The 57,671-nt window shown below is 34.8% G+C and carries 49 protein-coding genes (2 of these 49 only partly in view); 27 read left to right on the top strand and 22 right to left on the bottom strand.

The window, feature by feature from the left end:
• Positions 1-390, top strand: partial view of a phosphate signaling complex protein PhoU gene (gene phoU / locus IEV84_RS10390; protein ID WP_188494213.1) — the 3' portion only. The gene continues 279 nt to the left of window position 1, outside the view; only the last 390 of its 669 coding nucleotides appear in the window; its start codon lies beyond the left edge, outside the window; the stop codon is at positions 388-390.
• An 80-nt stretch (positions 391-470) separates the two neighbouring features.
• Here the strand turns inward: phoU and IEV84_RS10385 are convergent, their stop codons facing one another.
• Complete coding sequence (locus IEV84_RS10385; protein ID WP_188494212.1) at positions 471-1,109, bottom strand: response regulator transcription factor; 639 nt, start codon at positions 1,107-1,109, stop codon at positions 471-473.
• 17 nt (positions 1,110-1,126) lie between these two features.
• On the bottom strand, positions 1,127-2,590 hold the full coding sequence (locus tag IEV84_RS10380; RefSeq protein WP_188494211.1) for a sensor histidine kinase: 1,464 nt from the start codon (positions 2,588-2,590) through the stop codon (positions 1,127-1,129).
• Between the two features lie 355 nt (positions 2,591-2,945).
• Between IEV84_RS10380 and IEV84_RS10375 the strand changes: the two genes are divergently transcribed.
• The 3 genes from IEV84_RS10375 (at position 2,946) to IEV84_RS10365 (ending at position 13,309) form a co-directional block, all read left to right on the top strand.
• Positions 2,946-10,217, top strand: a complete 7,272-nt coding sequence (locus IEV84_RS10375) for a CLIPPER-2 domain-containing protein (protein WP_188494210.1) — start codon at positions 2,946-2,948, stop codon at positions 10,215-10,217.
• Between the two features lie 120 nt (positions 10,218-10,337).
• A complete protein-coding gene (locus tag IEV84_RS10370; protein WP_188494209.1) occupies positions 10,338-11,252 on the top strand; it encodes a PorP/SprF family type IX secretion system membrane protein in 915 nt (304 codons plus the stop codon).
• 107 nt (positions 11,253-11,359) lie between these two features.
• Positions 11,360-13,309, top strand: coding sequence for an OmpA family protein (locus IEV84_RS10365; RefSeq protein WP_188494208.1), 1,950 nt, complete (start codon positions 11,360-11,362; stop codon positions 13,307-13,309).
• Between the two features lie 95 nt (positions 13,310-13,404).
• Here the strand turns inward: IEV84_RS10365 and IEV84_RS10360 are convergent, their stop codons facing one another.
• The 3 genes from IEV84_RS10360 to IEV84_RS10350 form a co-directional block, all read right to left on the bottom strand.
• Positions 13,405-14,481 carry a glycosyltransferase gene (locus IEV84_RS10360; RefSeq protein WP_188494207.1) on the bottom strand — a complete coding sequence of 359 codons (1,077 nt, stop codon included), beginning with the start codon at positions 14,479-14,481 and terminating at the stop codon, positions 13,405-13,407.
• A 149-nt stretch (positions 14,482-14,630) separates the two neighbouring features.
• A complete protein-coding gene (locus IEV84_RS10355; protein WP_188494206.1) occupies positions 14,631-15,887 on the bottom strand; it encodes an aspartate kinase in 1,257 nt (418 codons plus the stop codon).
• 17 nt (positions 15,888-15,904) lie between these two features.
• Complete coding sequence (locus IEV84_RS10350) at positions 15,905-16,390, bottom strand: GNAT family N-acetyltransferase (protein ID WP_188494205.1); 486 nt, start codon at positions 16,388-16,390, stop codon at positions 15,905-15,907.
• 170 nt (positions 16,391-16,560) lie between these two features.
• Here IEV84_RS10350 and fbp point away from each other — a divergent pair, with 170 nt between their 5' ends.
• Positions 16,561-17,571 carry a class 1 fructose-bisphosphatase gene (fbp, locus tag IEV84_RS10345; RefSeq protein WP_188494204.1) on the top strand — a complete coding sequence of 337 codons (1,011 nt, stop codon included), beginning with the start codon at positions 16,561-16,563 and terminating at the stop codon, positions 17,569-17,571.
• 82 nt (positions 17,572-17,653) lie between these two features.
• Here fbp and IEV84_RS10340 read toward each other — a convergent pair whose 3' ends face one another.
• Positions 17,654-18,085, bottom strand: a complete 432-nt coding sequence (locus IEV84_RS10340) for a tellurite resistance TerB family protein (protein ID WP_188494203.1) — start codon at positions 18,083-18,085, stop codon at positions 17,654-17,656.
• A gap of 186 nt (positions 18,086-18,271) precedes the next feature.
• Between IEV84_RS10340 and IEV84_RS10335 the strand changes: the two genes are divergently transcribed.
• From IEV84_RS10335 to IEV84_RS10320, 4 genes are read left to right on the top strand one after another with little or no spacing between them, the layout of a single operon-like run.
• A complete protein-coding gene (locus IEV84_RS10335; RefSeq protein WP_188494202.1) occupies positions 18,272-18,865 on the top strand; it encodes a HupE/UreJ family protein in 594 nt (197 codons plus the stop codon).
• A gap of 3 nt (positions 18,866-18,868) precedes the next feature.
• A complete protein-coding gene (locus IEV84_RS10330) occupies positions 18,869-19,300 on the top strand; it encodes a deoxycytidylate deaminase (RefSeq protein WP_071184654.1) in 432 nt (143 codons plus the stop codon).
• A gap of 2 nt (positions 19,301-19,302) precedes the next feature.
• Positions 19,303-20,877, top strand: a complete 1,575-nt coding sequence (locus IEV84_RS10325; protein WP_188494201.1) for a S41 family peptidase — start codon at positions 19,303-19,305, stop codon at positions 20,875-20,877.
• 13 nt (positions 20,878-20,890) lie between these two features.
• Positions 20,891-21,196, top strand: a complete 306-nt coding sequence (locus IEV84_RS10320; RefSeq protein WP_188494200.1) for a hypothetical protein — start codon at positions 20,891-20,893, stop codon at positions 21,194-21,196.
• A gap of 97 nt (positions 21,197-21,293) precedes the next feature.
• Here the strand turns inward: IEV84_RS10320 and IEV84_RS10315 are convergent, their stop codons facing one another.
• Both IEV84_RS10315 and IEV84_RS10310 read right to left on the bottom strand, forming a co-directional pair.
• Complete coding sequence (locus IEV84_RS10315; RefSeq protein ID WP_188494199.1) at positions 21,294-21,899, bottom strand: FAD-dependent oxidoreductase; 606 nt, start codon at positions 21,897-21,899, stop codon at positions 21,294-21,296.
• 5 nt (positions 21,900-21,904) lie between these two features.
• A complete protein-coding gene (locus IEV84_RS10310) occupies positions 21,905-22,108 on the bottom strand; it encodes a hypothetical protein (protein WP_188494198.1) in 204 nt (67 codons plus the stop codon).
• 333 nt (positions 22,109-22,441) lie between these two features.
• Here IEV84_RS10310 and IEV84_RS10305 point away from each other — a divergent pair, with 333 nt between their 5' ends.
• The 5 genes from IEV84_RS10305 to IEV84_RS10285 all read left to right on the top strand — a co-directional run bounded on the left by IEV84_RS10305 (position 22,442) and on the right by IEV84_RS10285 (position 29,601).
• On the top strand, positions 22,442-23,020 hold the full coding sequence (locus tag IEV84_RS10305; RefSeq protein ID WP_188494197.1) for a DUF3109 family protein: 579 nt from the start codon (positions 22,442-22,444) through the stop codon (positions 23,018-23,020).
• Between the two features lie 758 nt (positions 23,021-23,778).
• On the top strand, positions 23,779-24,768 hold the full coding sequence (locus IEV84_RS10300; RefSeq protein ID WP_188494196.1) for a ribonucleotide-diphosphate reductase subunit beta: 990 nt from the start codon (positions 23,779-23,781) through the stop codon (positions 24,766-24,768).
• Positions 24,769-24,919: 151 nt separating this feature from the next.
• Entirely contained in the window at positions 24,920-27,310 is a 2,391-nt protein-coding gene (locus tag IEV84_RS10295; RefSeq protein WP_188494195.1) for a ribonucleoside-diphosphate reductase subunit alpha, read from the top strand.
• 172 nt (positions 27,311-27,482) lie between these two features.
• Positions 27,483-27,980 (top strand): RDD family protein, encoded by a 498-nt coding sequence (locus IEV84_RS10290; protein WP_188494194.1) that lies wholly within the window; start codon positions 27,483-27,485, stop codon positions 27,978-27,980.
• Between the two features lie 274 nt (positions 27,981-28,254).
• Positions 28,255-29,601 (top strand): deoxyguanosinetriphosphate triphosphohydrolase, encoded by a 1,347-nt coding sequence (locus tag IEV84_RS10285; RefSeq protein WP_188494193.1) that lies wholly within the window; start codon positions 28,255-28,257, stop codon positions 29,599-29,601.
• Positions 29,602-29,604: 3 nt separating this feature from the next.
• Here IEV84_RS10285 and IEV84_RS10280 read toward each other — a convergent pair whose 3' ends face one another.
• Positions 29,605-30,681, bottom strand: a complete 1,077-nt coding sequence (locus IEV84_RS10280) for a DUF3078 domain-containing protein (RefSeq protein WP_229732654.1) — start codon at positions 30,679-30,681, stop codon at positions 29,605-29,607.
• A 27-nt stretch (positions 30,682-30,708) separates the two neighbouring features.
• Positions 30,709-32,499 carry a 1-deoxy-D-xylulose-5-phosphate synthase gene (locus IEV84_RS10275; protein ID WP_188494192.1) on the bottom strand — a complete coding sequence of 597 codons (1,791 nt, stop codon included), beginning with the start codon at positions 32,497-32,499 and terminating at the stop codon, positions 30,709-30,711.
• Between the two features lie 81 nt (positions 32,500-32,580).
• On the opposite strand from IEV84_RS10275, the gene IEV84_RS10270 reads away from it, so the two are divergent.
• Entirely contained in the window at positions 32,581-33,024 is a 444-nt protein-coding gene (locus IEV84_RS10270; protein ID WP_188494191.1) for a nucleoside deaminase, read from the top strand.
• 2 nt (positions 33,025-33,026) lie between these two features.
• Here the strand turns inward: IEV84_RS10270 and IEV84_RS10265 are convergent, their stop codons facing one another.
• Positions 33,027-33,860: an AraC family transcriptional regulator gene (locus IEV84_RS10265; protein ID WP_188494190.1), complete on the bottom strand. Its 834-nt coding sequence runs from the start codon at positions 33,858-33,860 to the stop codon at positions 33,027-33,029.
• Between the two features lie 130 nt (positions 33,861-33,990).
• Here IEV84_RS10265 and IEV84_RS10260 point away from each other — a divergent pair, with 130 nt between their 5' ends.
• Complete coding sequence (locus IEV84_RS10260; protein WP_188494189.1) at positions 33,991-35,157, top strand: MFS transporter; 1,167 nt, start codon at positions 33,991-33,993, stop codon at positions 35,155-35,157.
• Between the two features lie 189 nt (positions 35,158-35,346).
• Here the strand turns inward: IEV84_RS10260 and IEV84_RS10255 are convergent, their stop codons facing one another.
• The 3 genes from IEV84_RS10255 to IEV84_RS10245 all read right to left on the bottom strand — a co-directional run bounded on the left by IEV84_RS10255 (position 35,347) and on the right by IEV84_RS10245 (position 38,353).
• The gene (locus IEV84_RS10255) at positions 35,347-35,859 is read right to left on the bottom strand and encodes a hypothetical protein (protein ID WP_188494188.1); all 513 of its coding nucleotides are present in this window, start codon (positions 35,857-35,859) and stop codon (positions 35,347-35,349) included.
• A 211-nt stretch (positions 35,860-36,070) separates the two neighbouring features.
• Complete coding sequence (locus IEV84_RS10250; RefSeq protein ID WP_188494187.1) at positions 36,071-37,615, bottom strand: Rne/Rng family ribonuclease; 1,545 nt, start codon at positions 37,613-37,615, stop codon at positions 36,071-36,073.
• Positions 37,616-38,014: 399 nt separating this feature from the next.
• Positions 38,015-38,353 (bottom strand): HU family DNA-binding protein, encoded by a 339-nt coding sequence (locus IEV84_RS10245; RefSeq protein WP_262486540.1) that lies wholly within the window; start codon positions 38,351-38,353, stop codon positions 38,015-38,017.
• Positions 38,354-38,440: 87 nt separating this feature from the next.
• Here IEV84_RS10245 and mutY point away from each other — a divergent pair, with 87 nt between their 5' ends.
• From mutY to IEV84_RS10220, 5 genes are all read left to right on the top strand, one after another.
• Positions 38,441-39,475 carry an A/G-specific adenine glycosylase gene (mutY, locus tag IEV84_RS10240; RefSeq protein WP_188494186.1) on the top strand — a complete coding sequence of 345 codons (1,035 nt, stop codon included), beginning with the start codon at positions 38,441-38,443 and terminating at the stop codon, positions 39,473-39,475.
• 56 nt (positions 39,476-39,531) lie between these two features.
• Positions 39,532-39,972: a single-stranded DNA-binding protein gene (locus IEV84_RS10235; protein ID WP_188494185.1), complete on the top strand. Its 441-nt coding sequence runs from the start codon at positions 39,532-39,534 to the stop codon at positions 39,970-39,972.
• A 23-nt stretch (positions 39,973-39,995) separates the two neighbouring features.
• Complete coding sequence (locus IEV84_RS10230; RefSeq protein WP_188494184.1) at positions 39,996-41,294, top strand: gliding motility-associated protein GldE; 1,299 nt, start codon at positions 39,996-39,998, stop codon at positions 41,292-41,294.
• Positions 41,287-41,880: a gliding motility lipoprotein GldD gene (gldD, locus tag IEV84_RS10225; RefSeq protein WP_188494183.1), complete on the top strand. Its 594-nt coding sequence runs from the start codon at positions 41,287-41,289 to the stop codon at positions 41,878-41,880. Before IEV84_RS10230 ends, gldD begins: the two co-directional genes overlap by 8 nt.
• A gap of 108 nt (positions 41,881-41,988) precedes the next feature.
• Positions 41,989-42,855 (top strand): DMT family transporter, encoded by an 867-nt coding sequence (locus IEV84_RS10220; RefSeq protein ID WP_188494182.1) that lies wholly within the window; start codon positions 41,989-41,991, stop codon positions 42,853-42,855.
• 72 nt (positions 42,856-42,927) lie between these two features.
• Here the strand turns inward: IEV84_RS10220 and IEV84_RS10215 are convergent, their stop codons facing one another.
• Both IEV84_RS10215 and IEV84_RS10210 read right to left on the bottom strand, forming a co-directional pair.
• The gene (locus IEV84_RS10215) at positions 42,928-44,346 is read right to left on the bottom strand and encodes a M16 family metallopeptidase (RefSeq protein ID WP_229732653.1); all 1,419 of its coding nucleotides are present in this window, start codon (positions 44,344-44,346) and stop codon (positions 42,928-42,930) included.
• Between the two features lie 14 nt (positions 44,347-44,360).
• On the bottom strand, positions 44,361-45,686 hold the full coding sequence (locus tag IEV84_RS10210) for a M16 family metallopeptidase (protein ID WP_188494181.1): 1,326 nt from the start codon (positions 45,684-45,686) through the stop codon (positions 44,361-44,363).
• Positions 45,687-45,929: 243 nt separating this feature from the next.
• Between IEV84_RS10210 and rplU the strand changes: the two genes are divergently transcribed.
• Both rplU and rpmA read left to right on the top strand, forming a co-directional pair.
• Complete coding sequence (gene rplU, locus IEV84_RS10205; protein ID WP_188494180.1) at positions 45,930-46,352, top strand: 50S ribosomal protein L21; 423 nt, start codon at positions 45,930-45,932, stop codon at positions 46,350-46,352.
• 24 nt (positions 46,353-46,376) lie between these two features.
• Positions 46,377-46,643, top strand: a complete 267-nt coding sequence (rpmA, locus tag IEV84_RS10200) for a 50S ribosomal protein L27 (RefSeq protein ID WP_035656880.1) — start codon at positions 46,377-46,379, stop codon at positions 46,641-46,643.
• A gap of 392 nt (positions 46,644-47,035) precedes the next feature.
• Here rpmA and IEV84_RS10195 read toward each other — a convergent pair whose 3' ends face one another.
• Together IEV84_RS10195 and IEV84_RS10190 are read right to left on the bottom strand one after the other, a co-directional pair.
• Positions 47,036-49,864: an outer membrane beta-barrel protein gene (locus IEV84_RS10195; protein WP_188494179.1), complete on the bottom strand. Its 2,829-nt coding sequence runs from the start codon at positions 49,862-49,864 to the stop codon at positions 47,036-47,038.
• Between the two features lie 104 nt (positions 49,865-49,968).
• On the bottom strand, positions 49,969-51,687 hold the full coding sequence (locus tag IEV84_RS10190; RefSeq protein ID WP_188494178.1) for a tetratricopeptide repeat protein: 1,719 nt from the start codon (positions 51,685-51,687) through the stop codon (positions 49,969-49,971).
• A gap of 256 nt (positions 51,688-51,943) precedes the next feature.
• On the opposite strand from IEV84_RS10190, the gene IEV84_RS10185 reads away from it, so the two are divergent.
• Positions 51,944-52,438 carry a hypothetical protein gene (locus IEV84_RS10185; protein WP_188494177.1) on the top strand — a complete coding sequence of 165 codons (495 nt, stop codon included), beginning with the start codon at positions 51,944-51,946 and terminating at the stop codon, positions 52,436-52,438.
• Positions 52,439-52,529: 91 nt separating this feature from the next.
• On the opposite strand, the gene ahcY is transcribed toward IEV84_RS10185, so the two are convergent.
• Positions 52,530-53,846, bottom strand: a complete 1,317-nt coding sequence (gene ahcY / locus IEV84_RS10180; RefSeq protein WP_188494176.1) for an adenosylhomocysteinase — start codon at positions 53,844-53,846, stop codon at positions 52,530-52,532.
• A 277-nt stretch (positions 53,847-54,123) separates the two neighbouring features.
• Here ahcY and IEV84_RS10175 point away from each other — a divergent pair, with 277 nt between their 5' ends.
• Complete coding sequence (locus IEV84_RS10175) at positions 54,124-54,756, top strand: 4'-phosphopantetheinyl transferase family protein (RefSeq protein WP_188494175.1); 633 nt, start codon at positions 54,124-54,126, stop codon at positions 54,754-54,756.
• A 236-nt stretch (positions 54,757-54,992) separates the two neighbouring features.
• On the opposite strand, the gene IEV84_RS10170 is transcribed toward IEV84_RS10175, so the two are convergent.
• The 3 genes from IEV84_RS10170 to IEV84_RS10160 form a co-directional block, all read right to left on the bottom strand.
• Positions 54,993-55,409 carry a group III truncated hemoglobin gene (locus IEV84_RS10170; RefSeq protein ID WP_188494174.1) on the bottom strand — a complete coding sequence of 139 codons (417 nt, stop codon included), beginning with the start codon at positions 55,407-55,409 and terminating at the stop codon, positions 54,993-54,995.
• Positions 55,410-55,691: a hypothetical protein gene (locus tag IEV84_RS10165; protein ID WP_188494173.1), complete on the bottom strand. Its 282-nt coding sequence runs from the start codon at positions 55,689-55,691 to the stop codon at positions 55,410-55,412.
• Between the two features lie 80 nt (positions 55,692-55,771).
• Positions 55,772-56,368: a Crp/Fnr family transcriptional regulator gene (locus IEV84_RS10160; protein WP_188494172.1), complete on the bottom strand. Its 597-nt coding sequence runs from the start codon at positions 56,366-56,368 to the stop codon at positions 55,772-55,774.
• A gap of 86 nt (positions 56,369-56,454) precedes the next feature.
• On the opposite strand from IEV84_RS10160, the gene IEV84_RS10155 reads away from it, so the two are divergent.
• The gene (locus IEV84_RS10155) at positions 56,455-57,192 is read left to right on the top strand and encodes a phosphoglycerol geranylgeranyltransferase (protein ID WP_188494171.1); all 738 of its coding nucleotides are present in this window, start codon (positions 56,455-56,457) and stop codon (positions 57,190-57,192) included.
• On the top strand, positions 57,189-57,671 hold the 5' portion of the coding sequence (gene pnuC, locus IEV84_RS10150) for a nicotinamide riboside transporter PnuC (protein ID WP_188494170.1). Its footprint extends 162 nt past the window's final position; 483 of the gene's 645 nt are visible here — the first part of the coding sequence; the start codon lies at positions 57,189-57,191; its stop codon lies beyond the right edge, outside the window. The genes IEV84_RS10155 and pnuC overlap by 4 nt, the downstream gene beginning before the upstream one ends.

Raw genomic sequence — 57,671 nt, 5'->3', positions numbered from 1 at the left:
GGCGATTTGGCAATGAGTGTTATCAAAAATTCAAAGAATATTAAGGATAAACATGATTTGATTGTAAAATTCAACGTGGCCGAATTGGCAAAACAGGTTGAGGAAATTACCATCAAAATGAATCAATGTTTCTTAGACCGAAGCGAAACGACTATCGGAGAAATTTTTGTTTTAAATAACAGCATTAAAAAAGGCACAGACGATACCATTCATAATTTGATGAACGAGATGAAATCAAATTCTAAGGCAGTAGTTTCAGGAATGAATTTGGTGATGGTTTTAAAACATTTGGAACGCGTTTCAGAACATTGTACTAATATTGCTGAGCATGTTCATTTTATGATTAAAGCAAAGATTATCAAACATGAAAAATTTGATGACAAGCAATAATAGTAATCGAATGTTTTAATGAAAAAAGCTGGTTTTTTTGATTTGAAAAAGCCGGCTTTTTTTGTGCTATAAACGTTTTGTCAAATATTTATTCCGTTTGTTTTGTTGAAAAGGCCAATGAGTTCAACAATATTTTTGATGTTAAGTTTGTTGAATATTTTATTTTTATGGGTACTTACGGTGGTGAGTTGAATGCTTAGTTTGTTAGCGATTTCTATGTTTCCATCGCCTTTAACTAATAACTCTGATATTTCTCTTTCTCGTTTTGAGAGTTTTTCTAAGGGATCAGTACTTGTTTTATTTGTAGAAGCTTTTACCAGTTCGTTTACAATATTAGGGGTTAAATAATTTCCTGTTTTTAAAATGGTGTCAATTGCGTTAACCAGCATTTTTTTGTCGCTTAGTTTATTGAGATATCCATTGGCTCCGGCAATAATGTAAGGGCAGGCGTGTGTTTCTTCTTCATAAACTGAAAAAATAAGTATTTTAACATCGGGTTGGATGTTTTTGATTTCTTCTATCATAGCGGTGTTTCTTCCTCCCGGAATGTTGATGTCCAGTATGATTAAATCTATTTTTTTCTTTTTTAAAAAATCTAATGTTTCGCTGTAATTATCCTTTGTTGAAATGACAACGTTTTTAATTTTTTCTTCTAAAATTATTGAAACACCTGTTCTTACAACTAGGTGGTCATCAACGATAAGAATTTCTTTTTGCATGATTTTACTATTTTAGATTAAAAATTTTCTTTTAGATTAATGTCTATAGTTACGGTTGTTCCTTCGTTATTAGGATTTGAAAAGGTGATATTTCCTTTAAGGATTATTAGTAATTCCAGTACGAGGTGTAAGCCAATACCATAGGTGCTTAAAATGAGTTTTTCAGGGTCTCTGTTTTGGAATAATTTGGTGTAATAATCAATGATATCCGGACTCATTCCGGTTCCTGTGTCTTTGATCCAATAGCATATTTTTTCAGTATTTGCCCTGGCTCCAATTTCTATAATTCCCGATTGGGTATTTTTTACTGCATTATCTATCAGATTGTGGATGATGATGGAAATAATCCTGATGTTTATATTTGATTTTAGAGTGTTTTTAGTGTTATTTATAATTTTGGTATCATTGTTTAAGGCTATTTCTTCAAAGAAATTCTTTTTGTTTTCAATTAATTCATATACTGAATAGTAGTTCTGATTGTAATCTTTGTCCTCAATGTATATTTTAGAATATTCAATAAGTGTTTTGGTAAAATCGTAGAGTTGTGAAGATGATTTGTAAATAGAATCAGCATATTTATATGTAATGCTGTTTTTTGCTTTTTTAGTGCTGCTGCTCAGGTGTTTTGCAATGAGTTGGATGTATTTTAGCGGACTTCTTATGTCGTGACTTATGGTGCCAATAATCTTTTTGTGCTGAATAATTTCGGTATGTAAATCCTGTTTTGTTTTTTCTAAATCCTTTATAATAGCTTCCAGTTGCTCTTTTTGTTGTTTTAACTCTTGTTTTGATTTCAGTATTTTTTGAAGCATTGTGCTGTAGTAGATGCTAATACAACCTATGATTACACAAATAAAAAAGATATTAGTCAATAAAAGGTAATAGTTCGTTTTGCGGGTTCCGTCTCCCAGGAGATTTGAAAAACGTTCTTCGCTTTGTCCGATTTTTTTATTGATATCGTCCAGTTCCAGGAGTGTTTTAATCTTAGCATTGTGGTCTAACTCATTGCGGTCTAATTTTTGTTTTACTTTAAGCCCGATTTTACTGAGTTCGGTATTTAAGGAATCGCCCACTTTCCATTCGGCAATGGCATTTTTTAAAAACCAGATATTTTTAAAATTGTTAAAGAGCCAAATCATGTCGTTTAAGTCTTCTTCATGATTTTTGCCTTCCCTAAAACCTTGTTTAATGGTTTCGGAATCTAATTGATTAACGAGAGCTATTCTCGCTTTTTTATCTCCTAATGGGATACTGATGTTTGATTTGAATTTTGTCCAGTATTCTTCTTCTTTAGTATAAAGATAGTTTATCAAATTGCGCGTAGCCACATTGTGCCCTTTTGAATAGCGGGATTCTCCGTTTACATAAGCTCTGGTTGCTGATAAAGTTTTTATGGTATAAAAATTAATCACGATCAGCATAGAACAGGCGGTTAATATAAGAGCTATAAAAGTAATTGTATTTCTTTTGGATTGTTTCAAATGGTTAACTATTCAGGTTTATTAAAACTTTTGTTGCTATGTGAGAATTGCTAAGATGTTGAAGATTATTTTATCTTAATCAGATTATAGTTTCATACAAATATATCAAATATAGTGTTGTTATTTTTGTAAGAATAAATCGGTTTTGAGATAGAATTTTATCAATTTTTTTGTAGTTTTTATTTTACTTACGTATCGTTTTATATCAACGTATTTTCTGATATTTTCCATAATCAATATTTTATTTTTGTAAATGAATCGTTACTGCTGTTGGGTTTAATTCTCTTTTTGAGTGTCCATTACTCAAAATTAAACCCTAATGTTGATTTAAATCAAATTCAAAAATCTTTAGATTATGAGAAATAATTACCTTGATTTATTTAATAAGAATACTATTAAAACAGGATTGTTCGAAAGCATTTGTAATCAGTTATTATTGTTTACTGCTTTATTTATAGTGTCTTTCAATTCTTACGGACAATGTAATGCTGTAACTCCAACTCCTTTTGTTTTGGCTAATTTTGATGATTTATCAGTAAGTACTAATACCAGTGGTGTTTGTACTTCGCTTTTAGGTTGCGGAATATTTAATGAAAGCCGTTTAATCAATGCAAGTTTAACCGATTTTGCTACGGCAAGTTTTGGAGTTTTAAGTGTAGGCACTAATCATTCGTTGCGTGTAACTGATGGGAATTCAACGTATGCTGCGGGAACATTTGCCGGATTTAAAATTGCTCCTGGTGGAGGACTGCTTAGTTTGGATTTGTTAAACGGAATAAGGATACGAACTTATAATGACGGCGTTTTAACCGAAACAATGACAGGTGCTTCTTTATTAGGATTAACACTGCTGTCCAGTCCAACAGATTATATTGTAGGTTTTAATACTTCTGCAACATTTGATGCAATTGAAATAGTATTAGATGGAGGAGTGTCTTTGTTGAGTTCTACTGATATTTACCACGCAGTAATCAGAGAATATTGTGCCGGTCCTGCCTTAGATTGTAATACCATTACTAAATTAAGTTTGCCAACTCATCCGGTTGCTATCAGTCAGGCTAATACAGGAATGTCAGGAGTAAGTGTGGGAAGTGTTGCAGATGTTGAAAATGCCATTAGTTCCAGTGATACGGATTATGCAACGATTAATTTAACTGTTGGGCTGCTGGCTTCGGGAAGTATTGCTGTAAAAGAGATGATTACTGATTATCCGGCGGGTACTTATGCCGGTATTGAAATCGAGAATTCGAATCTTTTGAGTATCGCTGCTTTGGGAAATGTCGTGGTTTCGACTTATTTGGATGGGGTGCTCAGAGAACAATTTTCAGGGACTAATTTGGTTGCCAATGCTTCATTGCTTGCTTCGGGAGGACGTTTTAAATTAGGATTTGTTGCTAATCAGTCATTTGATGAAGTAAAACTATCCGTTAATCAAACAATAGGTTTGAATCTGGGGACTACCAGAGTGTATGGGGCAGTTTTTCAGCGATTTTGCGCCGGACCGGAGTTGCCGTGCAATATGCAAACAGCTTTAAATACACCAACATATCCGGTATATATTAATAATGTCAATTCAGGAATTAATGGTTTAGTGTGTGCATTGTGTACAGTGACTAATCAGGATAATTTAACAGATTCAGACCTTAGTAATTATGCCAGTGTTAATTTATCGGTAGGAGTAGGAACTACTGGAAGTCTATCGGTTAAAGACCAAATTACCAATTATCCTGTAGGAACATTTACGGGTTATACTATAGAAAATCCGGCCTTGCTTAATGTTGATGCTTTGGGGGCTGTAAGGGTTACTACTTATTTAGATGGTGTTCAGCAGGAAACAAAGTCAGGTAATGGTCCATTAGTGGCTGTTGGGACCGATTTGTTAGTAGGAACAGGAAAACAAACAATTGGTTTTGTTGCTACAATGCCTTTTGATGAAGTCCAAATTACTTTTCAAAATTTGGTCGCAGTAAATCTTGGAGAAGTTAGAGTTTACAGTGCCGTTTTTCAAAGATTATGCGATCCTGTTGTAGCCTGTAATCAAAATTATCTTTGGACAAATCCGGCTTTTCCCGTAACAATAAACGGAGATAATACCGGTATTGATGGAGTGGCTTGTGTGGCTTGTGCTGTAAATGATACGGATAATTTATTAACTGCCGATGAAACTGATTTTGCTAATATTACTTTGATAGCAGGGGTTGTCGGTTCAGGTTCTGTAGCGGTAAAAGATCATTTGTTTACTTATCCTAAAGGAACATTTGCAGGTTTTGTAATTAGAGATTTAGGAACATTAGCACAGGTGAATTTATTGCAATCGATGATAATAAGCACTTATAACAATGGTGTTTTGCAGGAAGCAAGATCAGCGGGACAATTGGCTGATTTATCTCTTTTAGGAATTGATGTTTTAGGATCGACTCCGGGAGTTTATAATGTTGGTTTTAAAACTAATTTACCTTTTGACGAAATTAAACTGACTTTAAATTCCGTAGCAAGCGTTATTAACTCGATTGATGTATATGGGGCATTTGTCAATACTTCTGAAAGTGATGATGAAGGCAGTGGAAATCTGTCTTGTAATTCTTCATCAATTTCAGTGACAAAAGATGGAACTTATGTAGATGCTAATAATGACGGAATTGTAAATGCAGGCGACAGAGTTGATTATACTTTTACTATTACAAATACAGGTAATAAAACCTTAACTAATGTAACAATAACAGATAATAACGCCTCAGTAACCGGAAGCCCAATAGCAACTTTGGCACCGGGTGCAAATGATACTACTTCTTATACGGCTACATATACGATAACTCAGGCTGATATTGATGCCGGTGTAGTGTATAATTTAGCGACTGTTACGGCTCAAACTATTTTAGGAATAACTATTACGGCGACTTCTACCGATCCGACACCTTGTGCAACCTGTCCGGTAAATCCGACTTGTACTGATTGTACCGCTACTCCAATAGTTCAGACAAATTCTATTGCATTGGTTAAAACAGCCGTAGTAAGTGGAGCAGGGGCTATAGGAGATGTTATTACTTATACTTTTGCTGTAACTAATACCGGAAACACCACTTTAACTAATGTTACTGTGACTGATCCAATGACAGGATTAGTGATTTCAGGAAGTCCTATAGCTAGTTTGGCACCAGGAGTTACTGATACTACTGTTAAAGGAATTTATATTATTACTCAGGCAGATGTTGATGCCGGAAAGGTAACTAACTCTGCTTTGGTAACAGCTAAAGACCCACAGAATAATAATGTGACTGATATTTCGGGAACTACATTGGGTACAGATGATAACACGGAAACGCCGGTAAATCAGGTTTCAACTATTGCTTTGGTGAAAACAGCAAGTGTTGTAGGTTCAGGGACTGTAGGAGATACTATTAATTATACTTTTGCGGTAACCAATACCGGAACAACAACTTTGACTAATGTTGCTGTGACTGACCCAATGGTTGGTTTGATTATCACAGGAAGTCCAATTGCCAGTTTAGCTCCCGGTGCTACTAATATAAGTATTACGGGTACTTATGTTATCACTCAGGCAGATGTTGATGCCGGAAAGGTAACTAACTCAGCTTTAGTAACAGCTAAAGATCCACAGAATAATGATGTGACTGATATTTCAGGAACTACAATAGCTACCGATGACTCTACAGAAACTCCGGTTGGTCAAAGATCAACAATCGCATTAGTAAAAACAGCTTCCGTTGGAGGAACAGGGATTTTAGGAGATGTTATTACTTATACTTTTGCTGTAACCAATACAGGGACAACAACTTTAACAGATATCGTAGTAACCGACCCAATGATTGGTTTGACAATACCGGTCAATCAAATTGCCAGTTTAACACCGGGAGTTACTGATTCAACTATAACAGGAACTTACACCATTACTCAGGCAGATGTTGATGCGGGAAAAGTAGTTAACTCGGCTTTGGTGACTGCAAAAGATCCGTTAAGTAACGATGTAACTGATATTTCAGGAACTACAATTGGAACAAATGATAACACCGAAACGCCTGTTACACAAACTTCATCGATTGCCTTAGTCAAGTCAGCTTCGGTAGGAGGAACAGCTGTTTTGGGAGATGTAATTACTTATACGTTTACAGTAAAAAATACTGGTACAACAACATTAAAAAATATTTTAGTATCAGATCCTATGGTCGGTTTGATTATTACAGGTAATCCAATCGCCAGTTTAGCTCCGGGTGCTACAACAAGCATCACGGGAACTTACACCATTACTCAAACTGATATCGATGCGGGGAATGTGACGAACTCAGCTTTAGTAACAGCCAAAGACCCACAGAATAATAACGTGACGGATATTTCAGGTACTACAGAAACGACCAATGATGCAACCGAAACTCCGGTAACACAAAATGATGCTATTGCCTTGGTAAAAACCGCTGTGGTAGGAGGAACAGGCGTTTTAGGAGATGTGATTACTTATACTTTCAGAGTGACGAATACCGGAAACACGACTTTGACCGATATTGTGGTTACTGATCCAATGACAGGTTTAGTAATTTCAGGAAGCCCGATAGCCAGTTTAGCACCGGGAATTACAAATACAAGCATTACGGGAACTTACACCATTACTCAGGCAGATATCGATGCCGGAAGAGTAACGAACTCAGCATTAGTAACTGCTAAAGATCCACAGAATAATAACGTAACGGATACCTCAGGAACAGCAATTGATAATAATGATGCAACTGAAACTCCGGTAACACAAAATGATGCTATTGCTTTAGTGAAAACTGCTGTGGTAGGAGGAACAGGCGTTTTAGGCGATGTGATTACTTATACTTTCAGAGTGACAAATACCGGAAACACGACTTTGACAAATGTTGTGGTTACTGATCCAATGACAGGTTTAGTAATTTCAGGAAGTCCGATAGCCAGTTTAGCACCGGGAATCACAAATACAAGCATCACGGGAACTTACACTATTACGCAAGCTGATATTGATGCGGGAAGGGTAACGAACTCAGCCTTAGTAACAGCCAAAGATCCACAGAATAATAACGTAACGGATACCTCTGGAACAGCAGTTGATAATAATGATGCAACCGAGACTCCGGTAACACAAAATGATGCTATCGCCTTGGTTAAAACCGCTGTGGTAGGAGGAACAGGCGTTTTAGGAGATGTTATTACTTATACTTTCAGAGTGACAAATACCGGAAATACGACTTTGACCAATGTTGTGGTTACTGATCCAATGATTGGTTTGACTATCACAGGAAGTCCGATAGCCAGTTTAGCACCGGGAATTACAAATACAAGTATCACGGGAATTTACACCATTACTCAGGCTGATATCGATGCCGGAAGAGTAACAAACTCAGCTTTAGTAACAGCCAAAGATCCACAGAATAATAATGTGACGGATATTTCAGGTACTACTGAAACAACCAATGACACAACTGAAACTCCGCTAACACAAAATGATGCTATAGCTTTGGTGAAAACCGCTGTGGTAGGAGGAACAGGCGTTTTAGGAGATGTGATTACTTATACTTTCAGAGTGACAAATACCGGAAATACGACTTTGACAAATGTTGTGGTTACTGATCCAATGACAGGTTTAATAATTTCAGGAAGCCCGATAGCCAGTTTAGCACCGGGAATTACAAACACAAGCATCACGGGAACTTACACGATCACTCAGGCAGATATTGATGCGGGAAGGGTAACGAACTCAGCTTTAGTAACAGCCAAAGATCCACAGGATAATAACGTGACGGATATTTCAGGAACTACAGAAACGACTAATGATACAACCGAAACTCCGGTAACACAAAATGATGCTATTGCTTTAGTGAAAACTGCTGTGGTAGGAGGAACAGGCGTTTTAGGAGATGTGATTACTTATACTTTCAGAGTGACAAACACCGGAAACACGACTTTGACAAATGTTGTGGTTACTGATCCAATGACAGGTTTAGTGATTTCAGGAAGTCCGATAGCCAGTTTAGCACCGGGAATCACAAATACAAGTATCACGGGAACTTACACTATCACTCAGGCTGATATTGATGCGGGAAGGGTAACGAACTCAGCCTTAGTAACAGCTAAAGATCCACAGAATAATGATGTGACTGATATTTCAGGAACAGCAGTTGATAATAATGATGCAACCGAGACTCCGGTAACACAAAATGATGCTATTGCTTTGGTAAAAACCGCTGTGGTGGGAGGAACAGGCGTTTTAGGAGATGTGATTACTTATACTTTCAGAGTGACAAATACCGGAAACACGACTTTGACCAATGTTGTGGTTACTGATCCGATGGTTGGTTTGACTATTCCTGTATCAACAATTGCGACTATAGCTCCGGGTGCTACAAATAATACTATTGTTGGGACTTATGTTTTAAAACAGGCAGATATTGATGCCGGTGAAATAACCAACTCAGCTCTAGTAGTGGCCAAAGATCCGGAAGGGAATGACGTTGAAGATATATCGGGTACAACAATTACTAATGATAATCCAACAATAACTGAAATTACAGCAAATCCTTCAATTAGTGTTACTAAAGACGGTGTGTATGTTGATACAAATAATGATGGACTAACAAATGCAGGAGATCAAATTAATTACACTTTTGTAGTTCGTAATACCGGAAATACAACACTTTATGATGTAATTGTAACTGATGAAAAAGTTGCAATAGTGGGTAATGCTATTCCAACATTGGCTTACAATACTTCTAATAGCACTGCTTTTACGGCAACTTATACAATCACTCAGGCAGATATTGATGCTGGTTTGGTTTATAATTTAGCTCTTGTTGAGGCAACAACACCTAAAGAGACAAAAGTGACCAATACATCAACCGATCCGATACCTTGTGTTAGTTGTCCGGTTAATCCTGATTGTCCAGCATGTACAATTACGCCATTAGCTCAATCTCCAAAAATAGCATTAATGTTAGAGGGTGAGTTTCAGGATGAAAATCTTGATGGTCAGGCACAAATTGGAGAGACAATCAAATATACTTACACTATTATGAATATGGGTAATGTACCCTTGTCTAATGTCTGGATTCAGGATACAAAGGTTGGTCTTGATATGAATTCGGGGACTATTAGTATGCCTATTGGAGCTATGGATAATACCACTTTTACGGCTACCTACACCCTTACTCAGCAGGATATTATTGCTGGAAATGTTCATAATCAGGCAACGGTATTTGGAACCAGTCCATTGGGTGTAGTAGTCCAGGATTTGTCAGATGATGATAATCCATTAGAAGACGATGCTACTGTAATAGGTGTTGAAGGTTGTGTTGTAGAAGTATTTAATGCTGTCTCTCCTAATGTAGGCTCAGTGTATGAAAGGATTTTATACATACGAGGTTTGGATTGTTATCCAGATAATACAGTTCAGGTATTTGACCGTTGGGGAGTGAAAGTGTTTGAAGTAGATGGTTACAATAACGCTGATAAGGCGTTTAGAGGGATTTCAGAAGGAAGAACAACAGTAAGTCAGTCTAAAGGTTTGCCAAACGGAACTTATTTCTATGTGCTTAAATATGTAGATGTAGAAGGGAAAGGATATGATAAGTCGGGTTATCTGCATTTAATTAATGATTAAAAGCAGTTTGCCGATAGGAAAGTTTCTTTAGAAATAAATTAAAATAAGAGTATGAAATCAAAATACCATAGCTGTCTGTCAGCAGATTGTTATGACTTCTGATAAATAAATTTTACGTATATGAAAACAAATTCTATAATACTACTGCTGTTGTTAGCCATGGTGTCTGGTTTTGCACAACAAGATTCACAATACACCCATTATATGTATAATACCATTACAATTAATCCTGCGTATGCCGGTAGTCGTGGTATGACAAGTATTTTTGGGTTACATCGTACACAATGGGTAGGATTAGACGGAGCGCCTACTACAAACGCATTTTCAATTCATTCTCCATTGCAGAATTCAAGGTTAGGAATAGGAGTTTCATTTGTAAATGACAAAATTGGTGCGGGGGATCAAAGTAATATCGGAGCGGATTTATCCTATACAATTCCAACCTCTGAGAAATTTGATCTGTCTTTTGGAATCAAAGTTTCGGCTGATTTGTTAAACGTAGATTACACTAAACTGAATCGATACGATACAGGCAATCCCTTGTTTCAGAATAATATTGATAATGAGTTTGCTCCTAATATTGGGGCAGGGGTTTATTATCATTCGGATCAGTTGTATTTAGGTTTTTCGATTCCTAATTTTTTAAACGTAAGACATTTTGATGATAATGCTTCGGCAGCTGTCAAAGATCGATTGCATTATTATTTGATGGGTGGTTATGTGTTTGATTTGAGTCCATCGGTGAAGTTAAAGCCGAGTATTTTGACTAAAATAGTTTCAGGAGCTCCCTTGCAAGTCGATTTGTCTGCCAATGTTTTATTGCAGGATAAGGTCTCACTGGGACTTGCTTATCGCTGGAGTGCCGCAGCCACAGCAATGGCGGGAATCCAAATTACTGATGGATTGCTGGTGGGTTATAGTTATGATTTTGATACCACCAGTTTAGAAAACTACAACTCAGGTTCTCACGAGATATTTTTACGTTTTGAATTGTTTAATATTCAAAGAAGAATAATAACTCCAAGATTCTTTTAAATAATACGGCTTATGAAATCGTCACTAACAACAAGTTTGCGTTAGCGAACACCAATAACTAAAAAGACGATAACATATATGACCTATGACAAATAAATTTTACTTATATGAAAAAGGACTACATATTAATATTGTTGTTTGGTTTTTTTGCTTTGCAACTTTCGGCACAAGTTGGTTCCAAAGACAATAAAGCGGATAAAGATTATGACAGATTTGCTTATATCGATGCGATAAAAACCTATGAACGTATGTTTGAAAGAGGTTATAAATCTCCCGATATGCTTTTAAAATTGGCTAATGCGTATTATTTCAGTGGCGATTTAGAAAATGCAGCTAAATATTATAAAGAGTTATTCGCGACTGAAACCATTGTCACTCCCGAATGTTATTATCGATTTGCTCAATCTTTAAAATCCATTAAAGAGTATGGGAAAGCAGATGAGATGATGGCTAAATTTAATAGGGAAAACGGTAATGATTTAAGAGCAAAACTGGCTTCTACTCAAAAAAATTATCTTGATATTATTAAGAAAAATTCAGGAAGATATAATATAGAAAATGCCGGAATCAACTCTAAATATTCGGATTATGGCAGTTCCTATTACAAAGGAAACCTGGTCTTTACTTCTGCCAGAGATACCGGAAGTTTTGTAAAACGCATGGACCCATGGACAGGAGAGGGTTTTACTAATTTGTATCAATCCAATATAGATTCAGATGGTATGCTTGGGAATGTAAAAAGAGCATTCGAAAATTTGAACAGCAAATTTCACGAGTCAACTCCGGTTTTTACTAAGGATGCTAATACGGTATATTTTACCCGAAACAATTATAATGCCGGTAAGCGAGGAAACGATGTTAATAAGACTACTTTATTGAAAATTTATAAAGCGACTTTAAATGGTGAAAAATGGGAAAATATAACCGAATTACCTTTTAATAGCGATAATTACAGTGTGGCGCATCCGGCCTTGAGTTTTGACGAAAAGACCTTGTATTTTGCCTCTGATATGCCCGGAACAATAGGGCAGTCGGATATTTATAAAGTAAGTGTAAATGAAGATGGAACTTTTGGTACTCCGGAAAATTTAGGTAAAACTATTAATACTGAAGGAAGAGAAACTTTTCCTTTCATAACCGAAAAAAACGAACTCTATTTTGCTTCTGACGGACATCCTGGTTTAGGAGGAATGGATGTTTTTGTTGCAAAAGCAAGGCTGGACGGAAGTTTTAAAGAGGTTTTAAATGTGGGCGAACCATTGAATAGTTCCAAGGATGATTTTGGTTTGTTAATCAATCCCGCTACTAAAATGGGTTATGTAACTTCAAACAGAGATGGCGGATTGGGAGGAGATGATATTTATAAGGTTAAGGAAAACAGATCGATAGAATATCCCTGCGAACAGTTTTTAGGTGGTAAAGTAACCGATGTTGAAACGAATCAATTGATTACAAATGCTAAGGTGAGTTTGTTTAGCAGTAGTTATCAATTGTTGAAATCGGCTACCACTGATAGTGAAGGAGTATTTGATTTTGGAGAAGTAGAATGTGAAGCCAAATATTATATCAAAACCGAAAAAGAAGCCTATAATACCGACGAGATTACGACAACAATTGCTGGTAATACCGGTAAAACCTTTGTTCCGGTTAGCATAGAAAAAACTTTGAAAAAAGTAACTGTTGGAGATGATATTGCTAAAGTATTTGGTATAAAAATTATCTATTTCGATTTGAATAAATCGGATATCCGGGCAGATGCAGCTCTGGAATTATCTAAAATTTTAGATGTAATGATTCAAAATCCAACGATTAAAATTGATATTCGTTCGCATACCGATAGTAGAAACACGGCAATGTATAACTGGAAATTATCGGAAAGAAGAGCCGCAGCCACTAAAGCCTGGTTGATTCAAAACGGAATTGACGCTTCCCGATTGACAGCCAGAGGTTATGGTGAATCGCAATTAGTTAATAAATGTGCTGATGGTGTTGAGTGTACTGAAGAAGAACATCAAGCCAATAGACGAAGTGAATTTGTAATTGTTGCTATAAAGTAGCTAGTTAGTAGGTTAGTTTTTGTTTCGTTATCCTGTAAACGGGGGTTATACAGGATAACACTTTAAACGCACTAATTGACCATTTTTTTGGTCGATTAGTGTTCGTTTAATGAAAAAACATTGAAAATTTCAGACCAGTTGATGTTTGATTTTATTTCTGAGAGTCCTTTATAAGTATCAATTTCACTTAGGTTTTCAATACAAAAATCATCCTGAGTTGCAAAAGGGACAAGATTTTCTTTTTTTAATTTTTTAGCAAGGTATAATTGTTCGTATTGACCAGGAGTAGGGATAAAGAAGGCTTTTTTGTTTAGTTTGGCCAAATCCATAATCGAAGTATATCCTGAACGACAAAGAATAATATCACTTTCGTTTAGAGACTGTTCGAGTTGACGGCTGTGCATGAAATTGTAAAAAGTAACATTCTCCAGTTGTTCCTTTTTTTGCTCTTTTTCTATGACTCCCTTTATAAAAAGAATCTGTCCATTGTAAAGCGTGATTTCTTTTTTTAATTTTTCTTCCAGCATTCCCCGTTGTGGTTCAGGTCCTGAAAGTATAATCATCAAGTCGTATTTTTTTTCCACTTTTTTCTGCTGTATTCTACTCAGTGGACCAATGTATTTGATGTTTAAATCATGGTTTTTTAAATGACTTAGCTCGCCGGCTAAATTGGGAGTGCTTGCTGTGTCCGGAATCCAGCATTCGGTATATTTTCGTATGATGTTTTGGTGTAAAATACTGCTCAGCCAGGTAGTGTTTCCGGTCATTACATTAAGTTGGTGCGTGATAAATACCGAAGGCACTTTTTTACTGAAAACTCCAAGTCGGTTGTCCGAAATGATGCCGTCGATATCGTATTTCTTAATCCATTTTTTTACCATTTTTTTTTCTTCCAAAATGGCTTCAATCATTTTTGGACAATTCTTGAGTAGTTTCCATTTAAAATATTTTCCGTTTTTGGCATATTCTATCTGGTAAGAAGGCAGTTCGAGAAATTTTAAATAAGGAAATTCTTTTTTTAATAAGTCCAAAGCAATGCCGTCTGAGGCAATAATAGGTATAAAATTATTGTCCTGTAAGGCTTTAATAATAGGAATGCAGCGTGTTGCGTGTCCTAAACCCCAGTTTAACGGAGCTACTAAAATGGTTTTGCTTGGTGTGTTTAAATTCATAGTTTAATCATTTTTGATAAAAATACTTAAACAAAGTTTTTGTAAACAGACTTATGAATTATCAAACTATTAAGTTATTATTTCCTAATGTAATAAAAAAGACACTGCTAAATAACAGTGTCTTTTTAGAAAAGTATAATAAAAAAAGATTAACCTTCTTTAGTAACAATTTGCATAGTTTCAGTACCTAATTGTTTTAACAATACCGTTTTTCCTTCCACTACTGTTTGAGCAGCAGCATCGTTAAAATGTCTGATAGTGTATAAGGTTACATCTTCGTTGTAGCCCACTTTGAATTTTTTAGACAAAATAGCAAGCAAGTCTTTAAAGTTACCAAACTTATCCTCAACACATACAGAAAAACTAATTGCTGAGTTCTGAATTAAGTTTACCTTAATTTTGAATTCATGGAATAAACCAAAAATTTCACTGATATTTTCTTCCATGATGAATGAAAAATCGATAGAAGAAAGAGAGATTAACAATTGCTCTCTTTTTACAATAAAGCAAGGCATGAATGGCTCTAAAGTAGCTCCTTTGCTAACAACAGTTCCTTTTAACAATGGATTGATGAAAGATTTTACGTGTAAAGGGATTTCCTTTTTTTGTAATGGCTGTAACGTTTTTGGGTGAATAACCGTTGCTCCGTAGAAAGCCAATTCGATTGCTTCACGGTACGATATTTGGTTTAACAAACTGGCGTTTTCAAAATATCTTGGGTCGGCATTCATAACTCCCGGAACGTCTTTCCAAATAGTAACGCTTTCCGCATTTAAGCAATATGCAAAAATAGCAGCAGTATAATCTGAACCTTCACGACCTAAAGTAGTAGTAAAGTTATTTTCGTCAGAACCTAAGAATCCCTGAGTAATATTCAGGATTTTAGTTTTGATATTGTTAGCAATATTTTTTTGAGTCAATTCCCAATCCACTTCCGCATCACGGTAGTTGTTGTTAGTTTTAACATAATTACGAACATCAATCCATTGGGTTTCAATCCCCATGAAATTCATGTAATAACTCAAAACAGTAGTTGAAATAATTTCTCCCATACTTACAATTTGATCGTAAACAAAGTTGTAGTTAGGCGATTTATTATGAGCTAAGAAATACTCTAAATCAGAAAAATGTTCATTTACACCAGCAAAGACAGCATGGTTTTCGTCTTCGAATAAATCCAATAAGATTTGGTTGTGGTATTTTTTAATTTCCTGTACCGATGCATTAAGTTCAGGAGACTTATCAAAATAATTTTTGATTACTACTTCTAGGGCGTTAGTTGTTTTACCCATTGCCGAAACAACTAATAATACATCTTCGTAACCTGCTTTTTGTAAAACGTCATATACGTTTCTTATTCCGGCAGCATCTTTTACCGATGCTCCACCAAATTTAAATACTCTCATATTTTATATATTTTTTTCTAATATTGTTTTAATCTACTTTCTGTAAAATCGGCAATCCCGGCTTCATCCATTTGAGCAAGCTGCCATTCGCTGAATACTTTAGCTCCTGTTTTTTCATAAAAATCAATTGCCGGTGTATTCCAGTCCAGCACATGCCAGTCAATTCTTTTTACTTTATCTCTTTGTGCCTGTTTAATAATTTCAGAATATAGTGCATAGCCTACTCCTTTGCCCCGCATATTATTTTTTACTACCAAATCCTCAAGATGGATAATTTTTCCTTTCCAGGTGGAATAGCGGTAATAATAAAGGGCAATCCCAACAATCTCAGAGTTTATTTCGGCAACAAAAACATGAAATAAAGGGTGGTCACCAAAACCATCCCTAATTAAATCTTCTTCTGTTACGATAACGGCATCGGGCTCTTTTTCAAATTCCGCCAGCTCCTGAATAAGACTAAGAACCGCCTTCATGTCTTCTTTTTTACCTGCTCTAATATTCATAGATTCGTATTTTTTGGTTTAAAATTTAACAATAAGGCTTTCCTGAAATCTGATAGACTGCTAATTATTAGCAAATATACAATACTGCCAAACTAAGTAAGTTTTATTGAATCATTATCACAAAAAAAACGATATTTGTTACCTCAAATACAATTATATCGATTTCGTAAATGGAAGAAAGAGCAACCACCTTAGGAGAGTTTATTATTGACAACCAAAAATCATTTCAATATTCATCCGGAGAATTATCCCGAATAATCAATTCAATTCGCCTTGCAGCAAAAGTTGTGAGCTATAAAGTGAATAAAGCAGGATTAGTTGATATAACCGGAGCAGCCGGAGAAACTAATATTCAGGGAGAAGATCAGCAGAAATTAGATGTTTATGCCAATGAGGTTTTTATTCAAACTTTAAAAAATCGTGAGATTGTTTGCGGAATTGCATCGGAAGAAAATGATGATTTCATTACTGTTGAAGGAAAAGACAAAGGACATAAAAATAAATATGTGGTTTTGATGGATCCTTTAGATGGTTCGTCTAATATTGATGTGAATGTTTCGGTAGGAACTGTTTTCTCGGTTTACAGACGTGTTACTCCGGTAGGAACTCCGGTTTCAATTGAAGATTTTTTACAACCGGGAACCATGCAGGTAGCCGCAGGTTATGTAATTTATGGTACATCTACAATGTTAGTTTACACTACAGGAGACGGGGTAAACGGATTTACGCTGAACCCGGCTATTGGTACTTTTTACCTGTCGCATCCTGATATGAAATTTGCTCCTGACGGGCATATTTATTCTGTTAATGAAGGGCATTATATTCAGTTTCCTCAGGGAGTTAAGGATTATATTAAATACTGTCAGGCCGAAGAAGGAGACCGACCATATACTTCAAGATATATTGGTAGTTTAGTTTCAGATATTCATCGAAATATGATTAAAGGAGGAATTTATATTTATCCTACAAGTTCTAAGGCACCTAAAGGTAAATTAAGATTGCTTTATGAGTGCAATCCAATGGCTTTTATTGCTGAACAGGCCGGAGGAAAAGCATCGGATGGTTTTAGACGAATTATGGAAATTAAACCAACAGAATTACACGAGCGAGTGCCGTTTTTCTGCGGAAGTTATAATATGGTTGCTAAGGCTGAGGAATTTATGCTTAAGGCAGCAAAATAATAGTTTTGGATAATTATTCCAATAAATGAAAAAGCTCTTGAAAATTCTCAAGAGCTTTTTTGTTGTATGTAATAAAGTAATATTACTTGTGCATGTTTTGCATTTCGTAAGCAAAAGTGTCAAAATCTACTTTTTTGTCAACTAATGATAAGGCTTTTGCCACGATGTGATTTACGTTGCTTGGTGTAAAACCCAGTCCAATTCCGATTTTTCTTAAAACGACCTCTTGTTTGTCTCCTAACTGATGATCAACATGAACCATTCGTGCTAAATCGTACAAACGCTCCAGTCTTTGAGAATATAAATAAGGTGGGTTGATTGGGTGAATTGCCGGATTTTCTAAAATCTCTTCGTATTCTGAAGGTGCAATTTCAAGTTTTGTAGCTAGTTTGTTGATGAAAGCTTTCTCTTCTTCAGAAACAATACCATCAGTTAGAGCAACACGAACAATTGCAGCAAAATGACCTTTGTTTCTTTGTTTAAATTCGCTATCAAATAAATCTGAAAATGACATAATTATTGTGTTTTTTTATTAGACAAATATACTTCAATTTTTAAATTATTGATTTTCTTTTGGATTTTATTTAGAAGGAAATATAATTTAGAATCAATTTTATTTTAAAGGAATTCGCAATTAAATTGAGGGTTTCAAAATTAATCGTAAGTTTACAATCCCTATATCAATCAAATAATGTATTCGATGTCCCAATTTTTAATTTATTTTCAATTAGGATTAAAACATATTTTAAATATCTATTCCTACGACCATATTTTGTTTCTTATTGCACTTGCAATTCCGCTTGCTTTTAAAGACTGGAAACGCATTTTAATCTTAGTAACTACATTTACTTTAGGACATACCATTGCTTTGTTATTGACCATTTACGGAATTATTGCTGTCAAAGTAGCTGTAATCGAATTGTTGATTCCTTTTACCATTTTGATAGTGGCTTTGTTTCATCTTTTTACCGCCGGAAAGTCGGGTAAAAAAGAAAGTATTAATTTGGTTTTTTTTATCACACTTTTCTTTGGGATCATTCATGGTTTAGGTTTTTTGAATACTTTTAAATCCATTCATTACGGAACGGCAACTTCTAAGTTGTTAGCTGTATTAGAATTTGCATTAGGAATCGAAGCAGCTCAGCTGATAGTGATGCTGGTGGTTTTGATTTTGGCATATATAGTGCAAACTGTTTTTCGATTTTCTAAAAGAGACTGGACTTTGGTTATGTCGGCATTTATTATTGGAGTAGTTTTGCCAATTATTATTGGTAATGAAATTTGGTTAAGATAGATTATGGAACAAAAGAAATTAAATAAATACGATAAGGCTTATTTGCGCATTGCTAAGGAATGGGGACTTTTGTCTTATTGCAAACGCAAGCAGGTAGGGGCTATTATTGTTAAAGACAGAATGATTATTTCGGATGGTTATAACGGTACGCCTTCCGGTTTTGATAATTGCTGCGAAGATGAAGAAGGCTTGACAAGATGGGATGTGTTGCATGCCGAAGCCAATGCAATTCTAAAAGTGGCAAGATCAACCCAGTCCTGTGAAGGTGCTACGCTTTATATCACGCTTTCTCCTTGTAAAGAATGCAGTAAGTTAATTCACCAGTCCGGAATTAAAAGAGTAGTGTATCAAAACGGATATCGTGATGATTCAGGAATTCAGTTTTTGAAAAAAGCAGGTGTAATTGTAGATCATATTCCTGAATTAGAAGACTAAAGGTGAAAATAGATAGTAAATATATCCCAATTTATGTTAGCGCTATTCTGGCGATAGGGATATTTATTGGAGGTATGTTGGGTTTTTCAGCAGAAAATCAGTTTTCAACAGCAAATAGTTCGAAAGCCAAACTCAATCAGCTGATCGATTTTATTAATAATGAATATGTTGATGATGTTGATACCGATTCGATTGTTGATAAAACCGTCGATAATATTCTGGCTCAATTAGATCCGCATTCAGTTTATGTTCCTCCAACGGAACAGGCAGCAGTTGCAGAGAACATGAAAGGTGATTTTGTGGGTATTGGTGTTCGGTTTTACATTTATAAAGACACGGTAGCTATTGTTCAGCCTATTGAAAATGGGCCTTCGGCAAAAGCAGGAATTAAAGCCGGCGACCGAATTTTGTATGCCAATGGGACAAAATTATTTGGGCGAAAACTGCCTACGGATACGTTGTTTTCTAAACTCAAAGGAAAAGAAGGTTCTGAAGTCTTGCTTACTGTTTACAGAAATTCTGAAAAGAAAAAAATTAATTTTAAAATCAGGCGGGGTGTAATTCCTCTCAAAAGTGTCGATGTTGGTTTGATGTTAAACCCAATAACGGCATATATTAAAATCAATCGTTTTGCCGAAACTACCTATGAGGAATTTAGGTCCAATTTGATTCGGCTTAAAAAACAAGGAGCAAAATCGCTGGTTATTGATCTTCGCGACAATGGAGGCGGTTATATGGAAGAAGCCATTGCTATAGCCGATGAATTATTGGCTAATAGAAAGCTAATTGTTTTTACAAAAAATAAAAGAGGAAGAGTCGATAAAACGTACGCTACTAAAAAAGGCGATTTTGAAGCGGGTCGATTGTTTGTTTTAATTAATGAAAATTCGGCTTCGGCCAGCGAAATTCTGGCAGGTGCAATTCAGGATAATGACAGGGGAACTATTGTGGGGCGTCGTTCTTTTGGGAAAGGATTGGTGCAAAGAGAAATAGATTTTAATGATGGTTCGGCGGTGCGATTGACGGTAGCGCGATATTACACGCCTACGGGAAGATCGATTCAAAAACCGTATTCTAAAGGAGAAGAACAGTATTTTAAAGAGTCGGAATCCCGTTTTCAAAATGGAGAACTGTATGATAAAGACAGTATAAAAGTGGATGATAGTGTGCGATATAAAACCACTAAAGGACGACTTGTGTATGGCGGCGGTGGGATTGTCCCGGATGTTTTTGTTCCACTCGAATTTGGAAATGCCAATGAGGCAACGGTTTATTTGATGGAATCCGGGATTGTTGGGAATTTTGTTTTTGAACAATTGGATAAAAACAGGAATGGTTTTAAAGGACTTTCGTTTGAACAGTTTTTAAAGAAAATGAATGCTACCGACGAATATTTTATTCTTTTTAAGAATCTGATTTCCATACACGCCAGAGAATTGCAATTGGAGAAAAGTAAAACGGTCATTAAACGTTATTTGAATGCTGAGTTTGCAAGGCAATTGTATGGTGAAAAGGCTTATTATGATATTATGTTGAAAGACGATGTGATGATTAAGATAGTTTTAAATAAAAAATAATAAGGTTGTAATTATGAAAAAGATTTGGGTTGTTTTTTTAGCGGGTTTAATTGCTGTCTTTTTTTCATGCGCTGGTATGAGAGCTAAAAATCAGCTGGAAGGAAATGTAACGTCGGTTGAATTTGCCAAAGACGGTTACACGGCAAACGTAAAAACGGCTAAAAACGAAATTTATATAGCAACTATCAGCCGGGTTAATCTCGGAGATGAAAATTATAGAGTTGTTAAAGCAGGTGAAAAAGTGACTTTAAAAGGTGAAATCTGGAAAACGAATTCGGAGAAATATATAAAAGTCAAAGAGATAGTTTCTGTGAAATAAAAAATAAGATTTTTTTGTAAACCATTAAGGGATTAAGTTTATTAAGCGTTGCGGCTAAATTTTCTTAATCCCTTAATGGTTTATTTTTAAAATATTTTTATCGAATGCTGTCGTGGGCGTGAGTCTGCACGCCGTTATTCCATAAAGTAAGGATGTCGGTAGCAACAGCAGCACCGCTTCCAGCAGCAATGGCAAGCTGGCTTCTCCATCCGGCTAATGTTCCTATAGTGTAAATGCCTTCGGTTACTTTGTGGTCATTATTTTTTAATTGTATTCTTTGTTTTTCAGCAAGTGCTTTTTGATGTGGAATAACATATTGCATTAATCCTTCGATGGCAAATGTATTTGCGGAACCTATGCCTATCACAATAGCTTTTGTTTTGTAACTATTTTTGTTGGTGATGACATTGAAATTAGGCGATTCACCTTCAATTCGAATTACTTTTTCGTTTTGAATTTGTGTAATATGAGGGTAGCTTTCGCTCAAATGAACAATACTTTCGCTAAGTAATTCCGAACCTAATTTTCCTGCCGGAATACCATAAGCATTATTAAATAAAGCGTCTTGTAGTGAAGAGGACTTTTGGTGAGTGATAATGCCGATTTCCTTGTCGGTTGCAAAACTTTTGTTTTTGGCTGAGCCAAGAACTAAAGCGCATGACATTCCGGAAACTCCGCCTCCAATTATAAGTACGTCAAACATATTGATTATAGTTTGTCGTTCATTTTGTCGTCTATTTTTTTAGACATTCTAAAAATCAACAAAATTAAGATGGCACAACAAGAAGCAGCAATTCCAATAAAAGCTACTGCATTATCTCCTCCAAAAAGATTGTTGAAATCCAATTGAGTGATGTTGAAAATAACCAGTGCTGATGCTAGAAACACTAAGATGTTAGTAAAGATTTTCATGATATTAGTGTTGGCTTGTAGATTGAAATTCAAGTTGTTTCTACAGGCTAAATTACGGGGTAAAATTATAAAAAAAATGTTTAGAGCAATAGTCCTTTAACATTACGACCGTATAATTTAACAGCAAAGTGTTAAAATAGAATTGTAACAATTTGAATTTTAATTAGTTGTGTTATTTTTGTGGGTGTAGGTTCTTTGTGGCTTAATGCTTGTTTTTTTTCGTTTTAAATAGGCTCGAATTTAGTTAAAGTTAGGTATAAAACAGTTTTTGCCTCATAGTGTAAGTTATGGATTGATTATCTTTGCATTTTATAAATTATAGTAAATCAATCCATGTTTCAATTAGGAAAAACCATAGTTTCGGAAGATATTTTAGAAAAAGAATTTGTTTGTAATCTTTCAGCCTGTCACGGAGCCTGCTGTGTTGATGGTGATGCAGGTGCGCCTTTAAATGAAGAGGAAGCTAAAATTTTGGAGGAAATATTTCCTAAAGTAAAGCCTTTTTTACGCAAAGAAGGAATAGAGGCTATTGAAGCTCAGGGTACCTGGGTAAAAGGAACTGACGGAGATATGGAAACACCATTAATCGACAATAAGGATTGTGCTTATGTGATTTTTGATGGTAAAACCGCACTTTGCGGTATTGAACAAGCCTATAATCAGGGGATTGTTGATTGGAAAAAACCGGTTTCCTGTCATTTGTATCCAATTAGAGTAAAAGATTTTACCGAGTTTGCGGCGGTTAATTATGATAAATGGGATATCTGTGATGATGCCTGTTCTTTGGGTAAAGAATTGGAAGTTCCGGTGTATAAATTTGTCAAAGAGGCTTTGATTAGAAGGTTTGGTGAAGACTGGTATTTAGAGCTTGAATTAGTAGCTCGTGAATGGGCAAAAGTCAAGTCAAAATAAACTGTTTTTTTCTTGTTTTGTGTTGTTTAAATCCTATATTTTACGGTGATTCAGTTAAAACTCAGATTTTTAATCTGTTGATATTTAGTTAGTTGTTGTGTTTTTGAAAAGAAGACTAGTTTTTTGTTTTTTGTTAAAAACTAGGGTGTATTGTGAATAAGTTTGACTTTTAATTACCGCAACATTTCGCAATCTTTGTAATATGATATTAAATAAAAAAGAGCCTACGGACCCCGAAAGTCTTTGGCTCAAATTTTGGAAAGTCACTCCATCAATTGTTGGTTTAGGACACCTAGTTGTTGATGTGGTGAAATTATTTATCGAAAGATAGAATAATTGAAAGACCGATATATGCGTAAAAAACATATGTCGGTTTTTCGTTTTTCAAAAATAGTACATATCTACATATAATTGTGTTAATGACTGTTTAAAATTATTAACGATTCAATATTTTGTGTTGACAACTTTTTTTATCCTTTTTTATTGAAATAAATAAGTGAAAATAAAGTGTTTTGTTTTCTTGTTTTGTATTGTTTAAATACTATATTTTACCGTGCTTTATAATTTTTATTGGATTATAAGTATTTGATTGTGAAATGATTGCTTTTTTTGTTGAAAAATCTTTAATTTTGTATTTTTGTTAAAAACTAGGGGTTATTGTGAATAAGTTTGACTTTTAATTACCGCAATATTTCATAATCTTTGTAAAGCTTCTAAAAGCAAAAAACATCTAAAAATCTCATATAAAAATAATAGCAATGTCGCAAGTAGAACCCATTTTACAAGAAAATAAAAATCGTTTCGTAATATTTCCTATTAAACACCATGATATTTGGGAATGGTATAAAAAGATGGAGGCTAGTTTTTGGACCGCTGAAGAAATCGATTTATCTCAGGACTTACATGATTGGAACAACAAGTTGAATTCGGATGAGAAATATTTTATCAAACATATTTTAGCTTTCTTCGCTGCTTCTGACGGAATTGTAAACGAAAACTTAGCTGAGAATTTTGTAAATGAGGTACAATATGCTGAAGCTAAATTTTTCTATGGTTTCCAAATTATGATGGAAAACATTCATAGTGAAACGTATTCGCTTTTGATTGATACGTATGTAAAAGACGAAAAAGAAAAAGATGAATTGTTTAATGCTTTAGATGTTTTTCCTGCAATTAGAAAAAAAGCGGATTGGGCTTTGAAATGGATTGAATCTGATTCTTTTGCTGAAAGACTGATTGCTTTTGCAGCTGTAGAAGGAATCTTTTTCTCAGGTGCTTTCTGTTCTATTTATTGGTTGAAAAAACGTGGTTTAATGCCGGGATTAACGTTTTCTAACGAATTGATTTCCCGCGATGAAGGTGTTCACTGTGATTTTGCGGTGCATTTACACAACCACCACTTGGTGAATAAAGTACCAAAAGAAAGAATCAAAGAAATTATCGTAAACGCTTTGGATATCGAAAGAGAATTTATCACCGAATCACTTCCGGTGAGTTTGATTGGAATGAACGCTGGTTTAATGACGCAATATTTAGAGTTTGTTACTGATAGATTGTTAGTAGAATTAGGTTGTGAAAGAGTGTACAATACAGCCAATCCATTCGATTTTATGGATATGATTTCGCTTCAGGGAAAAACAAATTTCTTTGAGAAAAAAGTATCCGAATATCAAAAAGCAGGAGTTTTAAACAGTGGAAAGGCTAATGATTCTGATGCTCAGGAAATTTCATTCGACGCTGATTTTTAATATTTAGCGACTAAATTTTAAGAAAAAAAGACTCGTTTTTCGGGTAAAAAATAATTAAAGCCTTGTGCTTTAATGCCTGCCGGGCACAAAACAAGATTACAAATAACCAAAAACAGCGAAGGGATTCCCTGTTTTACAAAACCCAAAACTTATGTACGTAGTAAAAAGAGACGGCCACAAAGAGCCAGTAATGTTCGACAAAATCACAGAAAGAATTAAAAAACTTTGCTATGGTTTAAATGATTTAGTGGATGCCGTAAAAGTGGCAATGCGCGTGATTGAAGGATTATATGATGGTGTTTCTACGTCAGAGTTAGATAATTTAGCGGCTGAGACTGCAGCTTCGATGACCATTGCGCATCCGGATTATGCTCAGTTGGCAGCGAGAATTGCAATTTCAAACTTGCATTCGAATACAAAAAAATCATTTTCGGAAACTATGACCGAAATGTATCATTATGTGAATCCAAGAAATGGACAGGATGCTCCGTTAATTTCGGATGAAGTTTTCAAAGTAATTCAGGAAAATGCGGCTTTCTTAGATTCTCATATTATTTATACAAGAGATTTTAATTATGATTATTTTGGTTTCAAAACATTGGAACGTTCTTATTTGTTAAAAATAAACGGGAAAATTGTTGAAAGACCACAACATATGTTAATGCGTGTGGCTGTTGGAATTCACTTAGATGACTTACAGGCTGTTTTAGAAACTTACGACTTAATGTCTAAAAAGTTTTTTACGCATGCAACACCAACATTATTCAACGCTGGTACACCAAAACCTCAAATGTCTTCTTGCTTCCTTTTAGCAATGCAGGATGACAGTATCGACGGAATTTACGATACTTTGAAACAAACAGCAAAAATTTCCCAATCAGCGGGAGGAATCGGACTTTCTATTCATAATGTTCGTGCTACAGGTTCTTACATTCGCGGAACAAACGGAACTTCAAACGGAATTGTTCCGATGTTGAGAGTTTTTAATGATACGGCTCGTTATGTAGATCAGGGTGGAGGAAAACGCAAAGGTAGTTTTGCGATTTACATCGAAACCTGGCATGCTGATATTTTCGAATTCTTAGATTTGAAAAAGAACACCGGAAAAGAAGAAATGCGAGCGAGAGATTTATTCTTCGCGATGTGGACTTCTGATTTGTTCATGAAACGTGTACAGGAAGATGGAGCCTGGACTTTAATGTGTCCTAACGAATGTCCTGGATTGTATGATGTTTATGGAGACGAATTCGAAGCTTTATATACCGATTATGAAGCCAAAGGAAAAGGTAGAAAAACTATCAGAGCACGTGAATTATGGGAGAAAATCCTGGAATCTCAAATCGAGACAGGAACGCCATACATGTTATACAAAGATTCTGTTAACCGTAAATCAAACCAAAAGAATTTAGGAGTTATTCGTTCTTCTAACTTGTGTACTGAAATTATGGAGTACACTTCTAAGGATGAAATTGCGGTTTGTAACCTGGCTTCACTTTCATTGCCAATGTTTGTTGAAAACGGTGAATTTAACCATGAAGCTTTATTTAATGTGACAAAACGTGTTACCAGAAACTTAAATAAGGTTATTGATAGAAACTACTATCCGGTTCCGGAAGCAGAAAATTCTAATATGCGTCATAGACCGGTTGGTTTAGGAGTGCAAGGTTTGGCTGATGCTTTCATTATGTTGCGTATGCCGTTTACCAGTGATGCTGCTAAAAAACTGAATCAGGAAATTTTCGAAACTTTATACTTTGCAGCTGTTACCGCTTCTATGGAAATGGCTAAAGAAGAAGGACCGTATTCTACTTATGAAGGCTCTCCAATTTCTAAAGGAGAATTCCAACACAATATGTGGGGATTAAAAGATGAGGATTTATCAGGTCGTTGGGACTGGGCTTCATTAAGAAAAGAAGTGATGGAACACGGTGTGCGTAACTCTTTATTGGTTGCTCCAATGCCTACTGCTTCTACTTCTCAAATTTTAGGTAATAACGAAGCTTTCGAACCATATACTTCTAATATTTATACCCGTCGTGTATTATCAGGAGAATTTATTGTGGTAAACAAACATTTATTACATGATTTAGTAGAGCGCGGATTGTGGAACGAAAGCCTGAAACAGGAAATCATGCGTCACAACGGATCGGTTCAAAATATTGATGTGATTCCACAAGACTTGAAAGAGTTGTACAAAACTGTTTGGGAAATGTCAATGAAAGACATTATTGATATGTCTCGTCAAAGAGGGTATTTTATTGATCAATCACAATCATTGAACTTGTTTATGCAGGATGCTAATTACGCTAAATTAACATCAATGCACTTTTATGCTTGGCAATCTGGATTGAAAACAGGAATGTACTATTTAAGAACTAAATCGGCTGTGGATGCAATTAAATTTACTTTAAATAACGATAAAAAAGAACAGCCAGTTGCTGAAGAAATTAAAACAGAAGCGATTGATATTGAGGATTATAAAAAGATGATTTTACAAGCCCAAGCAGGCGGTCCTGAGGATTGCGAAATGTGTGGAGCGTAATTTGAAAATAAGCATAAAATAGAAACAGTTATCAATTTTGGTAGCTGTTTTTTTTTGTTTTAATCGAAAACATAAAATTAGCTTTCTTTCTGTTTTCTGCTAATAATTCCTTATATTTGAGATAGTTAAGTTTGTTGGTGTTTCTTTGGTTTTAATACTAAAAATAGTAGTCATGAAAAGTGGAGCATTTACAATAACAGATGATTTATACGCTACTCAATTGCAGCGTTTTCTTAATCTTTGTATCGATTTGATGTTTATTTATATCATCGTGTTAAGTTTAGGAACGACCATTATTTTGGTGGCTCTGTCTGCCAATAATTTTGCTCTTTCTAATTGGGTAGAAAATCTCAGTGTTTTTGAAGTAGGTTTTTATTCGGCTATAGTGGCTTTTTTATATTGTTATTTTACCGAAGTGTATTTTTCGCGAACCATTGCTAAGTTAATAACCCACACTATCGTTGTTAACGCTGATGGCTCTAAGCCTTCTAAAGGGAGATTTTTTATCAGAACATGTTATCGCTTTATACCTTTTGAAGCTTTTACGTTTTTTGGCGCTGATTCCAGAGGCTGGCATGATCGTTTTTCGGGTACTTATGTGGTTAAAAAGCGAAGATTGAGAAAAATGCAGAGAGAACTCCGGTCTTTGGAAACAATGGCTCAGTTATAGCAAAAATATCAGAATGAAAAGCCCCGATTGAAATTAATCAATCAGGGCTTTTTTGTAAAAAAACTATTAGGTAATTGTAGTGTTTTCTATGGCTACACGCATTTGTTTTGCAGCGGCAACCATTTCGATTAAAGCTTTTTTAGTTTCTTCCCAATGACGGGTTTTTAAGCATTTTGTTTTGATAAAGTCCTAAAATAAAATGTATTTTTGAGTTTTTAAATCTAAAATCAATACCGATAGCTATCGGGACGCTAATCTTCAATCAAAAATCAAAATGAACTGGGAACAACTTTTATCACTTAAACGCCAAGGAGACACGAGTAAAAGATTACGAATTGAACAAGACGATACCCGTTTAGGTTTTGAAGTAGATTATGATCGTATTATTTTCTCGGCTGCTTTTAGAAGTTTACAGGATAAAACTCAGGTTATTCCGCTGTCGAAAACTGATTTTGTGCACACCCGTTTGACGCATAGTCTGGAAGTTTCAGTTGTGGGACGTTCTTTAGGGCGTTTGGTTGGAAAAAAAATCATTGAAAAATATCCGTATTTAAAAGAAGTTCACGGATTTCACATGAACGATTTTGGTGCTATTGTGGCTGCAGCTTCTTTGGCGCATGATATTGGAAATCCTCCTTTTGGACATTCGGGGGAAAAAGCTATTGGAGAGTATTTTTCTAAAGGGAATGGAAAAAAATACCAGGAGTTTTTGACTCCAAAACAATGGCAGGATTTAATAGATTTTGAGGGAAATGCCAATGGCTTTTCGGTAATGACATCGAGTCGTCCCGGAATTGAAGGCGGGCTGCGAATTTCCTATGCTACCTTAGGTGCTTTTATGAAATATCCAAAAGAAAGTCTGCCTAAAAAGCCAACCCGTAATATCTCTGATAAAAAATACGGTTTTTTTCAGGCAGATAAGGCGTTTTTTCAGGAAGCTGCAAAAGATATGGGTTTGATTCCAAATAAATCAGGAGATGATATTGGTTTTGAAAGACATCCTTTGGCTTATCTGGTTGAAGCGGCTGATGATATTTGCTATACCATTATTGACTTTGAAGACGGCATTAATTTAGGTTTGGTTTCCGAAGATTTTGCTTTGGAATACCTGATTAAATTAGTGAAGGACAGTATTAATACTTCTAAATACAAAACTTTAGAAACTAAAGAAGATCGAATCAGTTATTTGCGTGCTTTGGCAATCAGTAGTTTAATTAATGATGCTGTAAAAGTATTTATTGCCAATGAAGAAGCTATTTTGCAAGGCAAATTTCCTTTTGCATTGATGGATAAAAGTAAATACAAAGCCCAAATGGATGATATTATCAAAATTAGTATTGATAAAATCTACCAAAGTCGCGAAGTGATTGAAAAAGAATTAGTGGGTTACCAAATTATCCAAACCTTATTGGATAAATTTATTACCGCTTATGACAATAAATTCAACGAAACGGCTTCTAATTATGATAAACTAATATTGAAATTATTGCCTGAAAAACACAATCTGGAAAAGGAAAATCTTTACGATCGCCTGTTGCATATTTGCCATTATGTGTCCTTGCTTACTGATGGAAATGCACTGGAATTGTACAAAACAATTAACGGAAACAAAAAAAGTTGAGTCTTAGAAAGCATAGGTCAGTCCTACACCTAATACTTGTTTTAGTTGTACTTTAGGTCCTTCGGTAACCTGAACTCCTGCTACTTCTGTTTTGTTTTTGATGTCGTCGTCGTATAAAATTCGCGTACCAATATTGGCTTTTACATATTGGTTGACCACTAAATTTAAGGCTAAATCGCAATCGACATCAACGTTGCCAAATTTGTTTACATAGTCAGAGTAAAGGCTTAAACTGTTTACGAATATTACGTTTTTGTATATCTCTTTTTTGTATTTATTGGTAATCAAAAAACCCAATTCGTTTTTAGATTTTTTTCCGTTTTTAATTAAGTTTCCTTCTGCGTCATATATCGCTTTTTCAACCCCAAAAGCACCTTTATCGGCTAATTCCTGATCCCAAACTAAAGTCGCTTTATAAGTAAAAGGAGAAAGGTAGAAAACACGATTTTTAGATTTTGTGCTATTCTCAGCCCCGAAACCAAGAAACATATAGGCCGGAGCAAAAAGTCTTGAAATAGGATTTTCTTTATTAGGATATTTGTATCCATTGGTTAACTGGGTATTGAAATTCAGTTTAGCCGAATGAAACCAATTGCTCTCCGGGTCGTGTCTGTGACCAAAGGTAGAGTTGAATTGAAAAGCATCATCGGTTTTACGAACTTCTATTCCGTCCTGTTTGTTCATCCCGTATCTGACACTAAGTTCGTTTACCCATTTCAATAGTTTTTTCTCGTAGGTTCTGTTGAAATCTCCTTTCAGTAAGCCGGAAATAGAGCTGGTTCCCCCTGCACTCCAATTGACAAATGCAATTTCGGAAATGTCAAATCCGAGTACGTTTTTCTTAGTCCAGTGTGAAGGAAGTTTTTTTTCAGGTTCAGGTAGCGCAATTTCTCTCGCAAAACTGTATTTTAGTTTTACCGGAGGTGGTTTTCTGTAAAAATTGTCGCTTAATACCGGAAGGATTATCTTTTTTTTAATAGTATCAGCAGAAATGGTGTCGGTAACTTCCTGTGAAAAAACACTATTATTAGTCATGAATAACAAGAAGACTATAAGAAGGGCTATGTTTTGTACTTTCATTATAAACTTAAGTTTTGATCTCAAAAATTAACTGTTTAAATAACTAAAAAAAAGTAATTTTAATGCTTTAACGTCAATTTTACAATATTGTTGTAATTGATTGACTGTAGCCTGCTCGATAAATTCATCCGAAATTCCTAATGTTCTAATATTAGAATGATAATTATAATGAGCGGCAAATTCTAAAACAGCACTCCCAAAGCCACCAATAATTGTGCCATCTTCAATAGTAATGATGTTTTTAAATTGTTTGAATATTTCGTGTAATAAATTCTCGTCCAATGGTTTTACAAATGCAAAATCATAATGGGCAATTTGATCCGGATTTTCCATTTCGGCTAATGCCTGAATCACGTTATTTCCGATAGTTCCAGTAGATAAAACAGCGATTTCTGTTCCGTCTTTGACGCAATTTGCTTTCCCGATTTCAACATTTTGATAATGACCAAAATGTTCTTTTTTCCAATTAGTAATAATTCCTCGACCACGTGGATAACGAATAGCAATAGGATTTCCAAGTCCTAATTGAGCAGTATAGAGTATGTTTTGTAAAGCAATTTCGTTTGCCGGAGCATAGATAATAAGGTTGGGGATACAGCGTAAATAAGCAATATCAAAAACGCCGTGATGGGTTGCTCCGTCTTCGCCAACAAGTCCCGCTCTGTCCAGACAAAAAATAACCGGTAATTTTTGTAAAGCCACATCGTGAATGACCTGATCATAAGCTCTTTGTAAAAAAGTAGAATAGATATTGCAAAAAACAATCATTCCCTGTGTTGCCATTCCGGCGGCTAAGGTTACGGCGTGTTGCTCGGCAATACCCACATCAAAAGCTCGTTCAGGCAAAGCATCCATCATGAATTTCAACGAACTTCCTGTAGGCATTGCGGGTGTGATTCCGACTATTTTTTTATTTTTTTGTGCCAAATCCAATACGGTCAAGCCAAAAACATCCTGGTATTTTGGAGGAAGATTTTCTTCTGATTTTGGTATGATTTCTCCGGTAGCTGCATCAAATTTTCCCGGAGCATGGTATTGCACTTGATTTTCTTCAGCTTGTTGCAGTCCTTTGCCTTTAGTGGTAATAACGTGAAGGAATTTTGGTCCTTTTATTTTTTGTAAACGCTTTAATTCCTTGATAACGGCAAAAATATCATTGCCGTCTATTGGTCCTGAATAGTTAAAATTCAAAGACTTAATCATGTTATTTTGCCTCGGATTTTTTCCTTCTTTTACTGCGGTAAGATAGTTTTTCAGAGCTCCAACACTTGGGTCGATTCCGATAGCATTGTCATTCAGAATTACTAATAAATTGGCATTGGTAACTCCGGCATGATTTAAGCCTTCAAAAGCCATTCCTGAAGCTATCGAAGCATCGCCAATAACTGCGATATGCTGTTTTTCGAAATCGCCATTCAAATTAGAGGCAATTGCTATTCCCAAAGCTGCCGAAATAGAAGTAGAGGAATGACCTACACCAAAGGCATCATAAATACTTTCGCTTCTTTTAGGAAATCCTGAAATTCCGTTTAATTGTCTGTTGGTTTGAAAAACATCTTTTCGGCCTGTGAGGATTTTATGTCCGTAAGCCTGGTGCCCCACATCCCAAATCAAAGAGTCATCAGGTGTGTTAAAAACATAATGCAAAGCAATTGTTAATTCGATAACACCTAAACTGGCTCCCAAATGACCTTCTTTTACCGAAACGATATCAATAATAAAATCGCGCAATTCCTGTGCCAGCTGAGGAAGTTGGGCTTCGTCGAGTTGGCGTAAATCGGTTGGATTATTGATGTGTTCGAGTAAATTGTTTTTCATTGGAAATTCAAAAAAGGCAAATTTACGGTTTTTGTTTTCTATTTTTGTTTTTCGACATAACAATTCCCATTTAGCAGATTTATGATAAATCCTTTCACCGACGACTATTTTATGAAAAAAGCTTTACAGGAAGCCGAAATGGCTTTTGAAAAAGGTGAAATTCCTGTGGGAGCTGTTGTTGTTGTCAATAATACCATTATTGCAAGAAGTCATAATTTAACCGAAATGCTAAATGATGTTACTGCTCATGCCGAAATGCAGTCGATAACGGCGGCGGCTAATTATTTGGGTGGAAAATATTTGAAAGATTGTACGCTGTATGTTACGCTTGAACCCTGCCAGATGTGCGCCGGAGCTTTGTACTGGAGCCAAATTTCTAAAATTGTTTTTGGAGCGCGTGATGAGCAACGGGGATTTTTGAGTATGGGAACTAAACTGCATCCTAAAACTACTGTTGTTTCCGGAATTATGGCTGATGAAGCTTCTGATTTGATGAAACGTTTTTTTGCTTCGAGGAGGAAGTAGGTTTATAGTTTCTTAACCGAACTAGGTTTTAAACTTCTTTGCTTTTTAAAATAATTCGATAAATGACTTTCATCGGTGAAGCCAAATTCAAAAGCAATTTGTTTCATTGATAATTGCTTGTTTAGAATTCGTTTTTCTATTAATTGGGTTCGTAGTTTGTTAGTGTAATCTCTATAGCTTATGGAAAAATTACGCTTAAAATAAGTTCCAAAATAACTATGGGAAATGTTAAAATGTTCTGCGATAGTCTTAATCTGAACCAGTTTTGGTTTGTAAATATTTTGGTGGATATAGGAAATAATCTGGTCGTTGTCTATTCCTGAGCCAGTAATTTTGATGTTTTGCTGTTGCAGGCTTTCTTTTATTAATCCAAAGATGGATAAGATTTGATAGAATACAATTGGGGAAGTTGAAATATTAGCAATGCTATTGTAGGCTCTGATATTGTCGATGGTGTTTTTTAATATACTTGTGCAAGTGGTATTCAATTTCAGTACGTTTTCTTTGAGGTATTTATCGCGCATGAAATTCTCGGGCGTATTGAGTAGAAATTCATCACAAGACAGTTTTTTATTCGAATTGAAATAGGTGTCGGTGAATTTTATAAAGAAGAAGCGGGTTGTTTTTTTAATGTCAAAATAATGTTCGTCGTCAGTCGAAAGCACAAACAAGTCTCCCGCCTGATAGGGAAGCAGGTTTTTGTTTAATTGATGAATTCCGTTTCCTTTCATAATATAGATAATCTCATAATAGGTGTGGCTATGTCTGGGAAGATGGTATTGGTCTTCCTCAAATTCATCAATTAATAAGGTGTCAAATTGATTTAATGTTTTCATAGCCTATAGTTGCAAGTTTATATTGTAAAGTTACAATTTCTTTACTATTGTTATCTGTAAATTTGCAAAGTAAAATAGATTGCAGCTTTTTAAAATGCTGCATTAGTCCAGAAACTCTTTATAGAATAAAATGAAAAAAAGTTTGCTTTCACTCGCTTTGGGTGGTTTAACGATAGGAATAACCGAATTTGTAATGATGGGGATATTGCCTGATATTGCTAAAAATTTAGATATCAGCATTCCTGTTGCGGGATATTTAATTTCGGCATATGCGCTCGGAGTGGTTATTGGTGCGCCTTTGTTAGTGATTATCACAAGAAATTATCCGCCTAAGAAAACACTTTTGATTCTGGCGACAATGATTACTGCGTTTAATACGCTTTCGATTATAGCTCCTAATTATGAGTTTTTATTTGCAGTGCGATTGCTTTCAGGATTACCACATGGTGCTTTTTTTGGAGTTGGGGCTGTGGTTGCCAGCCGACTTGCTGATAAGGGAAAAGAAGCGCAGGCGATATCGGTTATGTTTGCGGGATTGACAATTGCTAATCTTCTTGGTGTTCCGCTTGGAACTTATATTGGGCATCATTTTTCCTGGCGTTATACTTTTATAATTATTGCTATTGTAGGGACTTTAACGGTTACTTCGCTTTATTTTTGGATGCCCAATATAGAGGCTAAATCCCGAGAAGGAATGAAAACGCAGTTACAGTTTTTTAAGAAAGCCGAAGCCTGGTTAGTGATTTCAATTACGGCTATTGGTGCCGGAGGTTTGTTTTGCTGGATTAGTTATATTGCACCGTTGCTAACAGAGATTTCAGGTTTTGCGGGTGATGAAGTTCCTTACATTATGATGCTGGCTGGTTTGGGGATGGTTTTAGGAAATTTTATTGGAGGAAAATTAGCCGATCGTTATTCTGCCGAAAAGACGATTATTGTGTTGCTTTCGGTTATGGCAATCGATTTACTGTTGGTGTTTTTCTTTTCGTCAAATCCTTATGTGAGTTTGGTATTAGTATTTTCAACTGGTTGTATCGCCTTTGCTGTTGCTGCGCCAATCCAGACGTTGATGATTCAAACTGCGGTAGGAGCCGAGATGATTGCTTCGGCGGCAATTCAGGCAGCTTTCAACACCGGAAATGCCTTAGGTGCATTCCTTGGTGGTTTGCCTTTAATTGCAGGATTCAATTATGCTTCTCCTAATTTAGTAGGTGTAACTATGTCAATTTGTGGAGTGCTGTTTACGGTGATTTTTTTGCAAAGAAAAAGACACGTAATGAAGTTGGCTGCGATTTAAATTTAACATCACAGATTAAAAAAACAAAAAAACTAATAAAATAAGAATTGCACGCAAATTTCACAGATTTTAGCAGATTATACTTTTGTTAAAGCTATTAATTAACTCCTAATTTGTGAAAATCTGCGAAATCTGCGTGCCAATATATTTATCTGAATTTATAAGTGAATAATTGTGTGAGGATTAAAGTTATTTACATTCAATTTTTCCTTTAAAATAATATTCAGTTACTTTTTTGAAATTCCAAAATTCACTCGGAATATTTATTTCTCTAATTTTTAATAAATAATAAGCGGTGATTTGTTTCGAATCTTGTAGAAATGGATTTGTGTTGATATTGATTTTAGCATCGATAACTTGATATTCTGTTTTTGAGCCATCTTCTACATCATCGCTATAGGAATAATTAACATTATCGATTTTTAAGTTTTTATCAATTTTAATTTCTATTTGAGTCGATTCGTAACCATCGTTTTTAGAGTTTAATATTTTGATATTATCAATATTGAGTTCAATTTTCGAGTATCCATTATCAATATCTTCAACACTGTCTTTACAGATAAATAAATTTTCAAATTCAGGATATTGAGCAAATGTTTCATGGTCAATTTTTACTTTTCCAAAATTCTGTTTTTCTTGATTCGAAATTCCGCTACAATTCAAAAAGAAAATTGAAATTATTATGTACTGTGTTTTTCTCATTCTTCTTTATTAAGCTCAAATATAACGATTTATTAGTATAAAATAACTGACTCTGATAGTGACAAAAAGCTGAAAAAAACTCCTGAAAAACATTTAAATATTTTTTACCACAAAGATACAAAGTTGAAAAAAATGCTAAGAGTACTAAGAAATTAGTAGCTAACAAAAAGGCACAAAAAAACCGCCAATCTTACGAAAAGCGGTTTTTTGTTTAGTCTTTTATAGCATTTCCTTTTTTGTCAAAGAAATGATATTCTAAATACGTGTAAGCGTCACGTGGTATAATTTTCACCCATTTTTTATGTTCAAAAAACCATTTTGAACGTAATGATGGAAAACCTTTACTGAGGTATGCAGCCACAAACGGATGTACATTGAGTACTACTTTTTTGTGGGTTTTTAAAATTCTTTCCAGGTCAGCGTTGATTTTGTCAATGATTAGAATTGGCGCTTCAATTTCGCCATTTTCATTGTTTGGATCTTCTTCTCTGGTTTTAATATTTCTTTCCGGTCTTACTCTTTGTCTGGTAATTTGGACTAACCCAAATTTACTAGGAGGTAAGATTTTGTGTTTTGCTTTATCATCGCTCATTTCTTCCCTCAGGAAGTCGAACAGGACTTTGCGATTTTCGGGATTAGACATATCGATAAAATCCACTACTATGATACCGCCCATATCGCGCAAACGCAGTTGTCTGGCTATTTCGGCTGCGGCAATCATATTGACTTCCATGGCTGTGTCTTCCTGATTAGTCGCTTTATTAGAACGGTTTCCGCTGTTCACGTCAATTACGTGTAGAGCTTCGGTGTGTTCAATAATAAGATAAGCGCCTTTGCTCATGGAAACGGTTTTTCCAAAAGAAGTTTTGATTTGTCTCTCTATATTGTATTTCTCGAAAATAGGTGTGTCGTTTGATTGATAAAACTTCACAATAGATTGTTTGGATGGAGCAATTTCTTGCAGGTAATCCTTGGTTTGATGGTACAACTCTTCATCATCTATTTGAATACTGGTAAAAGTATCGTTGAAAACATCTCTTAGAATTGAGGAAGCTCTGTTGAGCTCGCCTAATACTTTTGAGGGATGATGAGCAGTTGGTAATTTCTTACACATTGCAGCCCATCTGCTAAGCAGGTTCTGCAAATCTTTTTCTAATTCGGCTGTATTTTTGCCTTCGGCTACTGTGCGAACAATAACACCAAATCCTTTTGGTTTGATGGATTGTACAAGTTTTTTTAGTCGGTCTTTTTCTTTTTTGTCTTCTATTTTTTGAGAAATAGAAACACGATCAGAGAAAGGAACTAAAACAATAAAACGTCCGGCAAGAGAAAGCTCAGCGCTAATTCTTGGTCCTTTGGTAGATATTGGTTCTTTTACAACTTGTACTAAGATAGATTGATTGGCGTTTATTACATCGGTAATGGTCCCATCTTTGTCTATCTCTTTTTCAAACTGAAAGTTTTTTAGGGAGAAATCTTTTATTTTACCTGCGCTTACAAGTTTTATGAATTTCAGTTGGGAAGTTAAATTTGGACCTAAGTCGTGATAATGTAAAAAGGCATCTTTTTCGAAACCTACATTTACAAAGGCAGCGTTAAGTCCGGCAACTGGTTTTCTGATTTTGGCAATAAAAATATCGCCTACCTGAAAGTTGCTTGTTTCTTCTTCTTTGTGTAATTCAATTAGTTTTCCATCTTTTAATAAGGCAAAATCTACGGAATCAGAACTAGATCGAATGATTAATTCTTTATTCACGTTGTAAATTTTTATCTGTTTTTTCAGAAAATAGAATATAGAGAATAGAAAATAGACTTGAAAAATCTAAAATCTATCCCGATAGCTATCGGGACTAAAATCTAAAATCTTATTTACAGATGGATTAAACAATATTTTGAACAGGTATTAACCCGGAGGAAAGCAGTTTGCAGTGTTCAGAAAGCAGAAAGCAGTTTATGCTGCAATCTGAATTCTAAAATCTGAAATCTGAAATCCAAATTTCAATGAACGTTTAAAAAGAAAAAAGTAGTTATAAACTACTTTTTCTTTTTGTGACGGTTAGCTCTCGCTCTTTTTTTTCTTTTGTGCGTAGCTACCTTATGTCTCTTTCTTTTTTTACCACTTGGCATATCTTGTCGATTTTATGATTAATTAATATTATTTTGCTTCGTTGTTTGTTTTTACTCCTTCTACAAAAACTTTTGCAGGTTTGAAAGCAGGAATGTTGTGTGCAGGTATTTTAATTGTAGTGTTCTTAGAAATATTTCTACCTGTTTTCTCAGCTCTTGTCTTTACGATAAAGCTACCAAAACCTCTTAAATAAACATTGTCTCCAGTTTCTAATGAAGTTTTTACTTCCTCCATAAAAGTCTCTACTGTTGCTTGTACATCACCTTTTTCAAGACCTAACTTTTCTGAAATTTTCGCTACGATATCTGCTTTCGTCATTTTCTTTCCTTTATTTATTATTTTGTAATAATTTTTTTGAGTGTGCAAATATATGAATTTAAAAAACAATTATTCAAGCTAATTCATTAAATTTTAATTACATAAACTTTTACTTTTGTCAACAAATATTTAATAATGATTTTTTATAACTTGTTAATAAAGTGGTACTTGCAAAATAAACGCGATTTGCCATGGCGAAATACCACTAATCCATACCATATTTGGCTCTCGGAAATTATGCTCCAACAGACGCGAGTAGCGCAGGGAATGCCGTATTTTTTGTCTTTTACCACTGCTTTTCCAACGGTTTTTGATTTGGCAAATGCCGATGAAGAAAAGGTGTTGAAATTATGGCAGGGATTGGGTTATTATTCCCGTGCTCGCAATTTGCATAAAACAGCTCAATATATAGCTTACGAATTAAACGGAGTTTTCCCGGCTACATATAAGGACTTGCTGCAATTAAAAGGTGTGGGCGAATATACCGCTGCGGCAATTGCTTCTTTCTCTTATAACGAAGCGGTGCCGGTTGTTGACGGGAATGTGTTCAGGGTACTTTCCCGTTATCTTGATGTGGAAACCGATATTGCTTTGGCTTCCGCCAAAAAAGAATTTGCAGCTTTGGCTTTTGAATTAATGCCAAAAGACAACCCTGCAATTTTTAATCAGGCAATAATGGAGTTTGGTGCTTTGCAATGTGTTCCTAAAAATCCCGATTGTACAATTTGTGTTTTTAACGATAGTTGTGCCGCTCTCCAAAAAAAGAAAGTCGATCAATTGCCGGTGAAGTTGAAGAAGTTAAAAGTAAGGAATCGATACTTTAATTATTTGATGCTTTCGGATGCTGAAGAAAAGACTTTAATCCAAAAAAGAACTTCAAAAGGAATTTGGCGTAATTTATATGAGTTTCCTTTGATTGAGACCGATAAAGAAGAAGATTTTGAGTTTGTGTCGAATGCTGTTCAGCAAGAATCGTTTTTTGCTAATCCTATTATAAGTATGCGCGCCTGTAATGAAAAAAGCATTGTTCATAAATTGTCGCATCAGCATTTACATATTAAATTTTGGAAACTCAATGTAAAAGGAGTGGTTGAGAATGGAATTGCTAAGGAGGATTTGAGTCAATATCCTTTCCCGATTGTGATTCATAATTTTATTGAATCGGAATAAGAATTGCAGCGCAAAAAAATGTATCTTTGAAATAGATAGCACATATTTCTACAACTATGAATGGAACACTAAATAAGGTAATGCTAATAGGTCATTTGGGTGACGATGTTAAGTTGCACTATTTTGAAGGAGGCAATTGTATTGGAAGATTTCAGTTGGCAACAAATGAAGTCTATGTGAATAAGACAACCAATGAGAAAATTGTTTCGACTGAGTGGCATAATTTAGTGGTGCGTAATAAAGCGGCTGAGATATGTGAAAAATATTTGTCAAAAGGAGATAAGATTTATGTGGAAGGAAGAATTAAATCCCGTCAGTGGCAGGCAGAAGATGGCTCGATGAAACATACTACTGAAATTCAGGTGACGGAATTTACTTTTTTAACAACTAAAAAAGATACTGAGGGCAACAAGCAAAATCAGGGTTCTGAATCCGCAAAAAACACTAATTTTGACACACCAAGCAAAGGCTTGCCTATCAATGATTTGCCTTTTTGATTGTTTAACTAATCTTTTTTAATTTGGACCCAGAGCCCAGTTTGAATTTCGTTTATGCAGTAGATTTCAATCTATTGTTCGGTTTTGCCGGAATATTTGTGTTGCTTTTCTGTTCAGCAGTAGTTTCGGGAGCCGAAGTAGCCTTGTTTTCGCTGTCGCAAAAAGACCTTGACGATACGCTTCAGGAAAATCTTTCGACAGGAAAAATCCTTTCAGAATTATTACAACGACCTAAAAAACTATTGGCAACGCTTCTTGTAGCTAATAATTTCATCAATATAGGAGTTGTTATTTTGTTCTCCTTTATTGGTTCCGATTTGTTTGCCGCAATTACTTCTCCTGTTTTGAAATTCATTCTGGAAGTTATTGTTGTGACTTCGCTGTTGTTGCTTTTTGGTGAAGTGATGCCTAAGGTATATGCCAGCAGAAATAATGTTAAGTTTGCTAAAAGAATTGCTTATCCTATTTCAATTTTGGATAATTTGCTTTCTCCTATTAGTATTCCTATGCGCGGGGCAACGGTTTATTTGCATAATAAATTAGGAAAACAAAAGACTAATTTTTCAGTTGACCAACTATCACAGGCCTTAGAATTGACTGCTACTGATGAAACTTCTACCGATGAACAAAAAATATTAGAAGGAATTGTGTCTTTTGGGAATACTGATACCAAACAGGTTATGAGTCCCAGAATTGATATTTTTGCATTAGAAATTACCGAGTCTTTTACTGATGTGTATGCTAAAATTGTCGATAAAGGTTATTCAAGAATTCCGGTTTACCGCGATAATATTGACCAGATTGAAGGGGTTTTGTTTATTAAGGATTTGTTACCACATATAGACAAGCCTGATTTTGATTGGACAACATTAATAAGAGAGCCGTTTTTTGTGCCGGAAAATAAAAAACTGGATAATTTATTGAAGGATTTCCAATCGATGAAAAGTCATTTGGCTATTGTTGTGGATGAATACGGAGGAACTTCGGGATTGGTTTCTCTAGAAGATGTTATCGAAGAAATAGTTGGGGATATTAGTGATGAATTTGATGATGAGGATATTAATTTTTCTCAAATTGATGATCGAAATTATCTTTTTGAAGGGAAAATAAATTTGAAGGATTTCTATAGAATTGTTGATGTAGATGAGGAAATATTCGAAGAAAATAAAGGAGAGGCAGAAACCTTAGCCGGATTTATTTTAGAAATTTCGGGTAATTTCCCGGCTAAAGGGCAAAAAATTACTTTTGAAAATTGCCTGTTCACCATAGAGGTTGTAGATAAAAAACGTATCAAACAGATAAAAGTTACCATTGATGTTTAATTTAAAATGTAGAGATAAGAAGAGAGTTAGTGTTCGGCTGAATATTGTACTTGGTGTTCTTAGTTTAGTGTTGTTTTCATCTTGTAAAGACGAGGTGTTGCCAAAGCCTTCGGGTTATTTGCGATTGGATTATCCTGTGGCCGAATATGCGCATTTTGAAAATCAATGTCCGTTTGCGTTTGAAATGAATTCCAAAGCGATTATAAAAGGAGAGAAAGATTGTGGTTTTACGATTACTTATCCAAAGATGAAAGCAACTATTTATTTGACTTATAAGCCTGTAAATAATAATATTAATAAGTTGTTACGTGATGCTCAAAAACTTACTTTTGAGCATGTTATTAAGGCTGATGATATTCTGGAACAGCCTTATTTGAATGAACAAACGAAGGTTTATGGTATGTTTTATCAGGTAAATGGAAATGCGGCAACTAACTCACAATTTTATGTAACGGATAGTACAAAGCATTTCTTAACAGGTTCAGTTTATTTTTACGCCAAACCTAATTATGATTCGATTATGCCGGCAGCGAGTTATATCAAAAATGATATGCAGCGTTTGATGGAAACGCTGGAGTGGAAGTAATACCGTTTATTATTTCAAATTAGTCCAATAAAAATTGGGCTAAATGAAATATATAACTGCATTATACCGAATATTATCGGACTTATTTATATTCATAATTGGTATAATATGGAATCCAAACAATTAAAGTGGTTTTATTTACTGGTTCTTTCTTTAATTTGGGGTAGTTCCTTTATTTTGATAAAGAAAGGATTGTTAGGCTTATCGGCTATTCAGGTAGGTTCGTTGCGAATTATTTTTGCCTCCTTTTTCCTGTTGTTAATTGGGTTTAAAAGTCTGAAACTTATTCCGAAATCAAAATGGAAATTCATAGCTATTACGGCACTTTTCGGGACTTTTTTTCCGGCTTTTTTGTTTGCTGTTGCTCAAACGGAATTAGACAGTTCGGTAACTTCGATTCTGAATTCTTTGACGCCATTGAATACATTGGCAATAGGAGTGTTGTTTTTTGGGATTGATTTTCAACGAAAACAACTTTGGGGTTTGTTGATCGGGCTTTTAGGGAGTTTGCTTTTAGTTTATAATGGTGCGCAAAATAATCCGGAGCAAAATTATTATTATGCTTTGTTGATTATTCTGGCTTCTTTTAGTTATGCTACTAATGTCAATTTGATAAAAAGACATTTGTCTGATGTAAGTCCGGTAAGTATAACGACCGGGAATTTTGTAGTGCTTTTGATTCCTGCTATACTTATTCTGATTTTTTCGGGTTTTCCGGAACAAATTCATTTGGAGAAAACACAAAAAGCAGTTTGTTTTATAATGATTTTGGGTGTTTTAGGAACAGGAATTGCTAATATTCTTTTCTTTAAGCTAATACAAATTGCTTCTGCTGTTTTTGCTGCGTCAGTAACGTATTTGATTCCTGTTATAGCGCTTTTTTGGGGATTATTGGATAATGAAATACTGACTCCTGTTCAGTTTTTTGGAGCCTTTATTATTTTGATTGGTGTCTATTTGAGTGCCAGAAAATAGTTGTTTTTACCGCAAATTCGCAAATTTTATTTTTTACGAATCTGCGGTTGTTTTTTAAATCTAATGATTTGTTTACTGGAATTTAGGCTTTTCTACAGGGTTTCCGTATTTGTCAAAATAAAAAATCGGAATGTTGAGTTTTTCTAAGCCTGGAATAACTTCTTTGCCTTTGCCAACAATGATTATTCGGGAGTTGTCTAATAAGAAATATTTGTTTGCGGCAGCTAATACATCTTCTTTGGTAACTGCGTTAATCGTTTTAATGTAGTTTTCGTAAAAATCATCCGGTAAGTCTTCTGTTTTGGTATTTAGTGCATATCGGGCCACTGATTCCGGTTTTTCGGCTTTCATCACAAAACGACCAATATAGCCTGCTTTGGCATTATTAAGTTGCTCTGTAGTTACTTTTTCGGTTCTTATTTTTTTGATTTCTTTAATGAATTCTACTACTGCGCTATCGGTTACATTGTTCTTTACCGCCGATGCTGATCTTATATTGGTAACATATTTTCCTGCGCCAATATTAGTGCTGGCACCATATGTCCAGCCATGTGCTTCCCTTAAATTCATGTTTAGGTAGCTATTAAAACCACCTCCCAGAATGTAGCTGGCAATTACCGCAGGAAAGAAATCTTTGTGGTTCATTCTTAAGTTATAGGTGTTGACCACTGAGATTTCTGACTGAACTGCATTAGGAACATCGATAAAATTAATTTGAGTAGTTGGAACGTTTACCGGGTCGGGATAAATAGTTTTAGGGCTGTTAGTTTTTTTCCAGGAACCAAAAAGTTGTTCAACAACTGGTTTGATTTCTTCGTATTTAATGTCTCCTACAATTGCTAAGTAGGCATTTTGAGGAACAAAGTTATTGCTGTAATTTTTTATGATATCTTCTAAAGTTATATTCGCTAAGCTTTCTTCAGTTATGAATTCACCTGAAGGGTGGTTTTTTCCAAAAGAAAGCGCATTGACCATTCTGCCGGCAATAGCGGAAACGCTTTTTTCCTGAGAGCGTAAGCCTTCAATTAATTTGGCTTTTTCTTTGTCGAGCTCTTCCTGAGTAAAATCAGGGTCTAATGCGCCGTAAGCTAAAAGTTCTAAGGTACGTTTAGAAAATTTAGAAAGTGAGCTCGCATGGGCACTGCTGGAACTGAAATCTATTGTAGCTCCCATAAAATCGATTTCTTCGTTGAAATCTTCTTTGGATATTTTTTTGCTGCCGTTTCCTATCAGGTTGCTGCATAATTCGTCCATTCCTTTTTTGTTTCCTTCGGCAAATGGAGGATTGTCGATAGTAAGGTTGAAGGTAACTTTAGGTAGTTTGTGATTTTCAACAATCATTACTGTGAGTCCGTTAGCCAGAGTAAAACTTTGTGGTTTTTTTATGTTGACTACCGGTGGTTTTCCGGCTATAGGTTGTTTGCGTTCTTGTGCTTGCATGATTGCTGAAACTAGTATTAGAATGAGGAGTAAGGTGTTTGATTTTTTCATGTTTTCGAAATGGCTTAGTTCTCGTTTTTTTCAGGGCTGGGAATGTAGTCCAATAGTAATCGCTGATTTGGATTCAGGTATTTTTGGGCAACAGCTCTAATTTCTTCTCTGGTGATAGAATGGTAAATGTCGATATCAGTATTGATAAGGTTTACATCGTCGTAAAGCAGGTAATATTTAGCTAAATTTTCAGCAATTCCTTCTACGTTTGAGTTCTGATTTACGTATTGGTTTTCAAATTGATTCAATAGTTTCTGGTAGTCTTTTTCAGAAATTAATTCGTTTTGAATTTTTACAATTTCTTCGTCAATTTCTTTCAGCAAGTCTTCGTTGGTGAAGTTGGTCATTGGTAAACCATATAAAATATACATGCCATAATCTTCCTGATTAAAACCTACAGCGCCAATTTGTAAAGCTTTTTTCTTGTCGTCCACTATTTTTTTATACAGTTTCGAACTTTTTCCATCGCTTAAATAGGAAGAAATAAAATCCAACACGCGTGCATCCCTGCTTTTCATGGATGGAGTTCGGTAAGCCGCGACCAACATTGGGATTTGAATGTTAGGGTCGATGTGTGTTGCTTTGATGGTTTCGGTGATTGGTTTTTCAACAAATGTTTCTCTTTTTATTGCAGCTCCTTTTTTAATTGAACCAAAGTAATTTTGAATCCATTCTTTGGCTTGTTTTTGTTCGAAGTCGCCTGCTATAACCAAAACAGCATTATTAGGGACATAGAATTTTTCATTAAAAGCTTTAAAATCTTCTAATTTCGCAGAATTCAAATGTTCGGTTGAGCCTATAGTTGTCCAGCGGTAAGGATGGTTTGTAAATAGGTTCTTTTTAACGGCTTCAATAATTTTTCCATAAGGCTGGTTGTCGTAACGTGAATTTTTCTCTTCTTTAATTACTCCTTTTTGAGTGTCAACCCCAATTTGGTTAATTACCGGATGCATCAATCTTTCTGATTCCATCCAAAGTGCCAATTCTAAATTGTTGGAAGGAAAAACTTCATAGTAATAGGTTCGGTCGTCAGAAGTGTTGGCGTTATTCACTCCGCCATTAGCGGTAACAATATTGAACCATTCGCCTCTTTTGATATTTTTTGTTCCTTCAAATAATAAATGTTCGAAAAAATGAGCAAATCCTGTTTTGTTTGGATTTTCATCTTTGGAACCTACATGGTACATTACAGAAGTGATTACAACTGGAGCGCTATTATCCTGATGCAGGATAACGTGCATTCCATTGTCTAAATCGTATTCTTCGAAAGTTATTTTTTGGGCTCTGGCGACACCGCCAAGTAAAAGAGCAGTACTAATTGCCATTATTGTTTTTTTCATATAAGATTAGTAAAAAATAAGGTTGCAATACTTGATTAGTAATATTGTTAATCCAAAAATACTTTTTTTTAGTATTGATTTGGTAATTGAATTTTTTTTAACAAAAAAATAAGTTCGAATCCTGTTTCTAAAGTATTGAAAATAAAGCTAAAATAAGAAGAAATATTTTTTTAAATTTAGTGATTGCGTGATAAAAAAATAATTGTATATTTGTAACCTTAAAAATCAATAAATCAATTTGGTATGTATGCAATCGTAGAGATAGCAGGGCAACAATTTAAAGTAAGCAAAGACTTAAAGGTTTATGTTCACCGTTTGGCTAGCGAAGAAGGATCAAAAGTTTCTTTTGATAAAGTTCTTTTATTAGACGATAATGGGAATGTAACTTTGGGCGCCCCAGCTATAGAAGGTGCTTCAGTAGAAGCTAAAGTGTTACAACACTTAAAAGGAGATAAAGTTATCGTTTTCAAAAAGAAAAGAAGAAAAGGGTACAAAAAGAGAAATGGTCACAGACAATCTCTTACTCAAATTGTAATTGAAGGTATTACTGCAGCAGGTGCTAAGAAAGCAGCTTCTAAAAAAGCAGCAGTTGAAGCAACTACAGAAGAAGTTGAAGCTCCAAAGAAAAAGGTAGCTAAAGCTAAAAAAGAAGATACTCAAGAGTAATAACAATATTAAAACTAAAACATCATGGCTCACAAGAAAGGTGTCGGTAGTTCTAAGAATGGTAGAGAATCAGAATCGAAACGTTTAGGTGTTAAGATTTATGGAGGACAAGCTGCTATCGCAGGGAACATCATCGTAAGACAAAGAGGTTCAAAACACAATCCAGGTGAAAATGTTTACATTAGTAAAGATCACACACTACATGCAAAAGTAGATGGAATTGTTAAGTTCCAAAAGAAAAGAGATAACAAATCATACGTTTCAATCCTTCCATTCGAAGTAGAAGCTTAATTGATTTTCTCAATTTATTTTAAAACCATCCTGATTTTTTCAGGATGGTTTTTTGTTTTGAAGGTAATATGAGTTTAGCGAATAAATGGGCGCATATGATTACGGCTCAGAAGGTTATTGGTTTGAATCCAGTCGAGGTTATAATTTAAATTTAAAACGGTTCTCGATACTCCCGAAACTTCGGGATTCAAAAAAACTATTCGCATTTTAAAATTTACTCGATGACGGGAAGTTGTAGTTTTTGATTACTTTTTTATGATAAAAATGATTTTTAGAACTGATGTTTTTTGATGAATTCATTTAGAGTTCAACAAGTATATAAATAACAAATCCCCTTGCTTAATAAAACAAGGGGATTTGTTGTCTAAATTGAATTAATAATTGCGTTTTTCTTAATCCATAGGGCCTCCGGGTCTGCCGCCTCCAAAACCGCCTCCACCAAAACCTTCAGGACGCTCGCCTCTGTCCATGCCTTCCATGTTTCGGTTGTTTCTTCCCGGAGGTTTTTTCATGCCTGAGAAGTTTTGGATTTTGTATGTTAGAGAAAACATCGCATAACGTCTTAAAACAGTGTTTTCGTTGTCGGTAATTGCCGAAGAGGATATGCTTCTTGTAATACTTTGGTTTTGGTTTAAAAGGTCATATACTTTTACTTTGGCAATAAATGCTTTGTCTAAGAAAGTGTATGATAAACTGGTGTTCCATAAGTAGAAACTTTGATTGATGGAATTGTAAGTGTAGCCAAAATCATTTCCCCAAATCCAGTTGGTTGGCCAGTAACTTGTGGTTTGCAAGTTCAGTCGGTGTACTACATTGGATCTGGAATTAAGTGTGCTAAGTTCATATTGTGTTTCATTATAAGAGAAATTATAAGAAGGAGCGATGGTGAAAAACTGACCATAATCGTAATTCAGGTAAATTCGGGGTGATATTCCGGTGGATTTTGCACCATATAATACGTTATTGGTAAATTCTTTAGAAAATGAATAATTCGCATTCAAAGCCAGCCCATAGCGTAATAAATTGGCTTCTTTTTTAATTGATTTATTCCAGCTTCCTCCTCCTGAAAGAGAGTAAATCCCAGATACGTTTTCGTAGCTCGTTCTTCTGATGTTGTTTTCGTCAAAGTTTGAAGTTGCAATTATATCATCATTGTAATAATTGGCTCTAAAGTATAAGTTGTAGCCTGATCGGGTACGGAAATCAAAATTTCTATAGTTAATATTAGCACTATGGGCTTCTGTAGGATTTAAATTTGGGTTTCCTGTGATTGTGTTTAACGTGCTGGATACGTTTTCTATAGGAAGCAATTGCGAAGCTGACGGCAATGATTGGTTGTAGTTGTATCTGATAGTGAAAAATTTCGATCTGTCAGCCCGGTACCTAATTTGGGCACTTCCGTTTGGTAAAACGTATTTCTTTCTTAAATCGATGACTTCTCCCAGATAGTCCGAATAATTGTCGTATTGTATGATATTAGTAGAAGAATTAAGGTCGAATGTAAATTTGTTTTTTTCGAATCGAATTCCGGCTTTTGGGGTGATACTTCTTTGTTTAGAAGTAATGTAAGTGGTTTGTTCGTCATTCAAATCCGTAAAGATTTTGTCTGTAATTGTTCCGGTATTGTCGAAGGTTTTATTATCGTTAATAGAATTTTGGAAATTGTATTCCATGCCTATTTTAAAACGAATTGAATCAGTAACTGGTTCTGTATATTCAATTTCTGCAGAATACGAATCGTTAATGCCTTTGTTTCGCGTGTTTTGATCTCTGAAAATAGTGTCGTTTTCCCGGCTGCGAAATGTTTTTGAATCTACAAAACCATTCGAATTGGAGCTGTTGTTGTTGTTATTAAATACAAAACTTAAATTTCGGGCCTTTTTCTCGAATGATTTATTAAAGTTAACCGAATTGCTAAAACTGTTGGATTCATTTTTATTAGTTGATTCCGATGTAAAAGCGTTGGTTACAATGTCATCTGTCATGTTGATACTTCTTCTGTTTGAGTTTGAAAAATTCTCTGATACAGACGAATTGAATCTTGGAGAAACAAATAATCGAATCGTAGGCGATATTTTGTACTCCAATTCCACATTCGCTTTGTTGGTAGTGTTTTTGTTGTCTGTTTTAGAGTCTGAAGTGGTATCGTAAAAATTACCATCAGGTCTTAATTCAACTGATTTTGACGCGCTAACATTTTCTGTTTGTCTGTCCGAATAATCGTAACTGGCATTTGTTTGAAAATCTTTGAATAATTCGTCGGAATAGTTTATTCCCAGTAAATTAGAAGTTGTAATACCATTAGCCTGACCTCTGTTGATTGTAGTTCCCTGATTGTTTCTGCCGCCGCCCATATTGTCAAAAACTTCGTCCATAGAGAATCCTGGAGCATTAATGTTATTTGACGAACCTAAAAGACTTATTTTTCTGTTGTTGTTAAAAAAGTTCACAATGAAGCTTGATTCGTAACGGTCATCAGTACCGTAACCTCCCAAAAATTTACCAAAATAACCTTTGTTTTTATCATCGTCAATAGTCAGGTTGATACTTGCATTATCAGAAGCAGCCTGGTCTTTAGAGTATTCTTCTTTTTTGGTTTTGAAATCAGAAACCTGTACTTTGTTGATAATTTCGGCAGGAAGGTTTTTTAGAGCCATCGCACCATCTCGGTCAAAAAACGGTTTCCCGTTGACTAATACCTGAGTGACTTCTTTTCCGTTAGCGGTAATTTTTCCGTCACTATCTACTTCCAGTCCCGGAAGTTGTTTTAAAAGTGTTTCTACGTTAGCATCAGGGCGTACTTTAAATAAATTAGCCTTGAATTCAATGGTGTCATTTTTAATTCGGATAGGAGGTTCTTCTCCTTTTATGGTCACTTCTTTAAGTGTGTTTACCGATTCGGCAAGATAGATATTGCTGAAGTCCTTGTTAGAATTGATTTCTTTTTGCTCTTCGGCAAAAGTTTCAAAGCCTACATAGGTAACTTTTAAAAACACGGGTTTTTCATTTTTTTTCACTGAAAAATTGAAATTTCCGTTTTTGTCTGTCAGTGTGTATTCTAAAATGGTAGAATCTTTAACAGTACTGATATATACAGTAGCCGATTCCAGAGGAAGTTGGTTGTTGATGTTAAGTACTTTTCCTTTCAAAATATAATTGCTTTGTGCAGCAGTATAAAAAGAAAAAGTAAAAAAGAACAGTAGTGATAAATATTTACTCATAATAATTTGGTTAAACTTAACATAAGATGTTAATTAAAAGAAAAGGTTTAACCAAGAAGTGTAAAATTTGTATTTATTTAGTTCTAAGGTTGTTTAATAAGGTTTTATTTGATTCTAGAAGTGTTAATTTTTATATCTGCGGTAGCCCAGCTTTTTGAAATCAGTTTTTCGATGGATTTTTCTTTTCCTTGATTGTCAAGTTTTTGATAAGCTAATTTTAATCCATGTTGTGCCCAGCCATTATTGGGAAATAATTTCAGATCTTTTTCATAGGTTTTGATGGCTTCTGTGTATTTTTTGGCTTCAATTTGAACAGCGCCTAAATGATGTCTTACTGAGAAAAACCAATCGGGAGGTTCATTATAGTTGAGATTGTCTTCTATTTTTACAGCTTTTTCAAGCAGTGAAATACTTTGATTGTATTTTTTTTCAGAAGCTAAAATTTCTCCTTTAAAAACATTAGTTGCAATTTGCAGGATGTCATACATGGAGTTAAGTTCCCAAATGGTCATTTTTTTCATGGAAGGATCTTTGGCTAAAAGCTCAAGTTTTGTTAATTCAGCTTTGGCTTTTGTAAAATCTTTTTTACCAAGATGTGCCATTCCTTTTGCATAATGAGAAATGGCTAAGGGATATTTTAAGGTATCCGATACTAATTTCATTTTTAGAATTTCATCCCATTTTCCAAATTTTACAGCAACAAAATAGGGGATAACATAGTAGTGCTGAAGTGTTGACCATCCTGGTTCTATCATTGTTTTAGGATGGACAAGTTCTGATGTTTTTTTAGCAGCCAGCATTGCCCATTTGTAATTTCCTTCTAATGTGGCGCAAGCAGCCATAAAATGATAATTATGCGGATAGTATGCCAGTGGATAAGCTCCTTGTGCATGGCATAGGGTTACATAGGTACTGTCTGTTTTGACTGCATTAATATTGGCTAAAGTGCCTTTGTGGTATTCTCCGGTTCGGATATAAATATGGGAAGGCATATGAATAAGATGTCCGGAACCGGGAACTAATCCCTCGTCAAGAAGTTGGGCTGACGGATTTCCTCTTTCGGGAGTTTTGGAAGCTTCAACGGCATGAATATAGAAATGATTAGCGCCAATATGTTTTGGGTTTCTGTTTAAAATTTTTGTTAAGACGGATTCAATTTCAGGAGTCCATTTTTTAGGAGTTCCGTTTTTATCATATAAATCCCAAGGATGTAAATCCATAATAGATTCGGCATAAATGGCAGCGATGTCATTATCTTTCGGGAATTTAGCTGCAACATTTTTCATCGCTTCCGAATAAGCCATGTCCAAAGAACTTCGATCTTCAATTGGTTTGGATACATATCTTTTGGATAAAGCTATTATTAATGCTTTTTCTTTGTCGCTGGCTTTGTCCGAAAGTTTTAGGGCTTGTTGAATAGCTTTGTATGCTCTTTCATAATTGTCGGGATCCATTCCGGCATTGTAATTTGGTCCCAGAACATAGGCATATCCCCAAAAACACATGGCGCATTGCGGATCTAATTTTGTGGCATAATAGAATGAACGTGCTGCTTCAGCATGATTAAAACCATAAGCAAGAGCTAATCCTTGGTTGAAATATTTTTGGGCTTCAGTATTTTTGGTGCTAATCGGATAGTTGATAACATCCATCCCTTCAAAGAGTGGCGCTTTATTGTCAGTTTCAAACCATTTTGAGTCTGTAGTTTGCGGAGCGCAACTTAAACTGTTTTTTCCTGCAACGATTTTCTCTTTTTCAGGAGTTTCTTTTTTGCAGGAAAAAAATAAAACACAGATGATTGTTATTCTAAAAATAGCTCTCATGATTTTTGAATTTGACTCTATCAAATTTAAGTCAAATAAGTTTGAAATCAAATGGTTGTGTGTTATTAGTTTCAAGACTAGAATGTTTTTAACGATTTTTAAATTGAAAGCTATATTGTAACGTTGTAAAGTTTAACAGGGTTTAAAATTTAAGTTTGTTTTAATTTGAAGAATTATAGTTAAGAGGTTGAACATAAGTGTTTTTTTTATTGTTATATTTTGTAAATTTATATGTTAAATCAATAATTTTTTTGCTTTGAAAAAGATAGTTTTAATATTATTATTGGTTGTGTATTCTTGTGGTAGTACTGATACTAGCTCACTTAATGATTCTGATCCTCCAAGCAATATTACTATTTATGATTTAAGTGCCAAATTGAATGCTTCAACATGGAAAATTACTTTTTTTAGTAATAATGGAATAGAAGAAACTAATCTGTACTCTTCCTATGTTTTTAAATTTAATAAAAGTCAACAGGATTATAACCTTGATTCGGGAATAATTGATGTTATTTATCAAACAAATAATTACAAAGGGAATTGGAGTGTTTATGAAAAAATAATTAGTTACAATCCTACTTTGGATACTGTGGAATTTGGTTATTTTGTTAACTTAAGTTTAGTTTCCCCCAATGATATTTTAAAAATAAATGGTGAATGGCAATCTGTTTTGGAAACAAATACTAAGATTGAATTGAAAAAAGAATATAATGGGGAAATTATTTCCCGTTTATTTTTTGAGAAAAATTAAAAAAACAAAAAAAACCTCGCTCCCGAAACTTCGGTATAGCGAGGGTTTAAATCAAAAATCTAAGATCGTTAATCTACAATCTTAAATCATTTTAGTATCTGTAGTATTCCGGTTTGAATGGACCTTGAACATCAACGCCAATGTAAGCAGCCTGGTCTTCGCGAAGAACTTCAAGTTCAACACCTAATTTAGCCAAGTGTAAAGCAGCTACTTTTTCATCTAAATGTTTAGGTAACATGTACACTTCGTTTTTGTAAGCTGCACTGTTGTTCCATAATTCGATTTGAGCCAAAGTTTGGTTTGTAAATGAGTTAGACATTACAAAACTTGGGTGACCTGTAGCGCAACCAAGGTTTACCAAACGACCTTCAGCTAAAATGATAATATCATTTCCGTTGATTGTATATTTATCAACCTGTGGTTTGATTTCGATTTTAGATGCACCGTGGTTTTTGTTTAACCAAGCCATGTCGATTTCGTTATCAAAGTGACCGATGTTGCAAACAACAGTTTTGTCTTTCATTTGCTCGAAATGACGACCAAGAACGATATCTTTATTTCCTGTAGTGGTAATGATGATATCAGCATTAGCAATTACAGTATCTAATTTCTTAACTTCATAACCGTCCATTGCAGCTTGTAAAGCACAAATTGGATCGATTTCAGTAACAGTTACAATAGAACCAGCACCTCTGAAAGAAGCGGCAGTTCCTTTTCCTACGTCACCATATCCGCAAACCACAACTCTTTTTCCAGCCAACATTAAGTCAGTTGCACGACGTACAGCATCTACAGCTGATTCTTTACATCCGTATTTGTTATCAAATTTAGATTTAGTAACAGAATCGTTAATATTGATTGCAGGCATTGGTAAAGTTCCTGCTTTTACTCTTTCATACAATCTGTGAACACCAGTTGTAGTTTCTTCAGAAAGACCTTTGATTCCAGGAACTAATTCCGGGTAACGATCGATAACCATGTTAGTTAAATCTCCACCGTCATCAAGAATCATGTTCAATGGTTTTCTTTCTTCACCAAAGAATAAAGTTTGCTCAATACACCAATCAAAAGACTCTTCGTCAAGACCTTTCCAAGCATAAACTGAGATTCCTGCAGCAGCAATAGCAGCAGCAGCCTGATCCTGAGTTGAGAAAATGTTACAAGAAGACCATGTAACTTCAGCACCAAGAGCAATTAAAGTTTCGATTAAAACTGCAGTTTGGATTGTCATGTGTAAACATCCTGCAATACGAGCACCTTTAAGAGGTTGTTCGTCTTTATATTCAGCACGAAGCGCCATTAAACCCGGCATTTCAGCCTCAGCTAGTTCAATTTCTTTTCTTCCCCAAGCAGCCAGAGAAATGTCTTTTACTTTGTAAGCCACATAAGGCGTAGTCGTTGTACTCATTTATAGTATATTTGTATTGTAAAATTTTTGCAAATTTACGTAATAACTTTAGAATTAAACTAATTTCTAAAATTTTTATGAATTGTTTAATGTCTTAATTTTTAGAACTTTAGTTTGATAATGGTTTTTAGAAGCTAATCCTGCCATCCACTATATCTTTCCAGCCGAACACTGGCTAGAAAGGATGCCGTTACTGTCAGGGCTAGAAACACATCTGGGTTAAGAGAGAAAACTCATCCCGATAGCCATCGGGACTCACAACGAATAATACAAAAGAATGCCTTTATATAAGAAAATACAATTTAACGCTGCGACACAAATTTATATTTGGAAAATAACCGAGTCTTTTGAACAATTGTTTCAGGAAGTTCAGTTAAATCCGGTATGTCAGGAACGTATTAGCGGAATGAAATCAGAGTTGCATCAACGCGGTTTTCTTAGTGTTCGTAAACTTTTAGCTGAAGCGGGATACACTGATTTTGATTTGTACTATGACGAATTTGGAAAACCACATCTGAATGATGGGAAACATATTTCGATAACCCATTCTTATGAATTTTCGTCAATTATAGTAAGCGATGAAACTGTAGGGATTGATATTGAACTGCAAAGAGAAAAAATCATTCGTATAGCAGATAAATTTTGTGATGCCGAATTTGAATATTTAGATCGGGAGAAAACGACAGAATACATTAAAAAGCTAACGGTAATCTGGGGAGCTAAAGAGGCTATTTTTAAAATCAGAAACGAAAAAGGAATCAGTTTTAAAGACCATATTGCAGTTGATGAATTTGATTTAAACCAAACTCAAACTACCGCAAGTCTTCATTTTGATGGTTTGCATAAAGAATTTGATGTTTATTTTGAAGAAATAGACAATTTTACTTTGGTTTATGCTTTGGAGAAATAGTTTTTAACCGCAAAGAAGATAAAGTTTTTTCGCAAAGTTTCGCAAAAAAAATCGCAGAGTTACACAAAGTAATTTTTTTAATTTCTATGATTTTTTCAATCTGTGTTCCAAAAAAACAATTAAAATCTGCTTAGATCTGTATTATCTGCGTGCCATATTAACCGCAAAGAAAGCAAAGTTTTTTCGCAAAGATTCACAAAGAGAGACACAAAGTCACACTAAGCTATTTTTTAGATTTATATTATTTCTTTAATCTGTGTTACAGTTTTTTTTGCCCGGTTTTCATAAATACTGACCATCATAAAAGTCCCCATTTTGCGTGCTCTTTGTTTTAAAATTTCGACATTTTCCCCTTCAAAAAGAGCATCTAAAGTTTGAAACCAATGGTTGAGCCAAATTCCAAATTCGTTTGCGTTGATTTGACCATTAAAATGTTCGTCCACTTTATTGTGAACTGCTATTGGATTGCCTTTGAATTTTCGAATGCCAAATAAATTGGTTTCCCAAAAATCAGTTAGTTTTTCTAAATGCGAATCCCAGTCCTTAATAAGTTCGTTAAAATAAGGGCCAATTTCGTCATCAGCCCTTATTTTATCATAAAAGGTGTGAACCAAAACACTAATGTCGGCTCTGTTCTCAATGTCTTTTTTCATTTATAAACTGTTTATTACAATAAAAAATAAACTTGCAACAGTGCTTAGAAGTACACAGTTAAAAATAAATTTGTGTGTCATTTGTGCCAAAATAGATGTATTGGCAATAATGCTGATAAATACAATAATGGCCAGTTGTATCATTTGGATTAATGAAGTGCCATTGGCTAAAATACTCATGGCTGCCGCACCACCTAAACAGCTTTGTACCAAAATGCTTAAAGTAGCTGAACCAATAAAGTTTTGATTGAATCTTTCGAAAGTATTGTTGTAAAGTGTCATAATAATTTGTTTTAATACCACAAATTTACAACCACAACACACTGGCATTTTATGACTTAAATCATATAAAACAATATTTTTTATCGATATACTTTTCGGTTGATTATTTTTAAATCGCCTTTTTTCTCCAGGGATTTTATAGCCCGAATTACAGTTTCGACTCTTAAACCGGTTAAATCAGCAATTTGTTGTCGGGTGAAATGGATGAGAAAACCGGCTTTTTCTTGTTTAAAATTCAATTGTTCTATCGAATAATCAATTAGTCGCAATACACGGTGTTCCGGATCCTGAGAAGAAATTTCGGCTGCCATAACCGATTTGTAATACAGACGTTGCGAGAGGTTTTTGATGATTTGTAAGCTGATGTCGGCATTGTTTTTTAGTAATTCCAGAAATTTATCTTTTGTAATTACAATCAATTCCGAATCGACTACCGCCACGGCATTGGCAGGATAAACCTGGTCAATAAACAACGGAGGTTCGCCAAAACACTGGTTTTTGTAGAAAATTCCCTGAATGAATTCTTTGCCTTCATCATTATAATTATTCATTTTTACTTCGCCCGAAATAATTTGGTAATAATGCGTTGGTTGTTTTCCTTCTTCAAAAATGATATCGCCACTTTTGTAATTTTTTATAATGCCGTTATAATTTTCGAGTAATGCAAGAGCAATCATAATGAATAGGATTTTAAAGTGCTAACAAATATAATTGTTTAGAATTTGTTCTGCTACTTTGAAAAACTTTTTACTTTTACGTTCTCATGGAAAAAGGGTCAATCTATCAGGAAATACAGGCAGCTAAATCAGAAAATTGGAAATTATTAGCGATTCTTCTGGATCCCGATAAAATAATTTGGGAAGATATCGGGAATTTGATTTACAAAATCAATCAATCTCCGGCAACTCATGTTTTTATTGGCGGAAGTCTTGTAGAAAGTACTATTTTGGATGATTTAATAATTAGAATTAAACAGGATTGTACTTTGCCGGTGGTTCTTTTTCCGGGGCATCCTTCTCAAATTTCCAGTCATGCTGATGGTATTTTGTTTTTATCGTTATTATCGGGACGAAATCCGGATTATTTGGCTGGGCATCAGGTTCAGGCGGCACCGATTTTAAAACAAACCAATCTTGAAGTGATTTCGACAGCTTATCTTTTAATCGAAAGCGGAAGAGAAACGGCTGTTGAAAGGGTCAGTAAAACGAAACCTTTAGAAAGAAATAATCTCGATTTGGTATTGGCGACAGCTCAGGCCGGAGAAATGTTAGGTAGTAAATTGATTTATTTGGAAGCGGGGAGCGGTGCTCAGAAGGCAGTTCCGTTAGAAATGATTCAATTGGTTTCTCAAAATACCAATATTCCGCTAATTGTAGGCGGCGGAATTATAGATTGGCAGGGAATTCAAAAAGCCTATCAATCCGGAGCTGATTTAGTTGTAATAGGAACGGCTTTTGAAAAGGACTCCGATTTTTTTAATTCTCAAAAAAAAAGTAAATGATAGATTTTTTCTTTGCTCAATATGCTGATTATCCCACATCGGAAATTGTTTTGGAATTATTGGCTGTATTGTTTGGTTTGGCGAGTGTTTGGTTTGCTAAAAAAGATAATATTTTAGTTTTCCCAACAGGTTTAGTAAATACTTCAGTTTACGCTTATTTGCTTTGGAAATGGGAGTTGCTGGGCGATTCGATGATCAATGTCTATTATTTTGTGATGAGTATTTATGGTTGGTACCATTGGACCAGAAAAAAAGGAGCAGTTGAAGCTTATCCTGTTGCTGTTGCAACTAAAAAAGAGCATAAAATGGCAGCCTTAATTTTTGTTGTTACTTTAATTTTTGTGTTCCTTGTGTATCAGTATTTTGATAAATTTACTTCATGGTACAATTATGTAGATACCTTGTTAACAGCGCTCTTTTTTGTGGGGATGTGGTTGATGGCTAAACGGAAAATTGAAAATTGGATTTTTTGGATTGTA

This window comes from Flavobacterium palustre (assembly GCF_014639535.1).
Classification (GTDB): Bacteria; Bacteroidota; Bacteroidia; order Flavobacteriales; family Flavobacteriaceae; genus Flavobacterium; species Flavobacterium palustre.
The sequence above is the reverse complement of the archived record's forward strand: the minus strand, read 5'-3'. Positions and strand labels throughout refer to the sequence as shown.

Bases quoted from the DNA above. Each gene is read 5' to 3' on its own strand.
- gldD (WP_188494183.1), top strand. From the start codon at position 41,287: ATGTTTAATTTAAAATGTAGAGATAAGAAGAGAGTTAGTGTTCGGCTG.
- IEV84_RS10365 (WP_188494208.1), top strand. From the start codon at position 11,360: ATGAAAAAGGACTACATATTAATATTGTTGTTTGGTTTTTTTGCTTTG.
- IEV84_RS10155 (WP_188494171.1), top strand. From the start codon at position 56,455: ATGGAAAAAGGGTCAATCTATCAGGAAATACAGGCAGCTAAATCAGAA.
- rpmA (WP_035656880.1), top strand. From the start codon at position 46,377: ATGGCTCACAAGAAAGGTGTCGGTAGTTCTAAGAATGGTAGAGAATCA.
- IEV84_RS10280 (WP_229732654.1), bottom strand. From the start codon at position 30,681: ATGAAAGTACAAAACATAGCCCTTCTTATAGTCTTCTTGTTATTCATG.
- IEV84_RS10340 (WP_188494203.1), bottom strand. From the start codon at position 18,085: ATGTCATTTTCAGATTTATTTGATAGCGAATTTAAACAAAGAAACAAA.
- IEV84_RS10220 (WP_188494182.1), top strand. From the start codon at position 41,989: ATGGAATCCAAACAATTAAAGTGGTTTTATTTACTGGTTCTTTCTTTA.
- IEV84_RS10270 (WP_188494191.1), top strand. From the start codon at position 32,581: ATGATAAATCCTTTCACCGACGACTATTTTATGAAAAAAGCTTTACAG.
- ahcY (WP_188494176.1), bottom strand. From the start codon at position 53,846: ATGAGTACAACGACTACGCCTTATGTGGCTTACAAAGTAAAAGACATT.
- IEV84_RS10385 (WP_188494212.1), bottom strand. From the start codon at position 1,109: ATGCAAAAAGAAATTCTTATCGTTGATGACCACCTAGTTGTAAGAACA.
- rplU (WP_188494180.1), top strand. From the start codon at position 45,930: ATGTATGCAATCGTAGAGATAGCAGGGCAACAATTTAAAGTAAGCAAA.
- IEV84_RS10175 (WP_188494175.1), top strand. From the start codon at position 54,124: ATGCCTTTATATAAGAAAATACAATTTAACGCTGCGACACAAATTTAT.
- IEV84_RS10350 (WP_188494205.1), bottom strand. From the start codon at position 16,390: ATGAATATTAGAGCAGGTAAAAAAGAAGACATGAAGGCGGTTCTTAGT.
- IEV84_RS10310 (WP_188494198.1), bottom strand. From the start codon at position 22,108: ATGAAAATCTTTACTAACATCTTAGTGTTTCTAGCATCAGCACTGGTT.
- IEV84_RS10330 (WP_071184654.1), top strand. From the start codon at position 18,869: ATGGAACAAAAGAAATTAAATAAATACGATAAGGCTTATTTGCGCATT.
- IEV84_RS10215 (WP_229732653.1), bottom strand. From the start codon at position 44,346: ATGAAAAAATCAAACACCTTACTCCTCATTCTAATACTAGTTTCAGCA.
- mutY (WP_188494186.1), top strand. From the start codon at position 38,441: ATGATTTTTTATAACTTGTTAATAAAGTGGTACTTGCAAAATAAACGC.
- IEV84_RS10260 (WP_188494189.1), top strand. From the start codon at position 33,991: ATGAAAAAAAGTTTGCTTTCACTCGCTTTGGGTGGTTTAACGATAGGA.
- IEV84_RS10275 (WP_188494192.1), bottom strand. From the start codon at position 32,499: ATGAAAAACAATTTACTCGAACACATCAATAATCCAACCGATTTACGC.
- IEV84_RS10210 (WP_188494181.1), bottom strand. From the start codon at position 45,686: ATGAAAAAAACAATAATGGCAATTAGTACTGCTCTTTTACTTGGCGGT.
- IEV84_RS10160 (WP_188494172.1), bottom strand. From the start codon at position 56,368: ATGATTGCTCTTGCATTACTCGAAAATTATAACGGCATTATAAAAAAT.
- IEV84_RS10355 (WP_188494206.1), bottom strand. From the start codon at position 15,887: ATGAGAGTATTTAAATTTGGTGGAGCATCGGTAAAAGATGCTGCCGGA.
- IEV84_RS10290 (WP_188494194.1), top strand. From the start codon at position 27,483: ATGAAAAGTGGAGCATTTACAATAACAGATGATTTATACGCTACTCAA.
- IEV84_RS10335 (WP_188494202.1), top strand. From the start codon at position 18,272: ATGTCCCAATTTTTAATTTATTTTCAATTAGGATTAAAACATATTTTA.
- IEV84_RS10265 (WP_188494190.1), bottom strand. From the start codon at position 33,860: ATGAAAACATTAAATCAATTTGACACCTTATTAATTGATGAATTTGAG.
- IEV84_RS10165 (WP_188494173.1), bottom strand. From the start codon at position 55,691: ATGACACTTTACAACAATACTTTCGAAAGATTCAATCAAAACTTTATT.
- fbp (WP_188494204.1), top strand. From the start codon at position 16,561: ATGGAAGAAAGAGCAACCACCTTAGGAGAGTTTATTATTGACAACCAA.
- IEV84_RS10370 (WP_188494209.1), top strand. From the start codon at position 10,338: ATGAAAACAAATTCTATAATACTACTGCTGTTGTTAGCCATGGTGTCT.
- IEV84_RS10305 (WP_188494197.1), top strand. From the start codon at position 22,442: ATGTTTCAATTAGGAAAAACCATAGTTTCGGAAGATATTTTAGAAAAA.
- IEV84_RS10315 (WP_188494199.1), bottom strand. From the start codon at position 21,899: ATGTTTGACGTACTTATAATTGGAGGCGGAGTTTCCGGAATGTCATGC.
- IEV84_RS10235 (WP_188494185.1), top strand. From the start codon at position 39,532: ATGAATGGAACACTAAATAAGGTAATGCTAATAGGTCATTTGGGTGAC.
- IEV84_RS10300 (WP_188494196.1), top strand. From the start codon at position 23,779: ATGTCGCAAGTAGAACCCATTTTACAAGAAAATAAAAATCGTTTCGTA.
- IEV84_RS10255 (WP_188494188.1), bottom strand. From the start codon at position 35,859: ATGAGAAAAACACAGTACATAATAATTTCAATTTTCTTTTTGAATTGT.
- IEV84_RS10195 (WP_188494179.1), bottom strand. From the start codon at position 49,864: ATGAGTAAATATTTATCACTACTGTTCTTTTTTACTTTTTCTTTTTAT.
- IEV84_RS10190 (WP_188494178.1), bottom strand. From the start codon at position 51,687: ATGAGAGCTATTTTTAGAATAACAATCATCTGTGTTTTATTTTTTTCC.
- IEV84_RS10375 (WP_188494210.1), top strand. From the start codon at position 2,946: ATGAGAAATAATTACCTTGATTTATTTAATAAGAATACTATTAAAACA.
- IEV84_RS10170 (WP_188494174.1), bottom strand. From the start codon at position 55,409: ATGAAAAAAGACATTGAGAACAGAGCCGACATTAGTGTTTTGGTTCAC.
- IEV84_RS10295 (WP_188494195.1), top strand. From the start codon at position 24,920: ATGTACGTAGTAAAAAGAGACGGCCACAAAGAGCCAGTAATGTTCGAC.
- IEV84_RS10360 (WP_188494207.1), bottom strand. From the start codon at position 14,481: ATGAATTTAAACACACCAAGCAAAACCATTTTAGTAGCTCCGTTAAAC.
- IEV84_RS10285 (WP_188494193.1), top strand. From the start codon at position 28,255: ATGAACTGGGAACAACTTTTATCACTTAAACGCCAAGGAGACACGAGT.
- IEV84_RS10320 (WP_188494200.1), top strand. From the start codon at position 20,891: ATGAAAAAGATTTGGGTTGTTTTTTTAGCGGGTTTAATTGCTGTCTTT.